This window comes from Streptomyces fradiae ATCC 10745 = DSM 40063 (assembly GCF_008704425.1).
Lineage (GTDB): Bacteria > Actinomycetota > Actinomycetes > Streptomycetales > Streptomycetaceae > Streptomyces > Streptomyces fradiae.
In genome coordinates, this window is the sequence record NZ_CP023696.1 from 4450957 (window position 1) to 4508627 (window position 57671).

Annotated in this window: 47 protein-coding genes and 3 pseudogenes (1 of these 50 running past the window's edge); 35 read left to right on the forward strand and 15 right to left on the reverse strand. The window is 71.7% G+C overall.

Annotated features, from left to right (window positions below; translation table 11 throughout):
* Positions 1–57 (forward strand): annotated as a pseudogene (locus tag CP974_RS20030) (relaxase/mobilization nuclease domain-containing protein); it begins 1642 nt to the left of the window's first position.
* 51 nt (positions 58–108) lie between these two features.
* Here the strand turns inward: CP974_RS20030 and CP974_RS20035 are convergent.
* Positions 109–642: a hypothetical protein gene (locus CP974_RS20035; RefSeq protein WP_031128895.1), complete on the reverse strand. Its 534-nt coding sequence runs from the start codon at positions 640–642 to the stop codon at positions 109–111.
* A gap of 117 nt (positions 643–759) precedes the next feature.
* On the reverse strand, positions 760–1392 hold the full coding sequence (locus CP974_RS20040; RefSeq protein ID WP_031128894.1) for a hypothetical protein: 633 nt from the start codon (positions 1390–1392) through the stop codon (positions 760–762).
* A 292-nt stretch (positions 1393–1684) separates the two neighbouring features.
* Between CP974_RS20040 and CP974_RS20045 the strand changes: the two genes are divergently transcribed.
* On the forward strand, positions 1685–2224 hold the full coding sequence (locus CP974_RS20045) for a hypothetical protein (protein ID WP_031128893.1): 540 nt from the start codon (positions 1685–1687) through the stop codon (positions 2222–2224).
* A 618-nt stretch (positions 2225–2842) separates the two neighbouring features.
* Here the strand turns inward: CP974_RS20045 and CP974_RS20050 are convergent.
* The 4 genes from CP974_RS20050 to CP974_RS20065 all read right to left on the reverse strand — a co-directional run bounded on the left by CP974_RS20050 (position 2843) and on the right by CP974_RS20065 (position 5852).
* Complete coding sequence (locus CP974_RS20050) at positions 2843–3388, reverse strand: HAD domain-containing protein (protein WP_031128891.1); 546 nt, start codon at positions 3386–3388, stop codon at positions 2843–2845.
* Positions 3389–3421: 33 nt separating this feature from the next.
* The gene (locus CP974_RS20055) at positions 3422–4114 is read right to left on the reverse strand and encodes a class I SAM-dependent methyltransferase (RefSeq protein ID WP_031128890.1); all 693 of its coding nucleotides are present in this window, start codon (positions 4112–4114) and stop codon (positions 3422–3424) included.
* 1 nt (position 4115) lies between these two features.
* Positions 4116–5027, reverse strand: a complete 912-nt coding sequence (locus CP974_RS20060) for a phosphotransferase family protein (RefSeq protein ID WP_031128889.1) — start codon at positions 5025–5027, stop codon at positions 4116–4118.
* 75 nt (positions 5028–5102) lie between these two features.
* Complete coding sequence (locus CP974_RS20065) at positions 5103–5852, reverse strand: hypothetical protein (RefSeq protein ID WP_031128888.1); 750 nt, start codon at positions 5850–5852, stop codon at positions 5103–5105.
* A 223-nt stretch (positions 5853–6075) separates the two neighbouring features.
* On the opposite strand from CP974_RS20065, the gene CP974_RS20070 reads away from it, so the two are divergent.
* From CP974_RS20070 to CP974_RS20090, 5 genes are all read left to right on the forward strand, one after another.
* On the forward strand, positions 6076–7431 hold the full coding sequence (locus CP974_RS20070) for an NsdA family TPR-like regulatory protein (RefSeq protein WP_031128887.1): 1356 nt from the start codon (positions 6076–6078) through the stop codon (positions 7429–7431).
* A 1-nt stretch (position 7432) separates the two neighbouring features.
* The gene (locus tag CP974_RS20075) at positions 7433–7969 is read left to right on the forward strand and encodes an NUDIX domain-containing protein (protein WP_031128886.1); all 537 of its coding nucleotides are present in this window, start codon (positions 7433–7435) and stop codon (positions 7967–7969) included.
* Positions 7970–8179: 210 nt separating this feature from the next.
* Positions 8180–8815 carry a hypothetical protein gene (locus tag CP974_RS20080; protein WP_031128885.1) on the forward strand — a complete coding sequence of 212 codons (636 nt, stop codon included), beginning with the start codon at positions 8180–8182 and terminating at the stop codon, positions 8813–8815.
* Positions 8808–12203, forward strand: coding sequence for a P-loop NTPase (locus CP974_RS20085; RefSeq protein ID WP_085921369.1), 3396 nt, complete (start codon positions 8808–8810; stop codon positions 12201–12203). Before CP974_RS20080 ends, CP974_RS20085 begins: the two co-directional genes overlap by 8 nt.
* 122 nt (positions 12204–12325) lie before the next feature.
* Complete coding sequence (locus CP974_RS20090) at positions 12326–13702, forward strand: IS1380 family transposase (RefSeq protein WP_031128882.1); 1377 nt, start codon at positions 12326–12328, stop codon at positions 13700–13702.
* Positions 13703–13958: 256 nt separating this feature from the next.
* Here the strand turns inward: CP974_RS20090 and CP974_RS20095 are convergent, their stop codons facing one another.
* Together CP974_RS20095 and CP974_RS20100 are read right to left on the reverse strand one after the other, a co-directional pair.
* On the reverse strand, positions 13959–14690 hold the full coding sequence (locus CP974_RS20095; protein ID WP_031128881.1) for a HEAT repeat domain-containing protein: 732 nt from the start codon (positions 14688–14690) through the stop codon (positions 13959–13961).
* Positions 14687–15067 (reverse strand): CPCC family cysteine-rich protein, encoded by a 381-nt coding sequence (locus CP974_RS20100; protein ID WP_031128879.1) that lies wholly within the window; start codon positions 15065–15067, stop codon positions 14687–14689. Before CP974_RS20100 ends, CP974_RS20095 begins: the two co-directional genes overlap by 4 nt.
* Positions 15068–15524: 457 nt before the next feature.
* Between CP974_RS20100 and CP974_RS20105 the strand changes: the two genes are divergently transcribed.
* From CP974_RS20105 to CP974_RS20120, 4 genes are all read left to right on the forward strand, one after another.
* Complete coding sequence (locus CP974_RS20105) at positions 15525–15776, forward strand: type II toxin-antitoxin system VapB family antitoxin (RefSeq protein WP_031128878.1); 252 nt, start codon at positions 15525–15527, stop codon at positions 15774–15776.
* A complete protein-coding gene (locus CP974_RS20110) occupies positions 15773–16189 on the forward strand; it encodes a PIN domain nuclease (RefSeq protein WP_031128876.1) in 417 nt (138 codons plus the stop codon). The genes CP974_RS20105 and CP974_RS20110 overlap by 4 nt, the downstream gene beginning before the upstream one ends.
* Before the next feature lie 576 nt (positions 16190–16765).
* A complete protein-coding gene (locus CP974_RS20115; RefSeq protein ID WP_150485837.1) occupies positions 16766–17263 on the forward strand; it encodes a hypothetical protein in 498 nt (165 codons plus the stop codon).
* A 150-nt stretch (positions 17264–17413) separates the two neighbouring features.
* A complete protein-coding gene (locus CP974_RS20120) occupies positions 17414–18220 on the forward strand; it encodes an SAM-dependent methyltransferase (RefSeq protein ID WP_031128873.1) in 807 nt (268 codons plus the stop codon).
* A gap of 132 nt (positions 18221–18352) precedes the next feature.
* On the opposite strand, the gene CP974_RS20125 is transcribed toward CP974_RS20120, so the two are convergent.
* From CP974_RS20125 to CP974_RS20135, 3 genes are all read right to left on the reverse strand, one after another.
* The gene (locus CP974_RS20125) at positions 18353–19249 is read right to left on the reverse strand and encodes a helix-turn-helix domain-containing protein (RefSeq protein WP_143660437.1); all 897 of its coding nucleotides are present in this window, start codon (positions 19247–19249) and stop codon (positions 18353–18355) included.
* A 166-nt stretch (positions 19250–19415) separates the two neighbouring features.
* Positions 19416–19667 carry a DUF397 domain-containing protein gene (locus CP974_RS20130; protein ID WP_031128870.1) on the reverse strand — a complete coding sequence of 84 codons (252 nt, stop codon included), beginning with the start codon at positions 19665–19667 and terminating at the stop codon, positions 19416–19418.
* A 368-nt stretch (positions 19668–20035) separates the two neighbouring features.
* Positions 20036–21133, reverse strand: coding sequence for a threonine synthase (locus tag CP974_RS20135; protein WP_224354480.1), 1098 nt, complete (start codon positions 21131–21133; stop codon positions 20036–20038).
* 219 nt (positions 21134–21352) lie between these two features.
* On the opposite strand from CP974_RS20135, the gene CP974_RS20140 reads away from it, so the two are divergent.
* The 19 genes from CP974_RS20140 (at position 21353) to CP974_RS20230 (ending at position 48647) form a co-directional block, all read left to right on the forward strand.
* Positions 21353–22927 (forward strand): S8 family peptidase, encoded by a 1575-nt coding sequence (locus CP974_RS20140; RefSeq protein WP_031128867.1) that lies wholly within the window; start codon positions 21353–21355, stop codon positions 22925–22927.
* A 211-nt stretch (positions 22928–23138) separates the two neighbouring features.
* Positions 23139–24239 carry a DUF4190 domain-containing protein gene (locus tag CP974_RS20145; protein ID WP_031128865.1) on the forward strand — a complete coding sequence of 367 codons (1101 nt, stop codon included), beginning with the start codon at positions 23139–23141 and terminating at the stop codon, positions 24237–24239.
* A gap of 161 nt (positions 24240–24400) precedes the next feature.
* Positions 24401–25156: a GntR family transcriptional regulator gene (locus CP974_RS20150; RefSeq protein ID WP_031128863.1), complete on the forward strand. Its 756-nt coding sequence runs from the start codon at positions 24401–24403 to the stop codon at positions 25154–25156.
* A gap of 256 nt (positions 25157–25412) precedes the next feature.
* Complete coding sequence (locus CP974_RS20155) at positions 25413–25592, forward strand: SPOR domain-containing protein (RefSeq protein WP_031128861.1); 180 nt, start codon at positions 25413–25415, stop codon at positions 25590–25592.
* A 254-nt stretch (positions 25593–25846) separates the two neighbouring features.
* The gene (locus CP974_RS20160; RefSeq protein WP_031128860.1) at positions 25847–26248 is read left to right on the forward strand and encodes an NUDIX hydrolase; all 402 of its coding nucleotides are present in this window, start codon (positions 25847–25849) and stop codon (positions 26246–26248) included.
* A gap of 467 nt (positions 26249–26715) precedes the next feature.
* Entirely contained in the window at positions 26716–27144 is a 429-nt protein-coding gene (locus CP974_RS20165) for an ATP-binding protein (protein WP_031128858.1), read from the forward strand.
* 147 nt (positions 27145–27291) lie between these two features.
* Positions 27292–29835, forward strand: coding sequence for a SpoIIE family protein phosphatase (locus CP974_RS20170; protein WP_031128857.1), 2544 nt, complete (start codon positions 27292–27294; stop codon positions 29833–29835).
* 692 nt (positions 29836–30527) lie between these two features.
* Positions 30528–33110 carry an ABC transporter substrate-binding protein gene (locus CP974_RS20175; RefSeq protein ID WP_031131272.1) on the forward strand — a complete coding sequence of 861 codons (2583 nt, stop codon included), beginning with the start codon at positions 30528–30530 and terminating at the stop codon, positions 33108–33110.
* A 194-nt stretch (positions 33111–33304) separates the two neighbouring features.
* Positions 33305–35212, forward strand: coding sequence for a translational GTPase TypA (gene typA / locus CP974_RS20180; protein WP_031131271.1), 1908 nt, complete (start codon positions 33305–33307; stop codon positions 35210–35212).
* Between the two features lie 1089 nt (positions 35213–36301).
* Positions 36302–37348, forward strand: a complete 1047-nt coding sequence (locus CP974_RS20185) for an ABC transporter permease (RefSeq protein ID WP_031131269.1) — start codon at positions 36302–36304, stop codon at positions 37346–37348.
* Positions 37349–37445: 97 nt separating this feature from the next.
* Positions 37446–39248 carry an ABC transporter substrate-binding protein gene (locus tag CP974_RS20190; RefSeq protein ID WP_031131267.1) on the forward strand — a complete coding sequence of 601 codons (1803 nt, stop codon included), beginning with the start codon at positions 37446–37448 and terminating at the stop codon, positions 39246–39248.
* Positions 39249–39352: 104 nt separating this feature from the next.
* Positions 39353–40330, forward strand: coding sequence for an ABC transporter permease (locus CP974_RS20195; RefSeq protein WP_031131266.1), 978 nt, complete (start codon positions 39353–39355; stop codon positions 40328–40330).
* 10 nt (positions 40331–40340) lie between these two features.
* Complete coding sequence (locus tag CP974_RS20200; RefSeq protein ID WP_085921226.1) at positions 40341–41402, forward strand: ABC transporter ATP-binding protein; 1062 nt, start codon at positions 40341–40343, stop codon at positions 41400–41402.
* Positions 41403–41415: 13 nt separating this feature from the next.
* On the forward strand, positions 41416–42519 hold the full coding sequence (locus CP974_RS20205; protein ID WP_031131263.1) for an ABC transporter ATP-binding protein: 1104 nt from the start codon (positions 41416–41418) through the stop codon (positions 42517–42519).
* Between the two features lie 266 nt (positions 42520–42785).
* A complete protein-coding gene (locus CP974_RS20210; protein WP_031131262.1) occupies positions 42786–44411 on the forward strand; it encodes a peptide ABC transporter substrate-binding protein in 1626 nt (541 codons plus the stop codon).
* Between the two features lie 31 nt (positions 44412–44442).
* On the forward strand, positions 44443–45366 hold the full coding sequence (locus CP974_RS20215) for an ABC transporter permease (RefSeq protein ID WP_031131261.1): 924 nt from the start codon (positions 44443–44445) through the stop codon (positions 45364–45366).
* Between the two features lie 175 nt (positions 45367–45541).
* Positions 45542–46477 (forward strand): ABC transporter permease, encoded by a 936-nt coding sequence (locus CP974_RS20220; RefSeq protein ID WP_373276708.1) that lies wholly within the window; start codon positions 45542–45544, stop codon positions 46475–46477.
* A gap of 12 nt (positions 46478–46489) precedes the next feature.
* The gene (locus CP974_RS20225) at positions 46490–47485 is read left to right on the forward strand and encodes an ABC transporter ATP-binding protein (RefSeq protein ID WP_031131257.1); all 996 of its coding nucleotides are present in this window, start codon (positions 46490–46492) and stop codon (positions 47483–47485) included.
* A complete protein-coding gene (locus CP974_RS20230; protein ID WP_051839357.1) occupies positions 47472–48647 on the forward strand; it encodes an ABC transporter ATP-binding protein in 1176 nt (391 codons plus the stop codon). The genes CP974_RS20225 and CP974_RS20230 overlap by 14 nt, the downstream gene beginning before the upstream one ends.
* A 118-nt stretch (positions 48648–48765) precedes the next feature.
* On the opposite strand, the gene CP974_RS20235 is transcribed toward CP974_RS20230, so the two are convergent.
* Entirely contained in the window at positions 48766–51018 is a 2253-nt protein-coding gene (locus tag CP974_RS20235) for a prolyl oligopeptidase family serine peptidase (protein ID WP_150485838.1), read from the reverse strand.
* 155 nt (positions 51019–51173) lie between these two features.
* Here CP974_RS20235 and CP974_RS20240 point away from each other — a divergent pair, with 155 nt between their 5' ends.
* From CP974_RS20240 to CP974_RS20255, 4 genes are all read left to right on the forward strand, one after another.
* Entirely contained in the window at positions 51174–51368 is a 195-nt protein-coding gene (locus CP974_RS20240) for a hypothetical protein (RefSeq protein ID WP_031136373.1), read from the forward strand.
* 58 nt (positions 51369–51426) lie between these two features.
* Positions 51427–52317 (forward strand): N-acetyl-1-D-myo-inositol-2-amino-2-deoxy-alpha-D-glucopyranoside deacetylase, encoded by an 891-nt coding sequence (gene mshB, locus CP974_RS20245; protein ID WP_031136371.1) that lies wholly within the window; start codon positions 51427–51429, stop codon positions 52315–52317.
* Positions 52314–52700 (forward strand): DUF6113 family protein, encoded by a 387-nt coding sequence (locus CP974_RS20250; RefSeq protein WP_031136369.1) that lies wholly within the window; start codon positions 52314–52316, stop codon positions 52698–52700. Before mshB ends, CP974_RS20250 begins: the two co-directional genes overlap by 4 nt.
* 127 nt (positions 52701–52827) lie before the next feature.
* Positions 52828–54909: a hypothetical protein gene (locus CP974_RS20255; protein WP_031136367.1), complete on the forward strand. Its 2082-nt coding sequence runs from the start codon at positions 52828–52830 to the stop codon at positions 54907–54909.
* Positions 54910–55272: 363 nt separating this feature from the next.
* Here the strand turns inward: CP974_RS20255 and CP974_RS20260 are convergent, their stop codons facing one another.
* From CP974_RS20260 to CP974_RS31065, 3 genes and pseudogenes are all read right to left on the reverse strand, one after another.
* Positions 55273–56109, reverse strand: coding sequence for a transglutaminase family protein (locus CP974_RS20260; RefSeq protein WP_031137303.1), 837 nt, complete (start codon positions 56107–56109; stop codon positions 55273–55275).
* 16 nt (positions 56110–56125) lie between these two features.
* A pseudogene (locus tag CP974_RS31060) lies at positions 56126–56512 on the reverse strand (GNAT family N-acetyltransferase); the annotation flags it as partial.
* A gap of 86 nt (positions 56513–56598) precedes the next feature.
* Positions 56599–57196 (reverse strand): annotated as a pseudogene (locus CP974_RS31065) (putative acetyltransferase); the annotation flags it as partial.
* 114 nt (positions 57197–57310) lie between these two features.
* On the opposite strand from CP974_RS31065, the gene fdxA reads away from it, so the two are divergent.
* Positions 57311–57631, forward strand: coding sequence for a ferredoxin (gene fdxA / locus CP974_RS20270; protein ID WP_010474859.1), 321 nt, complete (start codon positions 57311–57313; stop codon positions 57629–57631).
* The last annotated feature ends 40 nt before the right edge of the window (positions 57632–57671 follow it).

A 57671-nucleotide genomic window follows, 5' to 3' on the forward strand; every position in this document is an offset into this window, starting at 1 on the left:
CACTCTCCGGCCACACCAGCGGCCACAAGGCACGAAGAGCGCAGTCGGCGCCGCTGACACCAGTCAGATGCCCTCGCCACGCGTCCTGGCGGGGGCATCGGGTCGGGTTCAACGGCAAAGCTTCATGATGGTGTCGTCGAAGTCGGGAAACTCTCGTGTGGCCTGCGCGATGATCGCCGTTGCTGACGCGCGGCGGTCCGGAGCGAATTGCTCCGCGATAGCCGCCAGGTCGCGATTGACCCGGGGAGCCCAATCCGGCTCGGGCTCGTAGGAGGTGGCTGCTTCCCACGGGCCGAAGCCGTCAGCCAGCAGCCACAGGAAGGCACCCAGGTCGCGAGCGACGACGCCTGTCTCTCCTTCGGAGCCCAGAAAGACAATGGGCTGCTCCACCAGTTCCCGACCTGGACGAACCAGCCAGAGCGCCGCGTTCCCGCCGGTGCCGTCCTGGCCGAATACACGGAAGTCGTCGCCGATCAGCTCGCCGTTGCCTGTCCACGCGCGGAACCACTCGGTGGTCTCATCAGCAGTCAGAAAGGACTCGTAGGGTTCGAAGTCGACACCGTCCTCGCCAATGCACTCGAGCCGGACCGCCATGGCAGCGGCAAGCGCGGCGGGGAACTGGCGATCTCCGTTCGCGATCATGCAAAGAGAGTAGTGATCGGCTTGGGCTTGGCGGCACCGCCTGCTCCAGATCCGCCCCAACCGAAACGAGGCTGAACGACAAGGTCAGCCATCGTCGTCCACGCCTCCTCGCAGTCCTCAATCATCAAGGCCGGAGTAGATCACTGCGATGCGGCCCTTGGGGAAGTCGAACGCCGTGGCCTCCCCGCTATAGAGGGCTACCAGCGAGTCGGGCCCTCTCCACCAGGTGTCCGCCAGGCCCATCACCTCGCGCACCGACGCATAGCCGTTCAGGTCGATGCCATCGACGTCATCGCCGACGAGCTTGGTGACCTGCCTTGCCCACATGGATGCGTGGTGAGCCAAAGCGAGCGACTCCACCCAGCCCTCGATGGTCGCGTGGAGGGGCGCCCATTCATCTCCCTGGATACCGAACTCACCAGACGGACTGATCATGAATGAGTAGGGGACTGCGGTCCGCTGCATTCCAGCTTCGAACCACCACCCTGCGGAGTCTGCTTCGGGCGAGTCCGGATCGAGGTACTTGGGGCCTCCGTCGTACTGCGGTGCGGGTGGCAAGAGCAGACCGCCCCATCGCTCTTGGAAGGCCGCCATGCGATCGATCACCGCTGCTGGGATGTCCCGCTCAAGCCACCACTGCCTGTGCCCCTCGACGGGGCGAACGTCGACCTTGATGCCATGCGCGACGACAAAGGACCGCGCTCGTCGGGTCAGGCCGTCGGGCACATCGTTGATGAGGTAAAGATTCACCCGAGGGACGCTACCCAGTAGCCATGGGGGGAGCATGTCCGGGTCCAACCTCCGTACCCAGAAGCGGCTCTCCCCCCGTCCAGGGCCCTATTCCGCACGGCTGAGCATCCGAAGCCGCCGATAGCGCCAGCGGACAAGCCCCCGCGCTCCTCCGCGGTCGCCCCACCGTCACCTGCCCGGCCGGGCACTGACACCAGCTGATCTTCCGGTATCCGCACGCACCGCAACATCGCAGTGCAATAGTTCTGCGATCTGATCAACACACCCGAACCCGTCACACTTCGGAGCCATCATGCGTAAGCCCGCCCTGTCCGCTGCGGCCCTCGTCATCGCCTTCGCGGCCATGACGGCATGCGGGTCGGGGAACGATCAGAAGAACGACCGGCCGAAGAACACCACCACTGCAACCGCTGGCGTCCCGACCAAGCCGGCGGCGAAGGAGCTCACCGCCAGCGACGCCTTCAAGGCCCTTTCCGGCAAGGTCGCGTCCGCCAAGCTCTCGGGTGTTGTTACCGAGGACGACGACCCGAACCATCTCCTCGGCCGCCCTAACCAGTACACCAGCAAGGTCACGTTCACGGACTCCCGCATCAAGGTCGACGACGTCGCCGGCGCGGAGCCCGGCAGCGTCGGGCTCGGCGGAGCGATCGAGGTCTTCGCGACCGCAGCCGACTCCCAGGCCCGCGCTGACTACATCCAGAACGTCACCAAGGGCATGCCCATGCTCGCCGAGTACGACTTTGTCAGCGGCACCGTACTCATCCGCGTCAGCCACTACCTCACCCCGACCCAGGCCGCCGACTACAAGGCCGCTGCCGCCGCCCTCGGGTAGGCGCCACCATGCCGGCGGACCTGCCAATCGCTCCCCTCTGGGCGGCACTGCAGGGAGCCCGAACGGCTCGTCGACACGACGAAGGCCGGACCCGACGAGGCAATGACCTACGAAGCCGCTGTCAGCTTCGATAGCTGATCACGGAAGCAGATACGCCGGGGCACGCTGGCATGGTGCTCCAGCCCAGCTACGCCCCTGACTCCTCGGGCGGGGTGCTGCCGCACACTCCTGTCAGGAGCGGCGCTGACCATCCACGTGCCGGGCGAGCGCGTGTATCGCGAGCTTCGCCTGGAAGAGCTCCCGGCGCTGCTCATGCGTCAGGTGCGCAGGAATAAGGTCAACCTGGTCCCAAGCTGCGCTTCTCAGCTGGCGAGCCAAGCCGAGCTGCCGGTGCCTCAGAGCAACCTTCAGGCCGAGGAGGCTTGCATCCAACTGCTTGAGGGCGGCCCGTTGTTTCTTCGGCAACTTCTTCCGTGGCGTCGGCTGTGCCGCAGATCGCCGCTCTTCCCAGGCCGGGCCCCCTGTGAGCAGATGTACTCGAGGTCGACCCCTGTGCGTCATGAACTCTCCTCGCGGGCCATGCGGCATGTCCGAGGCCAGTGTCCCCCGTACCAGTCGTCAGGTGGCGCGGGCTGCGGGTAACTGCGAGACCCACGTCGTGAGCTCGGTCAGGTGCCCGGGCCACAGCCCGTGGTTTGGGTCGGGCTGAACGAGGAGAGTTGGCGCTCCCTTGGCAGTGCGCTCTGCGGCCCAGGCGTGGTCGAGGCCAGTGAAGTCGTCGTCGATCCAGACGGCGGGGGCGTCGCCCAGCCAGGCGTCGACGTGGTCACGCTTCCACAGGTAGCCGTTGGGGTGGCTGGTGGTGATCTCCGGACGCGGGAGATCGACGTACGGCAGGGTTGGAAGGCCGAGGAGCGGGCCGATGAGGGTGGTGGCGTCCTGGCGCCAGCTGGTGCACCAGACCGGGGTGACCAGGCCGGTGCGGATGACGTCCATGAGCAGGCGGCCGTGGTCGGGGTTGAGCCAGACGGTGACCGGGTTGTCGGCGCTGCGGCCGGCGGGGACGACGTCGTGGCGGGCGTGCGTGGCCGGGGTCGAGCCGTGCCCGTCGGGGAAGGGTATGAGGACGCCGTCGATGTCGAGAAGCAGGTAGGGCGGGCGCATCGGTTCCTCCGGGGGGAAGCCGGACGGGGGCTGTCAGAGCTTGCGGGCGCGGATCAGCAGGGTGGTGGGCCAGTGGCCCATGCGAGGGTCGTGGAACTCCTGGGCCGAAGTGAGCCAGAAGCCCGCCTGGCTGAGGCGCTTCTCCCACCGGTCCGTGGAGAACTCCCAGCGGGCGATGGGGAGCCGGGTGCGGTCGGGAAGGGTGACGTAGTCGCGGCGAGGACGGTCGTCACCCGAAGGGCTTCGGCCGCCACGCTGCGGGTGCGGGACGGAGAAGGCGAGCACCCGGCCGGGCGTGAGGCGCTGGGCGATGGCCGGGAGCAGGAGCTCGGGGGCGACGAGGCCGACGGCGCCGAAGACGGAGTAGATCGCGTCGAACTGCTCGTCGGAGGCGTGCAGGTAGTGCAGTGCGTGGCCGGCGACGAAGGTGAGGTTGTTCAGCCGTCCGTAGTGGGAGCGGGCGCGGCGGACCTGGAGGCCGACCAGGTCGACGCCCGTGACGTGGGCGCCGTGGCGGGTAGCGAGGTGGGCGGCGTTGTGGCCGGGGCCGCAGCCGAGTTCCAGGAGTCGCTTGCCGCGCAGGTCGGGGCCGAGGGCGTCGGCTCCGGGACCTTGGCCGGGTCTCGTGGTCCATACCATCCGGGCGGGTACGGAGAGGGGTTCGGCGAGGCCGGCGGCGGTGCGCTGGAACGCGTGGACGTGCCAGGGGGATGCCTGGGCGAGCACGTCAGATCTCCAGGAGGTGGAGCACGTCGGTGAGGTGGCGGCGGACGGCCTTGAGGTAGGCGGGGTCGGTGGCCGGGTCGTTGATCCAGCGGATGGACTGCTCCATGAACCACTCGACGGCCCACATGCGGTGCCAGCCCAGGGCCCAGTTCTCGGCGGTGAGTCCGCCGCGCGGGGCGAGGGCGTCGGGGGTGCCGCCGGCGGTGACGTACTGCTCCAGGAAGACGCGCAGGCGCACGGGGTGCGGCGGATCGATGGTGCCGTGCCAGCTGGCGAGGTCGAGCAGGCCGGGGCCAGTGAAGGCGCGGGCGAAGTCGAGCAGCCGCCAGCCGCGCTCGCCGATGTGGAGGCTGGTGGGATGGAACTCGGAGTGCACCCAGCCGAACGGCTCCAGCGTCGCTCCGGCCGAGCGAGCCTCGGCGGCCTGGGCGATCCGGTCGAGCGCGTCCTCGACGTCGTCGGCGTCCTGCCACCGGTCGGCCTTGCGCAGCCGTTCGAGATGCTCCATCGCCCGGGCTGGCAGCGTCCGCAGCCGCTCCTGGTCGAGGACGGGCAAAGGCGAAGCCGTACGGGTGCCGTGCAGGACCACGGCCGCGGCGACGCCGTCGAGGTCGTCGGCCTCGCGGACGGACGATCCGAGGTCTTCCATGAGCATGCCGAGCCAGCCGTCCAGGACGGCGGAAGCGTGGACCTGGGGGACGGGTACGCCGAGGGTGTGGGCCAGGCGGAGGGCCTGGTCCTCGCTGTCGAAGGGCTTCTTGGCGTACTTGAAGATGGCGGTGGCGCCGTCGGGGAAGGTCACGCGCTCGATGCCGGACATGGACCACACGCGTACCTCCTCCCGTACGGCGGTGGTCTGGCCAGCCACGGTGAGCAGGTTGTCGAGGAGTTCGGCGCTGGGGTTCGCGGTCACGTGGGACTCCGGGGAGATGGTGGCATCCGGGGCGGGCGAGAGATGCCGGCCCGCCCCGGAGCCTGATCGGGTGGGTTACACGGCGGGGTTCACGCGGTGGGCGTAGATCTGCTCGATCCAGCCCGCCTTGAACGCGGCGAGGTCGTCGCGGAAGTTCGCCATCGAGGCACCGTAGGGCGCGACCACGCCGCCGGACTGGTCCGGCACGGACTGGCAGCCGTGCACGAGCCGGCCGCCGAGCGCGGCGTGGGCCTTGATGGACTCGATCCGGCGGTGCTCGTTGAACCAGCCGCCGTGGTAGACCTCGTCGAGCATCCCGCCCATCTCGTCGTCCAGGTCGAAGACGACGGACGTGGCGGCGGGGAAGAACCAGCACGGGCCGACGTTGGAGATGTGCCCGTCCAGTTCGACCTTGTTGAGCGCCATGAGCGTGGCAGCCTCGCGGAGCATCCGCAGGTGGTCGGCGGTGATCTGCGGCAGGCCGAGGCCGGCCAGGTGCTCGTCCCGGAAGAGGTAGGCGTACACCTTGTACGCGGTGGCCACGACGCGGGCGGCGTCGGAGGTGGACTCGCTGTGCTGCTTGATGAAGTCGAGCGCGAGCTGCTCGACCGCGCTCTCGGTGGTCTCGTCCACGTCCAGGAGCTGGGCCTTGACCAGCTCCCAGTCGGCGACGAGCCAGGTGTTGGACTCGAAGCGGAAGAAGTACTCGGCCGGGTCGATGGTGATGCGCCGGCCGTCGACCTGGATGCCGGGCAGGCGGCTCCAGCGCGCGTCGAACGCCTCGGGCAGCTCGACCGTGATGGCCGTGGTGTCGATGGTGGTCACCGTGTCTCCGTCTCTGATCGGCCGGGTTCGGGCACAGGAATGCCCGAGCCCGGTGTGGGCGTACGGAACTTCGGGGTGCCGCCCGGACCAAGGGGGAGCCTGGCTCACGGTCGCGCCGTTCCGGGCGGCTGCTGATAAGTGAACCGGTGGTCACGCTCAGTGGGTACGGTGGAAGGCAGTTGAAGCGGTATACGCGGTTTACAGCTCCAGGGCGGAGGCGATCGTGGCAGCGCAGCGAGACCCCAACTCCCGTCTGCGCGACGCCATCGCGGCGGTCGACTGCACCTACGAGGCCCTCGCCAGAGACGTACAGCGCATCGCCGCCGAGAACGGCGAGATCCTCCAGACCAACAAGTCGGCCATCTCGCACTGGGTGAACGGCACCCGCGCCCCGTCGGGCCGGGTAAACCAGTATCTGGCCGAGGCGCTGTCCCGCCGAGCGGGGCGCACGGTCACCCAGACCGAGATCGGCCTCCAGGCCAGCGATGACGAAGCGGCGGCGGAATCCGACCCTGTCCTCGCCGCCACCGACCTGGGCCGCGCCGACGTCGAGCGCCGCCGCTTCCTCGCCATCGCGGCCTTCACCACCGCCGGCGTCGCCATGCCGCTCGGGTACGACCACGAAGCCACCACCCGCATGCTCCGCGCCCGCACCGGCACGTCCCTCGTCGGCGCGGAGGACGTGGACGTCGTACGCCAGATCACCGCGGCCTTCAGCGCGGCCGACGAGCGCCTCGGCGGCGGGCACGGCCTGACCACCGTCACCGCGTACCTCGCCGACACCGCCGCCCCCATGCTGCGCGGACGCTTCCCCAGCGAAGCCTTACGCCGGGCCGCCTTCGGCGCCGTCGCCGAACTCGCCTACCTCGCAGGGTGGAAGCACCACGACCTCGGCCAGGAAGGCGCCGCCCAGCGTTACTACCAGGTCGGCTACAAGCTCGCCTGCGAAGCCGACCCCCACGGCCACGCCGCCTGGATGATGCGCGCCCTCGCCCACCAGGCCCTGAGCCTCAAGCAGCCCCACCACTGCGTGGACCTCGTCGAAGGCGCCCTGCGCACAGGTCTCGGCCACGTCGACGGTCAGACCGAGGCGCTCCTCCACATCACCCACGCCCGCGCCTACGCCGCCGTGAACGAGAATCCCCAGGCCGCGCGCGCCCTGCTCGCCGCCGAGGACGCCCTCCTCCGTGACGACGGCCCCCAGCCCAGCTACTCCCGCGTGAGCGGCCCCGCCGCCGGCACCGTGGCCAGCCACACCGCCCGCACCCTGACCGACCTCGCCGACCACATCGGCACCGAGCAGCAGCACCGGGACGCCCTCACCCGCTGGGACCCGGAGAAGTACAAGCGCGTCCACGCCCTCACCCACGCCGACCTCGGCGATAGCCTCGCCGCCCAGGCCCGCGCAGACGAGGCCGTCGCCGCCTGGACGCAGGCCCTGGTCCTCATGGAGGGCATGACCTCCGTCCGCACGCGCAAGGCGATCACCTCGATCCGCTCCACCCTCGCGGTCTACCAGCGTCGCAAAGTGCCCGGCGCCGCCGATCTCGCCCGCCGCGCCCGCGAGGCCCTCGCCTAACATGCCCAACAACCCGCCCGACGAAGGGAACACCGTGACCCAGCAGACCGGCGATCAGCCGAAGGCCCTCAAGCCGGCGCTCGAATCGATGACCCTGCTGGTCGCGGCCGTCATCGTCCACGACAGAGCGACCAACCGCGTCGTCCTCCTCCAGCGCAGCGAGAACGCCAAGTTCGCCCAGGGCATGTGGGACCTCCCCGTCGGCAAGAGCGAACCGGGTGAGCCCATCACCGAGACCGCCGTCCGCGAGCTCTATGAGGAGACCGGCCTCACGGTGAAGCCCTTGTCCCTCAAGGTCGCCCACATCATCCACGGCGCCTGGGGCGTCGAAGCCCCCAACGGCTTCCTCACGGTCGTGTTCGCCGCCCACGAATGGACCGGCGAACCGGAGAACCGCGAACCCCGCAAGCACTCTCAGGTCCGCTGGGTCGACGCCAACGCCATCCCCGAAGCCTTCGTCGACACCACGGCCAGCGCCCTCCACCATTACCTGAATGACGGCTCGGAGGTCTCGCTGGACGGCTGGTCGGCAGCGTGAGCATCACGCTGCTCCACCTCATACCCAAGGACCCGCACTTTTCGCCCTTCGGAGCCCGGCCCCTTCGGCGTTCGCATCGGCCGAATCCCGGCGCAGTGCGCTGATAGATTGCTAGGCTCCACGCCAAGATCCATGGGGGAGGTTCGCTTGGGAGGCGCTCAGGCGCAATCGGCGGACTATGAACGCGTACTTGACGCAGTAACCGCGCCGGTGACCGAGGCCTATTACGCGCAGCGGGTTCAGTCGGGCTTCAACGCACGGCTCAGGGCGCAAGCGGCACAGTCCACCATCACCCTGTTCGCCGGAGGCCTCTTTGCCGCCCTGACGTTCACGACCCTGGCGGATCGGGGCAAGCCGACCCAGGTCGCTGCGGTCATCGCGGTCGCGCTGTGGCTGATCGCGGCTCTGCTCTACATGAGCGCGGTCGCGTTGCCCGTGGTGGACGCCCCGGGACCCGGTTTCGTCAAGACCCGTGAGGCACTGGTCAAGAGGGTCCTGGACAAGGCCAACCACGAAGCCCGGGAGATCGACAAACGTCAGGCGCGGGCCAACTGGGTCGCCGCGACGGCGGTTTTCATGAGCGTTGTCACGTTCGCCCTTGGGGTGCTGTTGGGGCCTGAGGAAGAGTCCGTCGCGGGGACCGTTGTCGTCGACCCGTCCTATCGGACGACACTGATCGCTCTGTGTGGCTCGGGGCTCGACCGTATTTCGGGCAAGGTCGTCAAGGGGTCGCTGACCGCACAGTTCATCGAGGTGAAGCCCGAGAAGGGCACGTGTGAGGGACAGGGTGATTCCCTACGGATCCCCCGGTCTGCGGTCAAGGGAGTGAGGTTGGGCGATGGCTGAGCGGGAAACCTCGGCACACATTCTCTGTGTGGGTCCCGTGCCCGGACCCACGGAGGCGTTCGATCGCACCGTGGAGGCTGTCGTCCGGGATCTGCGAAGCCTCCATGACTCGGGGAAGCATCTGGACGGGCTGTTCGTCCTCGGCACCCGCGGGGAGTTGCCTGGGGGCGGATACCAGGCCGCCCGGGACCTGGTCGACACACTGATGCTGGAGTGCATGGGCCATGCACCGAACGCCATGCCGGTGGTCCTCGCGGCCCCCGGATTGGGTGACCGCCGTACGGACGGGGCCGGGCGCCGGACCCTGGTCCGTCGCGCTCTGACGGACATGTGGGACGGTTACGCCGACGACTTCTGGCGCGGTGACCTTGATGAGGAGGTGGCGCAGCCGCTGAGGACCGATGTCTTCGGCGGGTTCGAAGGATGGCAGAGTCGCATTCGCCAGCCCGGTTCCTGGGTGCACACCGGCGTGCTGGTCGGTGATGCGGCGTCGAGCATCGACCTGGAGAGCCAGCACATCGGCCTGGTCACGGTCAACACGGTCTTCCGCATGGTCGCCGAGGACGCTCCGGTGACTTTGGCGGGTTGCTACGACGAGCAGCTGAACCGCGCGGTCGGCACGGACTTCTCGGCTTGGGCCGAGGACAAGGCGCTGACAGTCCTCCTTGCCGGCCACACGTGCATTCTCCCCGATGTCTCTGGCATCTCCACGCCCGTGCTCGCCCTGGCCGGAGAGGGGGAGGCGGGCGGCGGCTGGCAGGTCGTGTCCCGGGCCCCTGGGCAGGTGCACCGGCTACTCCGGGTGGACTTCCGTGACCAGGGCCTCGAAGTAGCGGACGTCGAAGCGGGCCGCCCCGTTCCCCTGTTGTCGCGAGGTTCTTCAGCATCAGTGACCGCGCCCGCGCCGACGAACCGGGACCGCGTACCGGAGGAAACCGACGAAGCGGCGCTGATTAAGGACTTCTACCAGCAGGCTTCCACCGGGCGCATGGTGCTGGTGCTGGTTTCCGGGCCCGAAGCCGACAGCGCGGTTCTGGGGACGGACGAGCTGAACGAACGGCTCGCCCGGCTGGTGTATGGCTCCACCCCTTCGCCTCTGCCGTCACTCGCGGAAACCTGGGACGCCGCCCGCGAGGAGCTGTCCACAGGTCAACTCGAGCAGCAGGCCAAGGCGCTGCTATGCCCACCCGGCGCGAATCCTCGAGCGGCACACCGTGTGCTGAAGTCTCCCTGGTGGCGCATCTACGATTTCACGGGGTCCGACACCTTCGCCGTCGCTGTTGGTCGAGATCCGCAACTCGCCGACACCGTCGCCCTTGTCAATGGGGCCCAGGAGGTGCCCGGGAAGAAGAAGAACGTCATCGAAGTCGTGTCCATGAACGGAACGGTGGGCGAGGCGGGGGGATACGACTTCGGGACGGTGTCGACGCAGGACAGCGATCCCCGCAGCTTGTGGCGCCGGCAGTTCCAGACCGAACTGCTCAATCGTCCGGTGCTGTTCATGGCACTGTCTCCCGACAGCCCGGCGCTGTGGGACACGATCGCGCTGACCGACAGACTGTCCGGATCAGGTGGTGGTTACCCGGGTTTCATCGTCACTCCCGCGGGCTCCGACGCCAACCGCCCCAGGCTACGGCGCGCAGGGCTGAGGCACATTCAGGAGGCCCCTTTCGATTTCGCGACCCGGAGACTGAACCCCGGTCACGGAGATCTGATTGAGGGAATGCAGTCGCTCTCGCAGTCGCACGCGGGCGAACGCAGGGGCACTGGAGCCGTGCAGGTGGCGTCTTTGATCGCGGATGTGCCGAAGGGAGGCCGTGCCTTTCTGGAGGGCAGTGAGCCCACGTGGGGCGACATCGTCCACAACGTCGCCGCCGACCTGTCGATGGTGGACGCGCTGGAGAAGGCGGCGCAGCGTGATCAGAGTGGCCGGGCACCCATTGTCCTGCTTAAGGGAAGCGCCGGCTCGGGCAAGACGACGGCACTGATGCAGTGTGCGTACCGCTTCCACGTGCGGGGCGAGAAGGTGTGCTGGGTGGACCGCGACGCCTCGGTGCCGCGCCGGACCATCGAGGACCAAGTTCTGGAACAGCACATCGGGGCCGTGTTCGTCGATGACGTCGACATGTTCGGCGGCCAGGCGGCGACGATGCTCAAGACCCTGAACAAAGGCGGCGAGACTGCGGTGGTCGCCGCCATCCGCACGACCCGTCACTCCGTCCTGGACGCCACGTTCGATCCCACCACCTTGCGATCCGACGAGCCTCTCACCGACGCGGATCTGAAGAACCTCATCAAGGCACTGAAGAAGCAGGGACTGCTGGGTGAGCTGAAGAAGCATCGCTTGCCGCCTCAGCGTCTCAACGCGATGCGCACGATCTGCGAGCGGGGCCTGCTCGCAGCGATGATCAAGGTGGTGACCGGCAAGGACTTCGAGGAGAAGGTCCGCAGCGAGTTCCAGCAGTTGGGCGAGGCGGAGCGGGCGGCGTACGCTACCGTCTGCCTCTTCGAATCCGCGCTCGTCTACAAGCAGCGCGGCATCGACGAAGAAGATCTGCTGTTGATCATCGCCGGCGGCGAGGCGCCCACACGCAGCCTCCGCGAGGCCGTCTCGAGACTTGTCGGGATGGGGATACTCATGCGGTCTGGTGACGGCCGAGTCCGGTGCCGGCAGCGCGCCATCGCTGACACCGTGGTCGATTCGGTGCTCAGGAACAACGTCGAGCGACTGTCCTCGGTGGTGGAGTTTTTGCTCGTCTTCTACGCGGCGAGGGCATGCAACATCCAGGACAACGACCATCCCTTGCGCAGAGCGATGATCAAGCTGCTTAGCCATTCGCTGATGAACGACCTGAAGCTCCCGGTCCAATCCGTGCGGAATATCTACGACAGGGTGCTCCCCTCACTTCAGGACGATCGGCACTACTGGCTGCAGCGGGGGCAGTTTGAGCTGGAGAACGGAGATCTCGGCATCGCCCGCAACCACTTGCTGAGTGCCAAGGGATGTGACGGAGGAGAGCAGGACACCTTCGTGCGAACCACCAGTAGCGCGATCGACCTGAAGGCGGCGGCCAAGGCGCCACGCAAACACGATCTCGAAAAGGCAGCCGTCAATGCTATCCAGGAGCTCTACGCCGTCACTCGCGAACGCGGCGGAGACGCTCCACACAGTTACACGATCCTGGCCCGTGAAGGCAGCAGATGGCTGGAGGCGTGTGCCGAGACCCTCGATTCTCAGGCGTTCCTGGATAATCAGACTTTGATTCTCCAGATTATCGTGGAAGGTAAGAGGTTCTGTCGCGGAAACCACCAGTTCATGTCCGTCGCTGATACCTACGAGCCGTTCCTCAAGAAGCTTCAGCCACGGGGCCCCGGAATTCCGGTTTAACCTCGCGCTTTCATGAAGCGGGTTGTCCGGCAGGCGGTCAGGAAAGCAGAAAGTGCCTCTGACCAGCAAGAATGAGGATTGTCGAGGTCCTTGTTCCTGCCACCGCCGGAGGCACTTCCCAGGTGAAGCACTCTATCGGGTTCTATCCCCGTGTCCGCGTCCATGGCGACGGTCGCCAGGTCGTCTCCCGGGCTGGGGCGGTCCTGCTCGTCGAAACGGTCCGCAAGACCGGTCTTGACCAGGTCATATCGGCAGCGCTGACGCCGTGGCGCAAGCCGCGGGCCGTCCACGATCCCGGGAAGGTCCTCCTGGATGTCGCCCTGGCGGTCGCACTGGGCGGGGACTGCCTCGCGGATGTCGCCGTGCTGCGGGCCGAGCCGGCCGTCTTCGGTCCGGTCGCTTCCGACCCGACCGTCTCCCGCCTGATCGACACCCTCGCCGCCTCCGGTGAGAAAGCTTTGCAGGCGATCCGGTCCGCACGCTCCGAAGTCCGTGACCGTGTCTGGTCGTTGGCCGGTGAGAATGCCCCGGACACCGGCGGGCAGGTCGTCATCGATCTTGACGGCGTCCTCGTGATCGCGCACTCCGACAAGGAGGACGCGGCCGCGACCTGGAAGAAGACCTACGGCCACCATCCGCTGACGGCCTTCGTCGACCACGGACCGGGCGGAACCGGCGAGCCGGTCGCCGCCCTCCTCAGGCCGGGGAACGCGGGCTCGAACACGGCAGCGGACCACATCACCACCGCCCAGTTCGCCCTGGCCCAGCTACCGAAGAAGTACCGGCGGGGGCGGCAGACGCTGATCCGCACGGACTCCGCCGGCGGCACTCACGACTTCGTGTCCTGGCTCGCCCGGCGAGGACGATGGCTGTCCTACTCGGTCGGCATGACGGTCACCGAGGCGATCCATGAGCACGTGCTGCAAGTCCCCGCATCGGCCTGGACAGCGGCCGTCGAGACCAATGGTGAGGTCCGTGACGGGGCTTGGGTCGCCGAGCTCACTGGCAAGCTGCTGGACGGCTGGCCCAAGGGCATGCGGCTGATCGTCCGAAAGGAACGGCCGCACCCCGGCGCCCAGTTGAGGATCACGGACGCGGACGGCATGCGGATCACGTGCTTCGCGACCAACACCGCCGGTCGGCCGATCGCCGAACTCGAGCTCCGTCACCGGCTACGGGCCCGGGCGGAGGACAGGATCCGGGCTGCCCGGGCCACCGGCCTGCGCAACCTGCCCCTCCACACCACGGCCCAGAACAAGATCTGGCTCGAGATCGTCCAGATCGCCCTCGACCTGCTGGCCTGGATGCCCATGCTCGCGCTCACCGGCAATGCCAGGCTCTGGGAGCCCCGCCGCCTGCGGCTCCGCCTGTTCACCGCAGCCGGACAATTCGTCACCACCGGCCGCCGGCGGATCCTCCGCCTGGCCCGGCACTGGCCCTGGACCGGCCACATCACCGCCGCACTCGAACGGCTCGCACTCCTGCCGAATCCTGGCTGACCAACGGATTCACCCATCCCTACGACAACCCTTCACCACCCGGAGCAGTGGAACCCGGCGCCACCCCGAGACGGCACTCGGGCCCTCAGCCTGCCCACCCTCAGCTCACGGCACGAAAACGGGCCACCGACTCCGTCGGCGGCCCGTCACGAAACTTCGAGGTTAAGTCGTTCGTCGTCACGGCTGTCAGTTGTCACCCTGAGCCCTCGATGACGTAGCCGTAGTCGATCCCCTCGGGATGCCGGGACGGCATTGGTCACCTCTCCGGGTGCAGGTCGGTGCGGTCGATCCAGGTGGGGGCGACGAAGATGTCGTCGCCGACGGGGGCTTCGGAGGCTTCCAGGGGGGACCAGGTGCGGGACTCCTCGACCAGGTGCTCCCAGGGCGCGGTCCAGTCGAGTTCCCAGCCAAGGTCGGGGCCGGAGACGCCGTACGTGCCGCCGGCGTCCACCCGCCAGAACTGGGAGTAGAGGATCACCTGGGCGTGGTCGGCCAGGTCGTTGATGATCTCGGTGAAGTGGGCCGAGGGCCAGCCGGGGGCGTCGTCCGCAGCGGTGGCTCGTAGGCGCGCGGTGAGCGGTGGGACGACGGGGGTGCGTGCGCCGAGTTCGGTCAGGGCCCAGCGGATGCCTTCCAGCTCGCTCCAGTCCGGTGGCGTCGCCCGTTCCAGGCAGGCGCGGTAGGCGCGGCGCACGGCCTCGACCGCGCCGTCGATCTTCAGGCTCGCCAGTGCCATCGCCGCCCATTCCCAGACGGTGGAGTCGTCGCTGCCCAGGAGGGCGATCAGCGCGGGGCCGCAGCGTGGGTCCGCCACCTCTTCGAAGACCTCGATGGCGGTCAGCTGCCCCAAGCCGCCGAGGGAGGGCAGTCCGTCGATGAGGGCGGGGATGGCGTCGGAGCCGATGCCGATCAGTTCCGCGCGGGCGTCGTAGGACGGGCCGGTCGAGTCGTCGAGCTGCTGGATGAGTCTCTCGATGTGGGCGGTCATGGGTGGCCCCGACGCCAGAAGGTGGGCAGCCACCAGCAGAGCACCGAGCGGTCGTCGGGCCACGGGGCGCGGCGCACGGCCGCCCAGTCCTCGAAGGAGTCCCGGGTCAGATCGATGGGGCGCCAGGCTGGGTCGAGCGGCTCGTCCTCGGCCGGCGGGCGGACGAACCGCCGGCCGTGCTCATCGCAGGCGCCGAAGTCCTGGTAGTTCCGCTGGGCCTCTATCAGGGAGACCTTGTTCGCCCCGCCGCTCATGGCCGGCCATCGGAACTGGACCCCGTCGTCCTCCCAGAAGCAGACGGGGCAGATCTCGTACGAGCCGGGCATCGCGCCCAGTACGCGGTGCCCGCAGCATGGGCAGGGGTAGCGGTCGCTCACCTGGGCAGTCTCCTTGCCGCTCCCGCCGGTGCGCCATGGATTTCTCGGCCTCCGCCCGCCCGGCCGGTCCGCAGCCAGTCCGCAGGACACCCGTAAACGGCCGTCGGGAGCCAACGTATGCCAACGAGGAAATCCCAGGTCAGGCGCATGCAGGGGGCTCCGCCGCAGGTCAGGATCAGCCCGCAGGCATTCCGCTTCAACGTGTGACCATGCGCGCACTGCGCCTGGCTGACCTTCGAACGTCAGGTCAGAAGGGGTCGACTCCTCCGGGAGTCGACCCCTTCGTCGTTGCCGCACTGGAGCGATGGACTCACGTGGATGTCGCCGACCTCCGTGTCGGTGCCACAGCCGGAGGTCCCGGTGGCACTTCGCGGCTCCCTCCCCTCGTCCGATTTCGATGTCGTTATGGCGTCGCATTTGATATCGTCACGGTGTCGTCGGACGGTGGAGGTGGCTGATGGCCAGGACTGTGATCGATCTGGACGAGGAGATCGTCGAGCAGGCGATGCGGGTGTACGGGGTGAAGACGAAGGCCGCCGCGGTGCGGGCGGCCATGGAGGAGGGGGTGAAGCTGCGGTTGCGCCGTGAGTTGTTCGACGCCATGGACGACGGCGAGTTCGACGATGTGTTCGCGGAGATCCGCTCGCAGACGGGGCCGCGGAATCCGGACGGCTCCCTGAAGCGTGAAGGCAGGGCCTCGGCGGCGTGAAGGGGCGCTACCTCATCGACAAGTCCGCGCTGGCCCGCCGGAACAGGCCGGCGGTGCGGGCGCGCCTGGACGCCTTGGACCGCGATGGGCTCTTGGCGGTATGCGCACCGACCGAGTACGAGGTTCTGTACTCGGCGCGCGGAAAGCCCGAGGCGCTGCGGCTGCGCACCCTGCTCCGCGGATTCGACTACCTGCCCTGTAATGACGCGGAGTTCGAGCGGGCGCTCGAGATCCAGACCCTGGCGCTGAGCGCCGGTTTCCACCGGGCGCTGTCCCTCGCCGACGTCCTCATCGCGGCGACCGCCGAGCGGCACCGGGCCACGGTCCTGCACTACGACGGTGACTTCGACATGATTGCCTCTGTCTGCGGTCTCCGAGCCGAGTGGGTCGTGGAACCGGGTGCCGTCGACTGAGCCCGAACCGCGCACCGGCGCCCGCGGGTGTCGGGCGGCAATCCGAAAGGCGGTTCCGCCGCAGGGCGGGACCGGCCCGCGAGCATTCCGCTTCGACGCCCTCGCGGATGGCCCCCATGGGTGGTGGCCGCGTCATGCGCACAAGAGTGCCGAGGGTTCCGTGCGTACAGAGGTGTGAGCGCGGGTGATCGGGTGGGGGGCCTTTTGGATCGGTTCTGATCGTTTGGTTCAGTACGACAAGAATGACTTTGCATGGGCCGTTGGAGGGGGCCGGTTCGTCCCGGGGGCGCGGTACTTTCGCTTCGGGTCCTCGACGGAGGGCCCGCCCGGGGGAGTGCACCACCACGGTTCCCGGGGGCGGTTCAGATCGAAGGCAGACACACCATGCTCGAGCCGATTCGCCGAGGGCGCCGACCGCTGCCCGCCGGGTGCGTGCACCGTACCAGTCCGCCCGTCGTCCACGCGGGGGGCCGCCCGCCGTCGCGCCGCGGGCACCCCGGGCATCCGCTCACGCCGCCTCGCGCGGTGTCCCGGACAGGGGCCGGCGCAGCGGCCCCGCGCGCCTGAGGAGCCCGCATGGCCCTGCCCGCCGCTCGGACGGAGGTCGACGCGCCCGTGACCTGCCACGCCCCGCCCAGGCCCGCGCTCGCCGCCGCCGATCTCGGGTACTCCGCCTTCGCCGAGCGCAACCGCCCGCGCTACACCCGCTACGCGGAGGCCCGGCTGGCCGCCGACGCGCGGGCGGCGTCCGTCGTGGGCGCCACGCTCACGTACGCCCGGAGGAACTGGACGTGGCTGCTGAGCCAGCCGTCCCCCGCGGCCGACGTCTGGGAGGAGCTCCGCTTCCAGGTGCGCTGCGGCTGCGAGGAGACGGTGCCCCGCGACGCCGACATGGCCGTCCTGTACGACCGGCTGCCCGAGGCCAGCGTCGACAGCGTCGTGCTCTGCCGGCACCTCGGGCTCCGCGTGGGCGAGGCCGCCGAGCTGATGGGCCTCGAACCGCCCGCGGTGAAGGCGGGGCTCGGGATCGCCCGCCGCGCCCTGCCCCATCTGGCCGACGGCGTACCGGGCTGACGGCGGCCCCGGACGGGGGCTTCGGGCGGGGGCCCCGGGCCGCCCGCGGCGCCCTTGCCGCCGTCGGCGGTGGTGTGCCGGGAGCCGCCTGCCTAGGATGGGCGACTCCAGTTGGGAGAGGCCCAACTCGGCCAGGGGGAGCGTCCGTTGGTGGAGCGCAAGCATGTCGACCTGTCGGTTCCGAGTGCGGCTCGGATGTACGACTGGCTGCTGGGCGGCAGCAACAACTACGAGGTCGACCAGGAGGCCTGCCAGATGCTCCTCGACGTGGCGCCCACGTCGCGGGAGCTCGCGCTGAACAACCGCTGGTTCCTCCAGCGGGTGGTCCGCGTCCTCGCCGAGGAGCACGGCATCCGGCAGTTCATCGACTTCGGCTCGGGCCTGCCGACGCAGCGCAACGTGCACCAGATCGCCCAGGAGGTCGACCCCGACGCCCACGTCGTCTACATCGACAACGACCCCGTGGTCCTGGCGCTCGGCCAGTCGCTCCTGGACGAGAACGACAACACGGCGATCCTCTCGGTGGACATGACGGACACCGACACGATCTTCGTGCACGAGGAGGTCGACCGCCTCATCGACTTCACGCGACCGGTCGCCGCCCTGTTCATCTCCGTGCTCCACTGCCTGCCGGACAGCGCCGGACCCAAGGAGCTGGTGCAGCGGGTGGTCGGCCGGCTCGTCCCCGGCAGCTTCGCCGTCGTCTGCCAGCTCGTCAGCGACGACAAGCGGGTCCGTGACGGCGTCACCGAACTCATGCGGGTCCAGACGCACGGCAACTGGGGGCGCGTCCGGGAGCGGGCGGACGTCGACGAGATCTTCGACGGCCTCGTCGTGGAGGAGCCCGGCCTCGTGGACGTGACCGACTGGCGGCCCGACTCCGAGCTCCAGCAGCGCCGCCGCAGCATCGAGTGGACCGAGTACGGCGGACTGGGGCGCGTGCCCGACCGGCGCTAGGCCGCGAGGCCGGCCTGGCGCCGGAAGCGCTGGCGCCCGACGCGGGGAGCCTGGCGCCCCGCGCGGGGGAGCCGTGGCGGCCGGTCCGGCGCCGGGAGCCGTGGGGCCGGGGCCGGGGCCAGGCCGGAGCCGCTACGCGTAGCGCCGGACGGCGTCGTCCAGCATGAGCCGGCTCTTGGCCGGGGACGCGCACGCCTCGCCCTGGAGCCGCAGGAGCAGCTGCAGGTGCCGCTCGAACTCGTTCTCCTTGACCGGCCACGGCCGCGCCCGCTCCTCCGCGCTCCGGGTGGGCTTGCTGTGGTAGTCGGCCTTCTCGTACCCCTCGACGTACACCAGGTCGGGCAGGCTGCCGCGGCCGAAGACGAGGTGGGTCATCGACCCGGCCATCGTGCCGGCGTTGCCCGCGATCATGCGGTCGAGCAGCACGAACCGGACGGTGATGTGCGGGCGGGCGGCGAGCTCCCGCAGGTGCTCCATCTGCTCGCGCATCACCTCGTCGGCGCCCACCCGCCGGTACAGGACGGACTCGTCCATCAGGAAGACGCACCGGGGCGGGTCGTCCTGTCCGAGGACGCGGGCCTGGCGCTCCCTGCGCTGGGCGAGCCGCGACTCCACCTCGGGGGAGTCCCACTCGCGCAGGTGGAGGCCGGTCAGGACGACGCAGCGGGTGTAGCCGGGTGACTGCAGCAGGCCGGGGACCAGCCGCGCCTCGTACGTGGTGAGGCTGATCGCCATCGACTCCAGGCCGAGCAGCCGGCGCAGGTGGTCGGGGGTGCAGTCGCTGTAGCGGTGCTGGTACCACTCGGGCTCCAGGGCCCTGGACAGCAGCGACAGCATCTCGGCCCGCTTCTCGGGGCTCGCACGCAGGTGGGCCAGCACCGCTTCGACCGTGCGCCGCTCCGGAGGGTTCTCGGCCCTCGCCGCCTCCAGGCGGCAGATGGTCGAGTTGGACACGTGTATGGCCTTCGCCAGGGCGGTCTGGGTGAGGCCCGCGCGCTCCCGCAGCTCCTTGGCCGCGAGGCCCAGCATGATCAAGGCCGCCGTACTGGATCCGCCGGACCCGGCAACGCGCCGGGGCCGGCGGATGATGGGGATCGGCTCCGAGGACACCGGCGTCTCCTTCACGGGCTTGTCATATGCCTCATGATGGCACGCGTGTGCGCGGGGCGTCCCTCGAAGCGGCTTGCGTGGCGCGCTAGTTCGCCGCGGACGGGGCCGCCGTGAAGAAGTCGAACTCGCCGTTCTTCGCCCCGTCGAGGAAGGCGGCCAGCTCGGCGGCGGTGAAGAGGAGCGCGGGCCCCTCGGGGTCCGTGGAGTTCCGTACCGCGATGTAGCCCTCGCGGGGGCGCGTCAGCTCGACGCACTGGCCGTTGGCCTCGCTGAGGCGGCTCTTCACCCACGGAGTGGTGATGAGGCCGGCCGGCATGCCGTTCGTGAAGTCCTGCATGGTGGACCCACCCTCCCTGTCTGACGGTGCTCTTGGTCGGCTCTTGGTCGGTACCTCCGGGCGGGACGGCGCTCAAGCCGTGGCGGGAGCCGCGGGGGACCCCGTCATGCAATTGCATGGCCCGCTCGCAAGCGATGCTAGTGATCGCGAATGGCCTGCGCTTTCACTCGAAAGAGTGGGTGTGAAGTGCGTGTTGGTGGTTGCGGGGCCAGGACCGGCGGCGGGGCGCCGTCGGCGGGTGGTGCGTCGAGCCTGAGGTTCACCCGTATGGGTGGTGCACTGCGGAATGGGTTGCCCGAGGGTGATGGGAGGAGTAGAGGCATGCAGGTCGCGGCCCGCCTGCGGGGAGAGCGGCCGGGGGGGCCGGCTCAGGGGGCCAGGCCCGTCTTCGCGCCCGCGCCGCAGAGCGGGAGCACCGTCTCGCCGGGCGGCGGGCTCGCCGTCACCGCCGCCCAGCAGGCCGCCGCCGTCGGCTCCACGAACAGGCCGCGCCGCGCCAGGTCGCGCTGGGCGGCGCGCAGCCGCGCGTCGGTGACCGTGCGGAACGCGCCGCCCGACTCCCGTACCGCCCGCAGGATCTGGCGGGCACGCGGCGGGGCCGGGATGGCGATGCCCTCCGCGAGGGTCGGCGCGGCCGGTACGGGCTCCGCGTCCGCCGCGCCCGCCGCGAAGGCCCGCGCCAGGGGCGCCACCGGCTCCGCCTGCACCGCCACCAGCGCGGGGCGCCGCTCCACCAGGCCCGCCGCCCGGAGCTCCGCCACCGCCAGGGCGGCGCCCAGCAGGAGCGTGCCGTTGCCGACCGGCAGGACGAGCGTGTCCGGCAGCCGGCCCCCGAGGTCCTCCCACAGCTCGTACACGTACGTCTTGGTGCCGTGCAGGAAGTACGGGTTGAACACGTGCGACGCGTAGAAGACGCCCGGCTCGTCCGCCGCGGAGCGCGCCGCGCGCGCCGCCGCCACCCGGCCGCCCGGCACGACCTCGGGCCGCGCCCCGTACGCCCGGATCTGCTCCAGCTTCTTCGGCGCCGTGCCCTCCGGCACGTACACCGCGCACGGCAGGCCCGCCCGCGCGCAGTACGCGGCGAACGCCGTGCCCGCGTTGCCGCTGCTGTCCGCGACCACCCGCTCCGGGCCCAGGCGCCGCGCCAGCTCGACGAGGACCGCGGCGCCCCGGTCCTTGAACGACAGCGTCGGCATCAGGTAGTCCAGCTTCGCCGAGACCCCGTCCGCCAGCCGCACCAGCGGGGTGCGCCCCTCGCCGAGCGAGACGCGCGGCTGCGAGAGGGGCAGCGCCTCCGCGTAGCGCCACAGCGAGTCCACCCGTCCGGCCAGCGTGTCCAGCGCGGTGGGCGCGGCGGTGAAGTCCAGGTCCCACGGGCCGCGGCAGCGCGGGCAGCACCAGGTCAGCGAGGAAGTGGAAGATCGGGCTTCGCACACGGGGCAGACGTAGGAGGTGGCTTCAGGCATGCGGGACAGCATTTCAGTTGTGTGGCACACCTGTTAACGACTGTTCAGCACCCTTGTGGGATTCCTATGGATCGGCCAACCTTTCGCTGGCAGGCCAAGCGGTCGGCGCCGCGCCACCCGCGCGGTGCGCTCCGCCGTGCGTGCATGCATCAGGGGTTGTCATGCACCTGCCTAAACATCCCTCACATCAGCGCACCACCTATGAGGAGGACCCCTCACATGTCAGTGATGCGTACCTCGCGCCGCAGAGCCGTGGCCGCCAGCGCCATAGCCGTCGCCGCGCTCACCCTCGGCACCCTCTCCGTCCACCCGGCCGCCGCAGCCGGGCCGGCGGCCGAGGGCGTCATCCAGTACGCGGGCGCCCCCAACGCCGTCCAGGGCAGCTACATCGTGACCCTCGACGAGTCCGCCGCCGACTCGGACGCCTCGTCCGGCAAGGCGGTGGCCGCCAAGTACGGTGCGAAGATCAAGAAGACGTACACCGCCGCGCTCAACGGCTACGCCGTCTCCCTCTCCGAGGCGCAGGCGAAGAAGCTGGCCGCCGACCCGGCCGTCGAGTCCGTGGTCCAGGACCGCGTCTTCACCATCCAGGGCACCCAGCCGAACCCGACCTGGGGCCTCGACCGGATCGACCAGCGGAGCCTGCCGCTCGACCGGAGCTACACGTACCCCGACCCGGGCGGCGAGGGCGTCACCGCGTATGTGATCGACACCGGCGTACGCATCACCCACAGCGACTTCGGCGGCCGGGCCTCCTACGGCTACGACGCCGTCGACAACGACAACACCGCCCAGGACGGCCACGGCCACGGCACCCACGTCGCCGGCACCGTCGCGGGCGGCGCCTACGGCGTCGCCAAGAAGGCCAAGATCGTCGCCGTCCGCGTCCTCGACAACAACGGCTCCGGCACCACCGCCGGCGTCGTCGCGGGCATCGACTGGGTCACCCGCAACGCCGTCAAGCCGGCCGTCGCCAACATGAGCCTGGGCGGAGGCGCGGACAGCACGCTCGACGCCGCCGTCCGCAACTCCATCGCGTCCGGCGTCACCTACGCCGTCGCGGCCGGCAACGAGAACACCAACGCCTCGACCAAGTCGCCGGCCCGGGTCACCGAGGCCATCACGGTCGGCTCCACCACCAACACCGACGCCCGCTCCAGCTTCTCCAACTACGGCAGCGTCGTCGACATCTTCGCGCCGGGCTCCTCCATCACGTCGGCGTGGAACAACAGCGACACCGCCACCAGCACGATCTCCGGTACCTCGATGGCCTCCCCGCACGTGGCGGGCGCGGCGGCGCTGTACCTGGCCAACAACCCCAGCGCCACCCCGGACCAGGTCGCCACGGCGCTGACCTCCTCCGCCACCACCGGCGTCGTCACCAACCCGGGCACCGGCTCCCCGAACCGCCTGCTGTACGTCGGGGACGGCGGCACCACGCCCCCGCCGGGCGACCGGTTCGAGAACACCGCCGACTTCCCGATCAACGACCTCGCCACCGTCGAGTCCCCGGTCACCGTCACCGGCGTCTCCGGCAACGCCCCGAGCGCCCTCAAGGTCGAGGTGAACATCCTCCACACCTACATCGGCGACCTGCGCGTCCAGCTCGTCGCCCCCGACGGCACGGCCTACCTGCTGAAGGACTACGGCACGGGCGGCAGCGCCGACAACATCAACACCACGTACACCGTGGACGCCTCCTCCGAGGCCGCCAACGGCACCTGGAAGCTGCGCGTCACCGACAACTACCGCTACGACACGGGCCGGATCGACGCGTGGGCGCTGCAGTTCTGACGCGTCCGCGGATCTGATCCGACAGGGGCTCCACCGGCAGGTTGCGCGGAGGAACCCACAGGGGCGGTCGCCGGTCTCCGGCGACCGCCCCGCGCGCGTGTGAGGGGCCGTCCCCCCGCCGCCGGGGGCCGCGTCGAGCCGGGCCGCCCGCACCGCGTACGATGCGCGCCTCTCATACGTTTGTTCGTCCTCCGACAGGAGTAGCGCCCCCGTGTCATCGTCCCCGCAGGGCTGGCCCGCGCCGCAGCCGCCGCAGCCCCATCCGCCGGTGCCCCCGGCCTACGGGGCGCCGCAGCCCCCGGCCACCACCAACGGACTCGCCGTCGCGTCCCTCGTCACCGGCATCGTCTGCCTCGTGCCGCCGCTCGGGCTCGTCCTCGGCGCGCTCGCACTGCCGGCCATCAGGCGCAAGGGCCAGCGCGGCAAGGGCCTGGCCGTCGCGGGCATGGCCCTGTCGCTGGTCAGCACCCTGCTGGTCGCCGCCGGCTTCGCCACGGGCGCCTTCTCGGAACTGGCGGACGGCGCGCGCAAGGTGAAGGACGAGGTGGCCAGCACCGACTCCGCCTTCAGCCTGCGCACCGGCGACTGCTTCGACCAGCCGGGCGGCGCCACGGCCGAGACGGAGGTCATGACGGTCAAGGACGTCGACTGCGCGAAGCCGCACGACGCCGAGGTGACCGGCGCCTTCCAGCTCACCGGCGACGCCTACCCCGGCGTCCCGGCCATCGAGAAGCAGGCCGAGGAGCGCTGCCTCACGATCGGCGAGCGGTACTCCCTCGACCACTGGGCCGTCCCGGAGAACGCGGTCACGTTCTACTACCACCCCACCGAGGACAGCTGGAAGCTGCAGAAGGACCGCACGGTGACGTGCGCGTACGCCGCCGAGAAGGGCAAACTGACCGGCTCGCTGCGCGCCGACGCCACCACGCTCGACGCCCACCAGCTCGCCTACCTGACGGCGGTGAACGCGGTGGAGGCCGTGCTCCTGAAGGAGCCCGAGGCGGACCCGGACGCCGACTTCGACGCCAACACCGCCTGGGCCGGCTCGGTGGCGAAGGCCCTCGACGGCGCCGCCGGCCGGCTCAAGGGCCACACCTTCCCCGGCGCCTCCGCCGCGCCCGTCGCGGACGTCGTCACGTCGCTGGAGAAGGCCCGCGGCCACTGGCGGAAGGCCGCCGACGCCGTCGACGCCGACGCCTTCTGGACGCACTACGAGCCCGGGTACGACGCCCTGCCGCTCGACCTCGGCAAGGACGCGCGCGCCGCGCTGAAGCTGTCCACCAAGGCCCCGGAACCCGAGCCGGCCGGCTGAGGACGCCGGCCCGTCCGTCGGCGGCCTCACCCGACGGTACCCGCGGTAAGGCCCGAGCAGACCAGCGTTCATCACTACGAGTGAACTTCTGGCCCGCGCTTGCGGGGGGGAACTCCGGGTTGCCACGCTGTCGCTGTCCGTCAACCTGATGGGAGTGGCCCGTGGCATTCGGTGAGCAGCCCGCCTATCTGCGTGTGGCGAGCGATCTCCGCAAGAAGATCGTCAACGGCTCGCTGCCGCCGCACACCCGGCTCCCCTCCCAGGCCCGCATCCGGGAGGAGTACGGCGTCTCGGACACCGTGGCCCTGGAGGCCCGGAAGGTCCTGATGGCCGAGGGGCTGGTCGAGGGCCGCTCGGGCTCCGGCACGTATGTGCGGGAGCGCCCCCGGCCGCGCCGGATCGCCCGCTCCGGGTACCGGCCGGCGCACGGGCCGGTGACGCCGTTCCGGCAGGAGCAGGCCGACGGGGACGCGCGCGGCACCTGGGAGTCGGGCAGCGAGCGTGAGCGGGCGCCCGCCCCGGTCGCCGCGCGCCTGGGCATCGCCGCGGGCGACCCCGTGATGCGCACCCGGTACGTCTTCCGGGAGGGCGGCGAGCCGGTGATGCTCTCCACCTCCTGGGAGCCGCTCGCCCTCACGGGCCGCACGCCCGTCATGCTGCCCGAGGAGGGTCCCCTCGGGGGCTGCGGGGTGGTGGAGCGCATGGCCGCCATCGACGTCGTCGTGGACAACGTGGTGGAGGAGGTCGGGGCCCGGCCCGGCCTCGCGGAGGAGCTGCTGGCGCTCGGCGGGGTGCCGGGCCATGTGGTGATGGTCGTGGAGCGTACGTTCTTCGCGTCGGGCCGGGCGGTGGAGACCGCCGACGTGGTGGTCCCCGCCGACCGCTTCCGGGTCGCCTACCACCTGCCCGTCCGCTGAGCCGCTGCTCCGTGAAGCCGCGGGGCCGCAGGGCCGCTGAGCCGCGGGGTGCCGGGCGGGCCCGGCGCGACGGCGCCCACGGGGGGCGCACTCGAAGGAGTGCGCCCCTGTTTCTTCGCGGTTCCTGGCCGGATCCGTATCTCCTTGTGCAAACGCGTATCCGGTCCGTAAAGGTCAGGCGTAAGCTCAGGCATATGCGGATTGGGGTTTCGACGGAATCCTTGGACACAGGCGACCGGGCGGGGGGAACTGCGTGATGCCCGACAGCGGTACGACACTTCTCTGGCAGGTCATCCGGCAGGACGACAACGGCAACCACTACCGGGTCGGCCGGTACGCGACGCGCGACGAGGCGCAGAAGGTCGCGGACAGCCTCGACGCCCACGGGCAGCGGCAGCTCTACTGGGTGGAGCGCATCGGAGAGCCCGCGCGCTGACCCGGCGCCACGGCTTCGGACACGGCTCCGCCGTACCGGCGCCGCGAGGCGCGCACCGGCGCACGGCCGGTCATGGCGCACGGACGCACGGCCGGTCGCGGCGCACAGCCGGGCAGCGACCGCGGGAGCGGTGCGCGGGCCGCGTGGCCGGGTGCCGCCGTAGGGGGCGGCGTCCGCCGCGGCGTAGGGTCCTCCTCGGCCGGTTCCCCAGCGGGGGAGCCGGGTGACGCCGAGTGACGCGAGAGAAGAGGACGCTGCCCGTGCTGATCGACACGGTGGCCTGGGTGCGGATCGAGCACGGCCGCATCCTGTGCGCGCGACCGCGCGGGAAGGACGTGTTCTACATCCCCGGCGGCAAGCGCGAGGCCGGCGAGAGCGACCTCCAGACGCTCGTACGGGAGATCGAGGAGGAGTTGGGCGTGCTCCTCGACCCCGCGACCGCCGAGCACGTGGGCACCTACGAGGCGGCCGTGCCCGGCTCGGCGCCCGGCACGGTCGTACGGATGGCCTGCTACACCGCCGCGTACCGGGGCGAGCCCGCGCCGAGCGGCGAGATCGAGGAGACGGCCTGGTTCTCCTACGCCCACCGCGACCTCGTGCCGCCCGTCGACCAACTCCTCTTCGACGACCTGAGGGCCGAGGGCGCCCTCGCCTGACAAGGCGGGCCGGGGCGGTCGGGCGGGGCGGGACGGTCGGGCGTGCCGGTCGAGCCGGATGGGGCGGTCGCGCCGGATGGGGCGGTCGCGCCGGGTGGCGCGGAAGGGGGCGGGGGCCAAAGGGACTGCGCCGGACGCCACTTGACCGCCGGTGTGCCGGGCCCGCCGCCGGGTGGCGCCCCGCCGCGCCGCCCGCCCGGGCGGATCGCCGCACCCGTGGAGGCCCGGCGGATGCCCCGCGAGGCCGTCGAGAGGCCGCAGAGCGATCCGGCTCCGGTCGGTTCCGGTCGGCTGCGGCTCGGTTCCGGTACGGCTTCGGCAGGGGGCGAGGGGCGGGGGTGCGGCGGGATGCGCGGGCGGATCCGGCGGAGTCCGGGTGCGCCGCCGACGGTACAAGGACCCTCATATCGGGTAGGTGCTGATTAACCCCCTCAATCCAGACGGGGGTCCGGCGGTGGACCGGGGAAGTGGTCGGCGTGGGCGACATCGACGGTGCGAGCGTCGAGTGGACCCTCCCCGGACGGCCCGCCTCCGTGCGCGCGGCCCGCGCCGCCGTACGCGACACGCTCCGCGCCTGGCGGCTCGACCCCGCGCTCGGCGACCTCGCCGTCCTCCTCGTCAGCGAACTGGTGACCAATTCCGTGCGGTACGCCGACGGTCCCGTCGGTCTCCGCCTCACCCGTCTCCCCGCGTCGCAGGACGCGCTCCCGTACCGTCCCGCACTCCTCGTGGAGGTCTCCGACCCCGTCCCGGACCCGCCGCGCGCCCGTCCCGCCGGCCCCGACGACGAGGGCGGACGCGGCCTCCAACTGGTCGCGTGCTCAGCCCGCCGATGGGGTACCAGGAGGGGGCGGGCGGGCAAGACCGTGTGGTTCGAGCTGCCCCTGCCGGGTTAGAAGACCTACGTGACGACGATCACCACAGGCTCGGCGCAAAACGAACGAGACCACCCTGTGATCGTGAACGGCGTGCCGACGGGGGCCGTAGTGCTGAATACTGCGGGAATGGCCGGTCCGGTGCGGTGAGCTGGAGGGGACGGTCGCGTGAGCGAGATACCTGGAACGGCGGACGGCGTCGTGTGGCAGAGCAACCCGCCTGGCTCGATCTACGACTACATCAGAGTCGCGTCGTTCTCCATCGGCCCCGACGGGCTGGTCGACCAGTGGAGCCTGCGGGCCGCCGAGTTGTTCGGCGTCTCCGCTCGGGAGATCCGCGGTACGGACCCCGTCGAGGCGTTCATCCCCGCCGAGCTGCGGCCGCGCGGCCACCGCAAGGTCGCCGAGATCCTCGACGGCAAGGAATGGACGGGCCTCGTCCCCTTCCGCGTCCCCGGCGAACGGCACGCCCGCGGCCTCGCCGAGGTGTACGTGATGCCCAGTGAGACCGAGCACGGCGAACGCGGTGCCGTCTGTATCGCCGTCGACGTACGAGCCCTACGCCAGATCGAGACGGACCTCGCCTCCTCGCAGGCGATTTTCGGCCAATCGCCCTTCGGATTTCTGCTCTTCGGCACGGACCTGACGGTCAAGCGGGCCAACCAGCGCTTCGCCACCGTCTTCGGCGGCACCGCCGAGGAGCACCGCGGCCGCACCGTGCACGACTACCTCTCCCCCGCCGAGGCGGACCGCTTGACCGCCGCGCTCCGCCGCGTCCTGGAGACCGGCGAGGCCGTCACCGACCTGGAGATCACCGGCACCGCCCCCGGCACCACCGAGCGCCGCCACTGGTCCGTCAACCTCTACCGGGTCCACAGCGGTTCGGGCCGCCCCATCGGGGTCGCCGGCCTCAGCACCGACGTGACCCGCCGTCACAACGCGGCCCGCGAGGCCGCCAGCGCCCGCCGCAACCTCGCCCTCCTCAACGAGGCCACCGCCCGCATCGGCACCTCCCTCGACCTGGAGACCACCGCGCGCGAGCTCCTCGACGTCGCCGTGCCCGGCTTCTGCGACCTCGCCGCCGTCGACCTCTACCAGGGACTCCTCACCGGCGACGAGGCCCCGCCGGGCCGGGCCGGGAGCCCCACCGCCCAGCTCCGCCGGGTCGCCTCCGCCAGCGCCGTCTCCGACGCCCCGGCCCTCGTCGGCCCCTCCGCCGCGGCTCCCGAGTGCTGCACGGCGGGCCCCGCACGCGTCGGGGCGGTGCACCGCTACCCGTTCCACTCCGCCTGCGCCAAGGCGCTGCGCACCGGCCGCCCCGTCCTCGTCCCCGCCGACGACGGCGGCCTCGTCCACTCCACCCTCGCCGTGCCGATGGTCGCCCACGACACGGTCGTCGGGCTCGTCCAGTTCTCCCGCGCGAAGGGCAGCGAGCCGTTCGGCGAGCGAGACCGGGCCCTCGCCGTCGAACTGGCCGCCCGGGCCGCCGTCTGCATCGACAACGCCCGCCTCTACCGCCGCGAGCACGAGCGGGCCCTGATCCTCCAGCGCAGCCTCCTGCCGCCCGGCGACCCGGAGGCCGCCGGCCTCGACATCGCCTGCCGCTACCTCCCCGGCAACGCCGCCACCGAGGTCGGCGGCGACTGGTTCGACGTCATCGAGCTGCCCGGCCACCGCACCGCCCTCGTCGTCGGCGACGTCATGGGCCGCGGCCTGCGCGCCGCCGTCGCCATGGGCGAACTGCGCACCGCCGTGCGCACCCTGGCCCAGCTCGACCTCGAACCGGCCGAGGTCCTCTCCCACCTGGACGAGATCGCCCGTGGTCTCGGCGCGCCCATCGGCGCCCAGACCTCCCGCACCGCCCACAAGCAGCGCGGCCCCGAACTGTCCGAGGTGTACCTCGCGACCTGCGTGTACGCCGTGTACGACGCCGTCACCCGGCGCTGCACCTTCGCCAACGCCGGCCACCTCCCGCCCGTGCTGGTCGCGCCGGGCGAGGAGGCGCGGCTCCTCGACGTACCGCCGGGGATGCCGCTGGGCGTGGGCGGGGAGCCGTTCGAGGAGGTGGAGGTCGAGCTGCCCGAGGGGGCGCTGCTCTCCCTCTACACGGACGGGCTCGTCGAGTCCCGCGACCACGGCCTGGACGAGGGCCTGCAGGAGCTGCGGCGCGTCCTGACCGGGCCGGAGATGGCCCTGGAGGACGCCTGCGACCACGTCCTCAACACGCTGGACACCCGGCACGGCCAGGACGACATCGCCCTGCTCATGGCCCGCGTGCGGGGGCTGCCCGCCGAGGCGGTAGGCGACTGGCGGCTGCCGCGTGAGCCCCGGTCCGTGGGACGCGCCCGCGAACTGGCCCGTGCCCAGCTCACCGCCTGGGAGCTGGAGCCGCTGATCGACACGGTGGAGCTGCTCGTCAGCGAACTCGTCACCAACGCCCTGCGCTACGGCGAGGGGGAGATCCGGCTGCGGCTGCTGCGCGACCGGACCCTCGTCTGCGAGGTCTGGGACGCCGGGCTGGTGCAGCCCAGGCGCCGGCGCGCCCGCGACACCGACGAGGGCGGGCGCGGGCTCCAGCTCGTCGGACTGCTCAGCGCCTGCTGGGGCTCGCGGCGGACGCCGCGCGGCAAGACGGTCTGGTTCGAGCTGGCCCTCCCCGACGGGGAGGGAGCGGCGGAGCCGTCGGTGGACCAGCTGCTGAGCATGTTCTGACACGCGGCGCCCCCACGAGCGGCCACGCGGGGCGGCTTGGCGGGAGCCCGGCGGGTCCGGTCCTGCGCGGAGCGGCCGGAGAGGTCCCGGAGCCGGTGCCCGCCGCGCCGCCGAATCCAGCGCGGACCAGCCCGGCGCCCGTGTGTCCGGCGCCCTCGGGGCGCCGGACCCCCCGAGGGTGCCCACCCGGTCGGTGACCTGGCCCCGCCGGTGCGGCGGAACCGGCTCCTCCGCCCGGCCGGCCGGGCGGGGAGGGCCGCGGGGCCCCGGCGGCGTCACACGAGCGAGGCCGGGTGGGGCCCCGCACCTCCGCGGCCGGACGGAGGTCCCGCTCCCGGCACCGTCCTGCCCGCGCCCCGCCCCGCGCCCCCGCCCCGCGCCCCCGCCGCCCGGCGCCGCCGTGCCGCGCCGCTGTGCCCGCCCCGCCCCGCCGCGCCGGGGTCCGGCCGGTACGCCCCGGCGCCCCGTACCCGCCCCGTACCCGCCCCGCACCGCGACCGCCGCCCGCGTACCGCCGCCCCCGTACCGCCCGCCCCCCGGACCGCACCAGGGCCCCGTTGGGCCGCACGGGTGGGGTTCGGGGGGCGGGCCGCCGTGTCGCCGTGACCCGGGCATTCCGGTCCCTTTCAGTGGACGGGCCATAGGTGTGATCATCGCGAAATTCCAGGAACCCGGACGAAGAGGTACAAGCCATGTCCCAGGTCGGCGTCCGCGCACTTCGGTCCGCCGCGCTCCTCACCAGCGGGGCGCTCGCCGTATCCGTACTCGCCGGCTGCAGCTCCGGGGACGAGGGCGGCCGCGCCCGGGCCGTCCCCGCGGACATCGCCGCCGCGGCACGCGCCGACGTCGCGGACGGCGGCACCCTGCGCTGGGCGGTCGACGCGCTGCCCGCCACCCTCAACGCCTTCCAGGCCGACGCCGACGCCGCCACCGCCCGCGTCGCGGGAGCCGTGCTGCCCGCCCTGTTCACGCTCGACGAGCGCGGCCGGCCCCAGCCCAATCCGAACTACCTGGAGTCCGCCGAGATCATCGAGCGCGAACCCCGGCAGGTCGTCCGGTACCGGCTGAACCAGCAGGCCGTGTGGAGCGACGGCCGCGAGATCGGCGCCGCCGACTTCGTCGCCCAGTGGCAGGCCCTGCGCGGCCGCGACAGCGCCTACTGGACGGCGCGCAACGCCGGGTACGAGCGCATCGAGAAGATCGAGCGGGGCGCCGACGACCTGGAGGTCCGGGTCACCTTCGCCAAGCGGTACGCCGACTGGAAGTCGCTGTTCACACCGCTGTACCCGAAGGAGGTCACCGGCTCGCCGACCGCCTTCAACGACGGCGCCCGCACCCGGCTGCCCAAGAGCGCGGGACCGTTCCGGATGAAGGCGGTCGACGCGAAGGCCGGCACCCTCACCCTCGTCCGCGACCCGCGCTGGTGGGGCGAGCCCGCGAAGCTCGAACGCCTCGTGCTGCGCGCCGTCCCGCGCGCCGGCCGCGCCAAGGCGCTCACCACGAAGGCCGTGGACGTCGCCGACGTCGACGCGTCCCTCGCGGCCCGCGTCGACCGGGCCGTACGCGAGGGCAAGGCGGGCGCGCCCGGCAGCCCCGCGCCCGGCAGCGCGGCCCCCGGCGGCGCCGCGCCCTCCGGCGCCGCGCCGGACGGGCCCGCGCCGGCCCCCGCGCCCGACGCCAAGGCGCCCTCCGACGCCCTGAAGTCCTGGGCCACCGCGCACGGCTCCGACGAGGCGAAGGCTGCCGCCGCGCGCGCCGCCCGGCTGCGGGACCGGCAGGCCGCCGCCGCGTACGAGGCCGAGCAGCAGGCCCTGCGCGGGTACGTGGTCCGCAGGACGCTGGAGCCCGCCTTCACCCAGCTCGCCCTGAACGGCGAGTCCGGGCCGCTCGCCGACGAGCGGGTGCGCCGCGCCGTGGCCCGCGCCCTGGACCGCCGGGAACTGGCCCGCACGGTCCTGGCCCCGGTCGGGCTCCCGGCCGAGCCGCTCGGCTCGCACCTGGCGCTGGCCGGGCAGGACGCGTACGCCGACAGCAGCGGCGCCCTGGGCGACCAGGACACCGAGGAGGCCCTCTCCCTGCTCGCCGACGCGGGCTTCACGCCGGAGGGCGCCCGCGCGAGCGCCGCGCCGAAGGAGGGCACGAAGGCGGGGGCGGAGGGGTCCGGCGCCCCGTCGAAGGCCCCGTCCGGGACGCCGTCCGGGTCCGCGGCCGGGACCCCCGCAGGGGCCGCCTCGCCCGCCGCCGCACCCGCCGCGTCGCCGCGGGCCGGTGCGGGGGCCGGTGCGACGGCGGTGGACGTGCCGTCCGACGAGGGCCTGTACATCGTCGGCGACCCGCAGCCCGCCGACGACCCGTGGACCGGTACGTACGTCCTCGCACCCGCGCCCGCCGCGGCGGTGCACAGCAGGCTGGTCCTCGGCCAGGCCCGCGCCGTCACGTCCGCCCTGACCGCCCCGGACACCGCGGCCGCCCCGGACACCGCGGCCGGCCGGAGCGCCGCCCCCGCCGGGAGCGCCGGGCCCGCCCAGCCCGCCGACGACCCCAAGCCCCCCCGGGCGGTCGGAGCCGCGGGGGACACCGAGCCGGACACCGGCACCGCGGCCGGGGACACCCCCGCCCCGCAGCAGCCCAAGGCGCAGGGCGGCGCCCCCGGCGCGTACGCGCCCGCCGGCACCGCCGCCCCGTCCGGGGGCAAGGCGCCCAGCCCCGCGGCCGGCGCGCCCGTGGGGCCGCTCGGCAAGGACGGGCAGCCGCTGACCCTCCGCTTCGTCCTGCCCTCGGGCCCCGGCTCCGAGTCGCTGCGCGCGGTCGGCGAGAAGATCGTCGCCATGCTGGACCGCGTCGGTGTGCGCACCGAGATCAGCAAGGTCCCGGACGCGAGCTTCTTCAAGGACCACATCGCCTCCGGCGACTACGACCTCGCCCTCTACTCCTGGCCCGGCACCGCCTTCCCCGCCACCGACGGCCGGCCCATCTACGCCAAGCCGGAGCCGGCCACCGACGGCTCGCTGCTGGTGGAGCAGAACTACACGCGGGTCGGCACCGACCACATCGACCAGCTCTTCGAGCGGGCCGCCGCCGAGCTGGACGAGAAGGCCGCCCGCGACCTGGTGCGCCAGGCCGACGCCCGCATCTGGGCCGCGGCCGGGTCCATCCCGCTGTTCCAGCGGCCCGAGCTGGTCGCCGTGAAGAAGAACGTGGTCAACGCGGGAGCCTTCGGCTTCGCGACACCGCGGTACGAGAACATCGGGTTCGCGGCGCCGAAGAAGAAGTGAAACCGGGGCGAACAAGCCTCAGAAAGTGCTCAGATCCGTTGCCCGCCGGGCCTCCCGGCGGGCACGATCATGCCCGGGAGGCCGCGTGTGCGTCGGCCCCGTACCATGGACAGAGCCGTGGCGCGTCCGCCCGGCGGGCGTACTGAGGAAGACGAGACGCCGCACCCACGATCCGAGAGAAGCGCCAGCCACCCATGCCCACGCGCCACGACATCCGTAACGTAGCCATCGTCGCCCACGTCGACCACGGCAAGACGACCATCGTCGACGCCATGCTCAAGCAGGCCGGTGCCTTCGCGGCCCACCAGCTCGACTCCGTCGACGACCGCATGATGGACTCGAACGACCTGGAGCGTGAGAAGGGCATCACGATCCTCGCCAAGAACACGGCGGTGAAGTACCACCCCAAGGACGGCGGGGCCCCGATCACCATCAACATCATCGACACCCCCGGCCACGCCGACTTCGGCGGCGAGGTCGAGCGCGGCCTGTCGATGGTCGACGGCGTCGTGCTCCTGGTGGACGCGTCCGAGGGTCCGCTGCCGCAGACCCGCTTCGTGCTCCGCAAGGCCCTGCAGAAGCGGATGCCCGTCATCCTCTGCATCAACAAGACGGACCGCCCCGACTCCCGGATCGACGAGGTCGTCAACGAGACGTACGACCTGTTCCTGGACCTGGACGCGGACGAGGACCAGATCGAGTTCCCGATCGTCTACGCCTGCGGCCGGGACGGCGTCGCCTCGCTGACCAAGCCGGAGGACGGCACGGTCCCCGCCGACTCCACCAGCCTGGAGCCGTTCTTCTCCACGATCCTGGAGCACATCCCCGCCCCCGTCTACGACGAGGACGCCCCCCTCCAGGCCCACGTCACCAACCTCGACGCGGACAACTTCCTCGGCCGTATCGCGCTGCTGCGCGTCCAGCAGGGCGAGCTGAAGAAGGGCCAGACCGTCGCCTGGATGAAGCGCGACGGCTCCGTGCAGAACGTCCGCATCTCCGAGCTGATGATGACCGAGGCGCTGACCCGCAAGCCCGCCGAGAAGGCGGGCCCGGGCGACATCTGCGCCGTCGCCGGCATCCCCGAGATCATGATCGGTGAGACGCTGGCCGACCCGGAGAACCCGATCGCGCTGCCGCTGATCACGGTGGACGAGCCGGCCATCTCCATGACCATCGGCACCAACACCTCGCCGCTGGTCGGCCGGGGCGGCACGGGCAAGGGGGCCGACGCCAAGTCCGCCGTCAAGGACCGCAAGGTCACCGCCCGCCAGGTCAAGGACCGCCTCGACCGCGAGCTGATCGGCAACGTGTCGCTGCGCGTCCTGGACACCGACCGCCCCGACGCGTGGGAGGTGCAGGGCCGCGGCGAGCTGGCGCTGGCCATCCTCGTCGAGACGATGCGCCGGGAGGGCTTCGAGCTGACCATCGGCAAGCCCCAGGTCGTCACCAAGGAGATCGACGGCAAGGTCCACGAGCCGGTCGAGCGCATGACGATCGACGTGCCCGAGGAGCACATGGGCGCCGTCACGCAGCTCATGGGCGTCCGCAAGGGCCGCATGGACAACATGTCGAACCACGGCTCGGGCTGGGTCCGCATGGAGTTCGTCGTCCCGTCCCGCGGCCTCATCGGCTTCCGTACGGAGTTCCTGACGCAGACGCGCGGCACGGGCATCGCCCACTCGATCCACGAGGGCCACGAGCCCTGGTTCGGCACGCTGACGACCCGTAACAACGGTTCGCTGGTCGCCGACCGGTCCGGCGCGGTCACCGCCTTCGCGATGACCAACCTCCAGGAGCGCGGCGTCCTCTTCGTGGAGCCGGGCACGGAGGTGTACGAGGGCATGATCGTCGGTGAGAACTCCCGCTCCGACGACATGGACGTCAACATCACCAAGGAGAAGAAGCTCACCAACATGCGCTCCTCCACGGCCGACGTCTCCGAGTCGATCGTCCCGCCGCGGAAGCTGTCGCTGGAGCAGTCCCTGGAGTTCTGCCGCGACGACGAGTGCGTCGAGGTGACTCCGGAGGCGGTCCGCATCCGCAAGGTCAACCTGGACGCGCGCGAGCGCGCCCGCGCGGCCTCCCGCGCCAAGCACGGCTGACGCCGACGCGCGTCCGGGCGCCGCGCGCGCCCGCCCACGCCCCCACCGACGGCCGCCGGGTACCCACCCGGCGGCCGTCGGCCGTTCCCGGGCGCGCCCCGGTACCGCGTTCCGGGCGCCGGCCGGGCCCGGAGCCGTACCGGGGTCCGGAACCGGGGTCCGGAGCCGGGGTTCGGAACCGGGGCCCGTGCCCGGGGTTCGCGCCGACCTGGCACCGCGCCGAGGGACCGCGCCCGCACGCGCTCAGGACACCGCGCTCAGAACACCGCGCCCAGGACCGTGCCGTGTCCGCCCGGTTGTGACAGATTTCTCAACCGGTGCCTTAACGGACACTCCTCCGCTCCCGCCGGCGTGACGCGCTCCGGACACTTATGACGCGTCTACGTCAACATGTTTTCACCTGCGAAGCGTCCGGTTATCGATCGTTGCTCTCCGGAACTTGTGTTAACAGTCCGTTTCGCGGGTGTCTGTCTGTGCTCACTTTGTCTGGATTTCGGTCAGTGACACTTGGGCGATGTTGTCAAAACGAGACCCTTTAAGTGTGGTTTACAGCCCGGTCGTACTTAATAGTTGGCTCCACTGAGCTCGGGTCGATGGGTCACGCGCTGTGGGGAGCGCCGACTCGCGAGCACACGTGGTACAGCACTTCGCCGTCAGGGGTGTCGGCGGAGTGCCCCGTACCCAACCATGCAGTGAATACGTGGACTCATGAGGAGGAACCCATGCGCGGTGCCACGAGCGCCAGTGGGGTCGGGTCGTCGCAGCTGGCTCCAACGGCCGGTTACCCGTGTACGTCAACCGGTCGGGCCGCCTGCAGCGGTCGGCGATTCTAAGACCCGGTCAACCGCTCGGCTCGCGCTCCTCGGGGGGTAATCCACCCCTGCTGACCATCCTTCCGGCCCACGCCCGCGGGGCAGCTCCCGCCCGGTGTGCGGTGTCGCCGTCGTACCCGGCCACGGGTGCCCGGTGTGCCCGGAAGCTCCGGAAGGACGTCAGGCAGCGGCCGTGAGCGACCGGGTGCACCACCGCCCGGCCGTCGCCGCACGCGCAGGACCGCGGGTCATCCGACACCCGTGAAATGGACACACCATGACCAGTCCAACCGAGATCGAGGGCTCCGCAACCTCCGTCACCTTGGACAAAGACACCACGGCCGAGACCGAGGCCGCGGAGGAGAAGACCGAGAAGGGCCACCAGGGCCGTTCGCCGAGTCAGCTGATGTGGATGCGCTTCAAGCGCGACCGCGTCGGCGTGGTCTCCGCCTTCGTGGTCATCTTCTTCTTCCTCATCGGCGCGCTGGCGCCCGTGATCTCCTCGCTCTACGGCAAGGACCCGTTCACGCTGTACCCGTCCGTGTCGGGCTATGAGGACATCCTCGACGACTTCGGCATGCCGTACGGCACCTTCGGCGGCGTCTCCGGAGAGTTCTGGTTCGGCATCGAGCCCAACCTGGGCCGCGACGTGTTCACGATGCTGCTCTACGGCATCCGCACCTCGCTGTACCTGGCCGTGGTCGTGACGGTGCTCTCCGTGGCCACCGGTGTCCTCATCGGCATGGTCGGCGGGTTCTTCGGCGGCAAGGTGGACTACTGGCTCGGCCGGATCACCGACTTCTTCCTCGCCTTCCCGAGCCAGCTCTTCTTCATCGCCTTCATGCCCGTCGTGACCGCGCTCTTCGTGGACCCGCGGGAGGAGACGCCCACCTACCTCCGGGCGGTCGCGATCGTCCTGGTGATGTGGTTCCTGGGCTGGATGGGCATGGCGCGTCTGGTGCGCAGCTCCGTACTGACCATCCGTGAGCGGGAGTTCGTCGAGGCCGCGCTGGTCTCCGGTGCTTCCCGGTGGCGGATCGTCCGCAAGGAGATCCTGCCGAACATCGTGACCCCGATCCTGGTACAGGGCACCTACATGCTGCCCAGCGCCATCCTCTCGATCGCGTTCCTCTCCTACGTCGGCGTCGGCTTCACCGAGGAGACCCCGGACTGGGGCCGCATGTTCGCCATCGGCGCGGACATCTACGAGCAGAACCCCGCGTTCATGTTCTTCCCCGGTATCGCGATGGTGCTCTTCATCCTCGCCTTCAACCTGCTGGGCGACTCGGTCCGCGACGCGTTCGACCCCAAGACCGGACGGTGACGTCCATGTGCGGGGGAGCTGCCGCCCCCGCACCGGGCAACCGGACGGCAGGCAGCACTTTTCTGGACAACAACTCACAGGTAGGTGCATAGAGCACATGAAGTCCATCCGATCGCGCTCCGCGCGAGCCATAGTCGTCGCCCTCGCGGCCGGCTCCCTCGTGCTCACCGGCTGCAGCAGCAACGACAAGGGCAAGGGCGACACCGGCAAGGCCGCCCCCGGCGCCAGCGACGCGGCCGAGCAGTCGAAGCCCGTCGTCTACGGTGACGCCGCTGCCTCCACCGGTCCGGCCAAGGAAGTGGCGGGTGCCAAGTCCGGTGGCTTCATCGAGGTGTACCAGCAGTCCGACCTCAGCCACATGGACCCGGGCCAGATCTACGTCTCCGACGCGGGTCAGTTCGCCAACCTGGTCCACCGCAAGCTGACGAACTACCAGGAGGACGCCAAGGGCAACCTGACCGTCGTCGGTGACATCGCCACCGACTCCGGCCAGACCACCGACGGCGGAAAGACCTGGAAGTTCACGCTGAAGGACGGCATCAAGGACGAGGACGGCAACGTCATCACGTCCGCCGACGTCCGCCACTCCGTCGAGCGCCTCTACTCGAAGGTCATCTTCGACGGCCCGACGTTCCTGCAGACCTGGCTGTCCGGCACGGACTACCGCAAGGCGCTGCCGGAGGGCCCGTACACCGGCAAGCACCTGCCGGACACCGTCCTGGAGACCCCGGACGCGAAGACGGTCATCTTCAAGTTCGACCAGCCGCGCCCCGACCTGCCGCAGGCGCTCGCCATGGCCGGCTACGGCATCGTGCCCGCGAAGCAGGACACGAAGGAGAAGTACGACAAGGCGCCCAAGGCCCTCGGTCCGTACAAGATCGCCGAGTACAAGGCCGGCAAGTCCCTCAAGCTGGTCCGCAACACCAACTGGGACCCGAAGACCGACGCGGTCCGCCACCAGTACGTGGACGGCTACAACTTCACCAACACCATCGACGCGGCCAGCCAGACCAAGCGTCTGATCGCCGACCAGGGTGAGGCGAAGAACGCCATCCAGTTCACCGACTCCGTCGAGACCACGCTGGTCCGCGACGTCGTCACCAAGCCCGAGGTCAACAAGCGCACGATCAAGGGCTACCAGCCCTACGTGTGGCAGCTCACCTTCAACATGGACCGTGTCAAGGACAAGAAGATCCGCGACGCGATCACCTACGCCATCCCGAACGAGCGGATGATCCAGGCCGACGGCGGCAAGTACGGCGGCGAGATCGCCGGCGGTCTGTTCGCCCCGACCCTGCCGGGCCACGACCCGAACTACGACCCCTTCGGCAAGAAGAAGAAGCCGAACGGCGACGTGGAGAAGGCCAAGCAGCTGCTGAAGGAGGCGGGCTTCAAGGAGGGCACCAAGCTGACCTACGCCTACTCCAACACCCCGCGTGGCCAGAAGCAGTCCGTCATCATCAAGGACGCGCTCAAGGCGATCGGCATCGACCTCCAGCTGAAGGAAGTCGAGCGCGCCAGCTACTACGAGCAGATCGGCAAGCTCAAGAACCCGTTCGACCTGTACATGACCGGCTGGGGCCAGGACTGGTCCTCCCCGTCCACGGTCGTCACCCCGGTCTACGACGGCAAGCTGATCGCTGACGGTGCCTCGAACTACTCGCACATCAACGACCCCAAGGTCAACGAGCTCATCCAGGAGGCCCTGAAGCTCCAGCCGGAGCAGGCCGCCAAGAAGTGGGAAGAGGCGCACAAGCGCATCGTCGAGGAGGTCAACCCGGCCGCCCCGGTCTACTACTCGAAGCAGATGCAGCTCTTCGGCTCGAACATCGGCGGTGCCCGGTACAGCACCAACTCGAGCTACATCAACATCAACGACCTGTACCTGAAGCAGCCGTAACACCGAACATCGGCTGACCCGCGGGGGTGCGCGCCAGGCGGAGCGCGCCCCCGCGGGCCCCACCCCTCACCGCCCGCCGCTTCCGAAGAGAGCAGCTGCCCGCCATGCTTCAGTTCCTCATCCGCAGGTTGACCGGCGCCGTCGTGATCATGTTCCTGATCGGCGCCTTCACGTTCTTCCTGTTCTACACAATCCCCCAGGACTTCGCCGCCCTCTCCTGTGGCAAGAACTGCTCGCCGGAGAACCTGGCCGTCATCCGGGAGAACCTCGGTCTCGACAAGCCGATCACCACGCAGTTCTGGACCTTCATGCTGGGCATCGTGGCCGGCCGTGACTTCGCGCAAGGGCACTGCGCGGCGCCCTGCCTGGGCTTGTCCTTCGACTCGGGCGACTTCGTGTGGGACTCCATCGTGGACCGCTTCCCGCTGACGCTGTCGCTCACCGTCGGTGGCCTGGTCATCTTCCTGGTACTCGGCCTCGGCTCCGGCATGCTCGCCGCCTGGAAGCGCGGCACCAAGGTCGACAAGTTCGTCAGCGGCGCCTCGATGGTGCTCAGCTCCTTCCAGATCTACTTCCTCGGCGCCATCGTGCTCGGCATCATGGTCTACTCCACCGGCTGGATGGAGAACCCGAGCTACACGCCGTTCAGCGAGGACCCGCTCGCCTGGGCCACCGGCCTGCTGATCCCCTGGGCCGTGATGGCCACCATCTTCACCGCCCAGTACACGCGTATGGCGCGCTCGACCATGATCGAGCAGCTCCAGGAGGAGCACGTCCGCACGGCACGCGCCAAGGGCATGCCGCAGAAGTACGTGTTCTTCCGGTACGCCTGGCGCGGTTCGCTGACGCCGATCGTGACGATCATCGGCATGGACCTGAGCGCGCTGCTCGCCGGCGCCGTGGTCACCGAGCAGACCTTCGACCTGGCCGGCATCGGCCGCCTCGCGGTCGACGCCTCGGTGAGCAAGGACCTGCCGCTGACGATGGGCGTGATGCTGTTCGGTGCGTTCTTCATCCTCATCCTGAACGTCATCGTGGACCTCGCCTACGCCTACATCGACCCGCGCGTGCGCCTCGCCTAGGAGAACGACCGTGACCACACTGACCAAGACCGAAGACAAGCCGGCCCCGACCGGGCCGGAGGCCTTCCTCTCGGTCCGCGACCTGCGCGTGGCCTTCTCCACCGAGGACGGCGTCGTCAGGGCCGTCGACGGGCTGTCGTTCGACATCGAGCGCGGCAAGACGCTGGGCATCGTCGGCGAGTCGGGCTCCGGCAAGTCCGTCACCAACCTGACGGTCCTCGGCCTGCACAACCGCAAGTCGACCGACATCCAGGGCGAGATCGTCCTGGACGGCCAGGAGCTGACCACCGCCTCCGAGAAGGAGATGGAGAAGCTCCGCGGCAACAAGGTCGCCATGATCTTCCAGGACCCGCTGACCGCGCTCTCCCCGTACTACACGGTGGGCCGCCAGCTGTCCGAGCCGTTCATCAAGCACCGCGGCGCCTCCAAGAAGGAGGCGAAGGACCGCGCGATCGAGATGCTGACCAAGGTCGGCATCCCGCAGCCGAAGACCCGGTTCGACGACTACCCGCACCAGTTCTCCGGCGGCATGCGCCAGCGCGCCATGATCGCCATGGCGCTGATGTGCGACCCCGAGCTGCTCATCGCCGACGAGCCGACCACCGCCCTCGACGTGACCGTGCAGGCCCAGATCCTGGACCTGCTGCGCGACCTCCAGCAGGAGTTCGGCTCCGCGATCATCTTCATCACCCACGACCTCGGCGTCATCGCCAACATGGCGGACGACCTGCTGGTGATGTACGCGGGCCGGGCCGTGGAGCGGGGTTCCGTCCGCGAGGTGCTGAGCGAGCCGAAGCACCCCTACACCTGGGGCCTGCTCAGCTCGATGCCGCGCCTCGGCGGCGACACCAGCGAGGCGCTCGTCCCGATCCCGGGCACCCCGCCCAGCCTGCTGAACCCGCCCACCGGCTGCCGCTTCCACCCGCGGTGCCGCTTCGTCGACGAGGTCCCCGGCGGCCTCTGCTCGACCGAGCGCCCGCCGCTGGCGGCCGGCCGCGCCGCGGCCTGCCACCTCACGGCGGAGCAGAAGCAGACCATCTTCATCGACCAGATCAAGCCCCGGCTGGGCTAGGAGACGCAGAGACATGAGCGAGAACGTCACTCTGCCGCAGCAGCAGGGAGCGAAGCAGCAGCAGGGAGAACCGCTGCTGAAGGTGGAAGGGCTCCAGAAGCACTTCCCCATCTACGGCGGCTTCCCCTTCAAGCGCCAGGTCGGTGCCGTCAAGGCGGTCGACGGCGTGGACCTCACGATGTACCCCGGCGAGTCGCTGGGCCTGGTCGGTGAGTCGGGCTGCGGCAAGTCGACCACCGGCCGGCTGATCACCCGCCTCCTGGAGCCCACCGGCGGCACGATCGAGTACGCGGGCCAGGACATCACCCACGCCAAGCGCAAGCAGCTCGCGCCGATCCGGTCCGAGATCCAGATGATCTTCCAGGACCCGTACTCGTCGCTGAACCCGCGCCAGACCGTCGGCACGATCATCAAGAGCCCGATGGAGGTCAACGGGATCAACCCGCCCGGCGGCCGCGAGAACCGCGTGCGCGAGCTCCTGGAGACCGTGGGCCTCAACCCGGAGCACTACAACCGCTTCCCGCACGAGTTCTCCGGCGGCCAGCGCCAGCGCATCGGTGTCGCCCGCGCCCTGGCGCTCCAGCCGAAGCTGATCGTCGCGGACGAGCCCGTGTCGGCGCTCGACGTGTCGATCCAGGCGCAGGTGGTCAACCTGCTGCAGAAGGTCCAGGAAGAGATGGGCATCGCCTTCCTCTTCATCGCCCACGACCTGGCGGTCGTCCGGCACTTCTCGCAGCGCGTCGCGGTGATGTACCTCGGCAAGGTCATGGAGGTCGCCGACCGCGACTCCCTGTACAACCGGCCGCGCCACCCGTACACCCACGCCCTGCTCTCCGCGGTGCCCGAGGCCACGGTCGACGGCTCGCAGCGCGAGCGCATCCGCCTCGCCGGCGACGTGCCGTCGCCGATCAACCCGCCGACCGGCTGCCGCTTCCGCACCCGCTGCTGGAAGGCGCAGGAGAAGTGCGCGACGGACGAGCCGCCGCTGGTGCAGCTCTCCGGCAGCACCGAGGGCCACCTCACCGCCTGCCACTTCCCGGAGGAGCCCACCATCAAGGGCGGCAAGGAGGTCGTCCTCGACCCCGCCCTGGCGTCCCTGGAGTCCGACTCCAAGTGACCCGCGCTCCGAAGGCCCCCCGCGGCGGCGGGGGGCCTTCGGGCGTTTCCGGGCGAGGTACGGCCGGGCGCGCGGCGCCGTCCCGGCCACCCGCCCGGCGGCGCCGCGCGGTTCCCGCCCGGCGCCGCGGCCTTGCGGACGGCAGCGCGCCGGCCTGGCCCGCCGCCCGCACCCCCTTTGGGGGCGCGCGGGGTGCGGGGTGTCTCGTATGCGGTGATATTGGGGCCTAAGTCCTGCTCACGGCCCCGAAGACCAGGAGGCACCCCATGCGCGGAGCCAGCCACCCCACCACGTGGGCCGCCGTCGCCGCCGCCGTCGTCCTCGCGGTCACCGCGACGGCCTGCGGGGGAGGGGGCGGCGGGAGCGGCGACGGTGTCCTCAGCTCCTCCTGGGGCGACCCGCAGAACCCGCTGGAGCCGGCCAACACCAACGAGGTCCAGGGCGGCAAGGTCCTCGACATGATCTTCCGCGGACTCAAGCGGTACGACCCCGCCACCGGCGAGGCCAAGGACATGGTCGCCCAGTCGATCGAGACGACCGACGCGCAGAACTTCACCGTCACCCTGAAGGACGGCTGGACCTTCAGCAACGGCGAGAAGGTGACCGCCAAGTCCTTCGTGGACGCCTGGAACTACGCCGCCCACATCGACAACAAGCAGAACAACGCCCCCTTTTTCGCCGACATCGTCGGCTACGAGGACGTCCACCCCGAGTCCGGTGCCGCAAAGGCCCAGACCATGCGGGGCCTGGTGGTCAAGGACGAGCGGACCTTCACCGTCGCCCTCACCGACAAGTTCTCGACCTGGCCCGACACCCTCGGCTACAACGCCTTCATGCCGCTGCCGCAGGCGTTCTTCACCGACCGCGCGGCCTGGCTCGACAAGCCGGTCGGCAACGGCCCGTACACCGTCGACGCGTACACCAAGGGCAGCGAGATGCGGCTGCGCCGCTGGGACGGATACCAGGGCCCCGACAAGGCCAGGAACGACGGCGTCGACCTGCGGGTCTACACCGACAACAACACCGCCTACCAGGACCTGATCTCCGGCAACCTCGACCTCGTCGACGACATCCCCGCCCAGCAGCTCAAGAACGTCGAGAGCGACCTCGGCGACCGCTACATCAACCAGCCCGCCCTGATCATCCAGACCCTGGCCTTCCCCTTCTACCGGCCCGAATGGGCCAAGCCCGGCATGGAGAAGGTCCGCATCGGCATCTCCAAGGCGATCAACCGCGAGCAGATCACCCGGCAGATCTTCCAGAACACCCGCACCCCCGCCAAGGACTGGACCTCCCCGGCGCTCGGCGAGAAGGGCGGCTACGGCGACGTCTGCGGCGACGCCTGCGTCTACGACGCGGCCGCGGCCAAGCGGCTCATCACCGAGGGCGGCGGCCTCCCCGGCGGGAAGATCACCCTCACCTCCAACGTCGACACGGGCTCCCACCGCCAGTGGATGGACGCCGTCTGCAACAGCATCAACAACGTCCTCGACAGCGGCCCCGTCTGCACCGTCAACCCCGTCGGCACCTTCGCGGACTTCCGCAACCAGGTCACCAACTACCGCATGACCGGCCCCTTCCGCTCCGGCTGGCAGGCCGACTACCCGCTCATCCAGAACTTCCTGGAGCCCCTCTACTACACCGGCGCCTCCTCCAACTACGGCAAGTTCAGCAACGAGCGCTTCGACGCCCTCGTCGACCGCGCCAACGCCGAGTCCGACGAGGCCACCGCCATCAAGGACTTCCAGGACGCCGAGCGGATCCTCGCCGCCCAGATGCCCGCCATCCCCCTCTGGTACCAGAACGGCAGCGCCGGCTACTCCGAGCGCCTCTCCGACGTGGAGCTCAACCAGTTCAGCGTCCCCGTGTACGACCAGATCACGGTCGGCTGAGCCGCCGCCCGCACCCCCGCCAGGAGGCCACATGGGGCGTTACGTCATCAGGCGGCTGCTCCAGATGATCCCCGTGTTCATCGGGACCACCCTGCTGATCTTCCTCATGGTGTACGCCCTCGGCGACCCGGTCGCCGCGCTCTTCGGCGACAAGGCGCCCGACCCCGCCACCGCCGCCCGCATCCGCGAGGAGCTGCACCTCGACGAGCCGCTGTGGAAGCAGTACCTGCTCTACATGGGGTCGATCTTCCAGGGCGACTTCGGCACCGCCTTCAACGGACAGCAGGTCACCGAGCTGATGGCCGCCGCCTTCCCCGTGACCCTGCGGCTCACGGTCGTCGCGATCCTCATCGAGATCGTCGTCGGCGTCACCCTCGGCGTGGTCAGCGGCCTCAAGCGCGGCCGCCCCCTCGACACCGGGCTGCTCGTCCTCACCCTGGTGGTGATCTCCGTCCCCACCTTCGTCTCCGGCTACCTCCTCCAGTACCTCTTCGGCGTCAAGTGGGGGTGGATCAACCCCTCCGTCTCCTCGGAGGCCCGCTTCGACGAGCTGCTCCTCCCCGGCGTCGTCCTCGCCCTGGTCTCCCTCGCCTACGTCACCCGGCTCAGCCGCACCTCCATCGCCGAGAACACCCGCGCCGACTACGTCCGCACCGCCGTCGCCAAGGGGCTGCCGCGCCGCCGCGTCATCACCCGGCACCTGCTGCGCAACTCCCTCATCCCCGTCGTCACCTTCATCGGCGCGGACATCGGCGCCCTGATGGGCGGCGCCATCGTCACCGAGCGGATCTTCAACATCCACGGCGTCGGCTACCAGCTCTACCAGGGCATCCTGCGCAACAACTCACCCACCGTCGTCGGCTTCGTGACGATTCTCGTGATCGTCTTCCTGGTGGCGAACCTGCTGGTCGACCTGCTCTACGCGGTCCTGGACCCGAGGATCCGCTATGCCTGACCCGGACGAGAGGAGGGGCCCCCACGGGGAAGGCCCCCACGGGGAGGCCCCCCGCGCGGAGGGCCCCTACGGAAAGAGCCCGTACGAGCAGGACCCCCACGACAGGGACCCGTACGACAAGAGCCCGTACGAGAACCCGCGCGAGGCGATCGCGCCTACCGGCGCCGGCGGCGCCATGGACCTGGCCATGAGCGAAGCGAAGACCCTCGACAAGCCCGAGACCGAACCCACCGGCGAGGAGGGCACCGCGCCCGGCCCCGGCGGAAAGCCCCGCAGCCTGTGGACCGACGCCTGGCACCAGCTGCGCCGCAACCCCGTCTTCATCGTGTCGTCCCTGCTCATCCTCTTCCTGGTGCTCATCGCGATCTGGCCGCAGCTGCTCACCAGCACCGACCCGCTCCGCTGCGACCTCGCCAAGTCCCAGCAGGGCTCCGAGCCCGGCCACCCCTTCGGCTTCGACACCCAGGGCTGCGACGTGTACGCCCGCACCGTCCACGGGGCGCGCGCCTCCATCACCGTCGGCATCGCCGCCACCCTCGGCGCCGCCCTCCTCGGCAGCCTCCTCGGCGGCCTCGCCGGGTTCTTCGGCGGCTGGAGCGACGCCCTGCTCTCCCGCACCGCCGACGTCTTCTTCGGCATCCCGGTGGTCCTCGGCGGCCTGGTCTTCCTCTCCGTCGTCACCAGCACCACCGTCTGGCCCGTGGTCGGCTTCATCGTGCTGCTCGGCTGGCCCCAGATCGCCCGCATCGCCCGCGGCTCCGTCATCACCGCGAAACAGCACGACTACGTCCAGGCCGCCCGCTCGCTCGGGGCCGGCAGCCCCCGCCTCCTGCTGCGGCACGTCGCGCCCAACGCCGTCGCCCCCGTCATCGTCGTCGCGACCATCGCCCTGGGCACCTACATCGCGCTGGAGGCGACCCTGTCGTTCCTCGGCGTCGGGCTCCGCCCGCCCACCGTCTCCTGGGGCATCGACATCTCCAACGCCGCCCCGCAGATCCGCAACGCCCCCCACATGCTGCTGTGGCCCGCCGGGGCGCTGAGCGTCACCGTCCTCGCGTTCATCATGCTCGGCGACGCCGTACGCGACGCCCTCGACCCCAAGCTGCGCTGAGGAGCCGCCGCCATGCTGCTCGAAGTACGCGACCTCCACGTCGAGTTCCGCACCCGCGAGGGCACCGCCAGGGCCGTCAACGGCGTCACCTACGCGGTCGACGCGGGCGAGACGCTCGCCGTCCTCGGCGAGTCCGGGTCCGGCAAGTCCGTCACCGCCCAGGCGGTGATGGGCATCCTCGACACCCCGCCCGGCCGCATCACCGCCGGGCAGATCCTCTTCCAGGGCCGCGACCTGCTCACCCTCAAGGAGGAGGAGCGGCGCAAGGTGCGCGGCGCCCGGATGGCGATGATCTTCCAGGACGCCCTGTCCGCCCTCAACCCCGTCCTCACCGTCGGCGACCAGCTCGCCGAGATGTACACCGTCCACCGGGGCATGTCGAAGAAGGACGCCCGCGCCAGGGCCGTCGAGCTGATGGACCGCGTCCGCATCCCCGCCGCCCGCGAACGCGTCGGCCAGTACCCCCACCAGTTCAGCGGCGGCATGCGCCAGCGCATCATGATCGCCATGGCGATGGCCCTCGAACCGGCCCTGATCATCGCGGACGAGCCGACCACCGCCCTCGACGTCACCGTCCAGGCCCAGGTCATGGAGCTGCTCGCGGAGCTGCGGCGGGAGCTGGGCATGGGCCTCATCCTCATCACCCACGACCTCGGCGTCGTCGCGGACGTCGCCGACCGCATCGCCGTCATGTACGCCGGCCGCATCGTCGAGACCGCCCCCGTCCACGACCTGTACAAGGCCCCCGCCCACCCCTACACCCAGGGCCTGCTCGACTCCATCCCGCGCCTGGACCAGAAGGGACGGGAGCTGTACGCGATCAAGGGCCTGCCGCCCAGCCTCACGGCGATCCCGCCCGGCTGCCCCTTCCACCCGCGCTGCCCCCGCGCCCGCGACGTGTGCCGCACCGACGTCCCCCCGCTGTACGAGGTCCCCGGCGACCGGCACAGCGCCTGCCACTTCTGGCGGGAGACCCTCCACAAGGAGCCCGCCGATGCCGTCCGCTGAGCCGATCCTCGAGGTACGCGACCTCGTCAAGCACTACCCGCTCACCCGCGGGGTGCTGTTCCGCAAGCAGATCGGCGCCGTCAAGGCGGTCGACGGCGTCTCCTTCGCCCTGCGCCCCGGCGAGACCCTCGGCATCGTCGGCGAGTCCGGCTGCGGCAAGTCGACGGTCGCCCGGATGCTGGTCAACCTGGAACGGCCCACCTCCGGCGCGATCCGCTACCGGGGCGAGGACATCACCCGGCTGTCCGGGCGGGCCCTGAAGGCGGTACGGCGCGACATCCAGATGGTCTTCCAGGACCCGTACACCTCCCTCAACCCCCGCATGACGGTCGGCGACATCGTGGGCGAGCCCTACGAGATCCACCCCGAGGCCGCGCCCAAGGGCGACCGGCGGCGCCGGGTGCGCGAGCTGCTGGAGGTCGTCGGCCTCAACCCGGAGCACATCAACCGCTACCCGCACCAGTTCTCCGGCGGGCAGCGCCAGCGCATCGGCATCGCGCGGGGCCTCGCCCTCCAGCCGCGCGTCATCGTCGCCGACGAGCCCGTCTCCGCCCTCGACGTGTCCGTGCAGGCCCAGGTCGTCAACCTGCTGGAGCGGCTCCAGGACGAGTTCGGCCTGTCGTACGTCTTCATCGCGCACGACCTGTCGATCGTCCGGCACATCTCCGACCGGATCGGGGTGATGTACCTCGGCCGGATCGTCGAGACGGGCACCGACACCGAGATCTACGACCACCCCACCCACCCGTACACGCAGGCGCTGCTGTCCGCCGTGCCCGTGCCGGACCCGGAGGCGCGCGAGCACCGCGAGCGCGTCCTGCTCTCCGGTGACGTGCCGTCGCCCGCGAACCCGCCCTCCGGCTGCCGCTTCCGCACCCGCTGCTGGAAGGCGCGCGAGCGGTGCGCCCTGGAGGTCCCGCTGCTCGCCGTGCCCGCCGTGTTCCGCGAGGTCGACAGCCCGGCGCGGCACGACTCTGCGTGCCACTTCGCGGAGGAGCTGCACGTGGTGCCGGGCGAGGACGGGCCGCCCGGCCCGGCACGGGGCGCGGAGGGTCCGGGCGGGGTCCCGGGGGCGCCCGGGGTGCCCGGGGCGCCCGGCGGGGGAGGCGCGCCCGGCGGCGGGGGCGGTATGGGCGGCGCGGGTGGTCCGGTCGGCGCGTAACACGCGGGACACCCGGGCGACGCCGTCCCGATATACGGACACGCGACCCTGGACCCCGTACGGCCGTGCGGGTGCCGTGGACCGGCCGGGGCGCACCGCGCGCCCCGGCCGGTCGTGCTCACCCCAGGCCCAGCGACCGCTTCAGGAAGTCCACCTGGAGGAGGAGCAGGTTCTCCGCGACCCGCTCCTGCGGGGTCATATGGGTCACGCCCGTCAGCGGCAGCACCTCATGAGGGCGGCCCGCCGCCAGCAGCGCCGAGGACAGCCGGAGCGTGTGTGCGGCGACCACATTGTCGTCCGCCATGCCATGGATGATCATCATGGGCCTGGCCGGCTCCCGTGCCTCCACCAGTCCGTCGTCCCCCACGAGCGAGCTGTCCCGGTAGGCGTCCGGCACGTCCTGGGGCCTCCCGCCCAGGTACCGCTCGGCGTAGTGGGCGTCGTAGAGCCGCTGGTCCGTCACCGGGGCGCCCACCACCGCCGCGTGGAACACGTCCGGGCGCCGCAGCACCGCGAACCCCGCCAGCCAGCCGCCGAACGACCAGCCCCGGATGGCCACCCGCCCCAGGTCCAGCGGGAAGCGCCCGGCCAGCCCCTCCAGCGCCGCCACCTGGTCCTCCAGCACCGGCGCCAGCCCGCCCGCGATGGCCTTCTCCCAGTCGGGCGACCGGCCCGGCGTGCCCCGCCCGTCCGCGACGACCACCGCGAAGCCCTGGTCCGCGAACCACTGGGACGTCAGGTACGGGTCATGGGCGGCCACCACCCGCTGCCCGTGCGGCCCGCCGTACGGGTCGACCAGCACCGGCAGCGGCCCGTCCCCCTCCTCGTACGACCGGGGCATCAGCACCGCGCACGGTATCCGGCGGGCACCCGACACGGTGAGCGCGACCCTCGGCGACAGCACCGGCGTCTCGGCGTACGAGGCGACCTCCGCCACCCGCCGGCCGTCCCGCAGGACCCGCACCCGCGCACCGGGCCCGTCCGGCACCGCCGACACCAGCACCGTCACCGGGCCGCAGCGCACCGCCGTGTGGACGCCGGGCCCCTCGGAGATCCGCTCCACGCCCCGCTCGCCCACCCGGTACACATGGATCTGGCCAATCTCCGCGTCGCCCGCCGCCTCGCCCGCCGAGGCGGAGACCAGGAGGTCGCCGTCGCCCACGTCCAGTACGCCCCGAATGTGCAGCCGTCCGTCCGTGAGCGGGCGGTCGCCGGCCATCAGGACCCGCGCCCCGCCCTCGTCCACGACCCGCACGAGCCGCCCGTCCGGCGCCCACACCGGCGCGCCCGGAACGAGTTCCAGCCACCGGCCGTCCTCCTCCGCGCACACCACCCGCGTCGCCCCGGACCCCGGGTCGACCGCCAGGTACCGCTGGGTGCGCTGGTCACGGGACTGCACCAGCAGCAGCGGGGGCCCCGCCGGCGACCAGTGCACCCGCGCCAGGTACGGGAACCGCTCCCGGTCCCACTCCACCTCGGTCCCCCCGGACCCGCGCCCCGCGCCACCGCCCCCACCGGCCTCGCCGACCCCCCGGCCCCCGCCGGCCTCCGTACCCCCGCCGGCCTCCGTACCCCCGGAGTCTCCGCCGTCCCCGCCGTCCCCGCCGTCCACGTCCACCAGGAACAGCCGCACGTCCGCGTGGGGCGTCCCGGCGGCCGGGTACGCCACCCGCGCCGGCTCCCGGTCCGGGTGCGCCGGGTCGGAGATCCACCACCGGGCCACCGGCCCCTCGTCCACCCGCGCCACCAGCAGCCGGTCCGAGCCGGGCGACCACCAGAAGCCCCGCGGACGGCCCATCGACTCGGCCGCCACGTGCTCGGCGACCCCGTACGCCACGCCCCCGCCCTCCGGCCGGGCCAGTACCCGCTCCGCCCCGCCGCCGTCCACGGGCACCACCCGCAGCGCGCCCCGCGCCACGTACGCCACCAGCCGCCCGTCCGGCGACGGCCTCGGGTCGAGCACCGGCCCGGGCACCGGCAGCGGGCGCGCCGCCCCGTCCCGCAGCCCGGCCACGTACAGCCGGCCCGACAGGGTGAACGCCGCCAGCTCCACGGCCGCGTCCACGGCGTAGGCCACCACGCCCCCGGCCGTCTCGCGGGCCCGTTCGCGCCGGGTGCGCTCCTCCGGCGGCAGGTCCTCCCCCGCCCCGCCGAGCAGCTCGGCCGGGTCGGCGGCGACCCGCTCGCGGGGCGCGTCGCCGTCCAGGTCCAGCACGCACAGCCGGTTCACCGGGTCCGCCCCCGAGGGGGAGCGCAGGAAGACGACCCGGGAGCCGTCGGGCGCCACGGTGAACGAGCGGGGTGCGCCCAGGGTGAAGCGCCGCGAACGGGCGAACTGGCGGGGAAAGGAGGGCTGCTGGGGCGAAGTCATGTGACCGAAACTAGCGTCCGTGCGCCCCCCAATGCTGCCGTGCACCGAACGATGCCGGGGCACGGAAAGTTATGATCCGTAGCGCAAGGTGGGTATCAACCTCCTGGCGTATGCGCGTTGCCCGTTCCGACCGACATGTATGGAGGTGAACCGCCGTGGCACTCTCGATTTCGGCGGTGGTGCTGCTGGCGATCGTCGTCTTCCTGCTCATCCGGAAATCGGGGCTGAAGGCCGGGCACGCCGTGGTCTGCATGCTCCTGGGCTTCTACCTGGCGAGCTCCTCCATCGCCCCCACCGTCAGTCAGTTCACCACCAGCGTGGCGAGCATGATCGGCAACCTCAAGTTCTAGAAGCCGCCCCGCACGTTCCGGCGGCGTCCGCCGGGGGTGGACCTCGTAGGGTGTCCGTATGACGGATCTCCCCGCCCGTCGTCTGCTCCTGGTGCACGCGCACCCCGACGACGAGTCCATCAACAACGGCGCCACCATGGCCAAGTACGCCGCCGAGGGCGCCCGGGTCACCCTGGTGACCTGCACACGGGGCGAGGAGGGCGAGGTGATCCCGCCCGGCCTCGCCCACCTCGCGCCCGACCGGGAGGACCGGCTCGGACCCCACCGCGTCGGCGAACTGGACGCCGCGATGCGGGAGCTGGGGGTCACCGACCACCGCTTCCTCGGGGGTCCGGGCCGCTTCCGCGACTCCGGCATGATGGGCGTCCCGCAGAACCACCGCGAGGGCGCCTTCTGGGGCACCCCGGTGGACATCGCCGCCGCGCACCTGGTCGAGGTCGTCCGGGAGGTCCGCCCGCAGGTGCTGGTGACGTACGACCCCGACGGCGGGTACGGCCACCCCGACCACATCCAGGCCCACCGCGTGGCCGTGCGCGCCGCCGACCTCGCCGCCGACCCGTCGTACGCCCCGGGCCTGGGCGCCCCCCACACCATCGCGAAGATCTACTGGAACCGGGTGCCCCGCTCCGCCGCCGAGGAGGGCTTCGCCGCCCTGCGCGCCGCGACCGGGACCGTCTTCCCCGGCGTCGCGGCCCTGGAGGACGTGCCGGGTGTCGTGGACGACGAGCTGGTCACCACCGAGATCGACGGCACCCCGTACGCCGACCGCAAGACGGCCGCGATGTGTGCGCACGCCACACAGATCACCGTGCGGGACGGGTTCTTCGCCCTCTCCAACAACCTCGGACAGCCCCTCTTCACCCGCGAGTGGTACCAGCTGGCACGCGGTGCGTCGGGCGCCCCGGCGGGCGAGCGGGAGACCGACCTGTTCGCGGGGGTGGCCGCGTGAGCACCCCGCTGAAGGTCCTCGCGCACACCGTGCTGGTCGTGCTGGGCGTCCTCGTCGGGCTGGCCGGCGCGCTCGTCCAGGCCGCCTGGCTGCCGGCCGGGCTGCTCCTCGCCCTGCTGGCCACGGGCGCCCTCTTCTACGGCGGGCTGCGCGCCGTCGGCGGCCAGGCCGGCCTCCTGTCGGCGGGCGCCGGGTGGCTCGCGGCCGTCGTGGCGGTCTGGCTCGGGCGCGGCGAGGGCGACAAGCTCTTCTGGGGCGGGCTGGCCGATCTGGTGTTCGTCCTCGGGGGGATGGCGACCGCTGTGATGTGCATCACCCTGACGTCCCTGCCGCAACAGGGCGGGCCCGCGGGGCCACTTGACGGGGGACGTGCCCGAACTTGAGTGGCATTGCCCGGTGATGTTCCACCGGTGGCAGGTGGCGGGGTGACCGCGGCCAGTATGGTGGTGCGCGCCGCCGGGCGCCCGTGGGTGTGTGAGCGGGCGGCGGAGCCAACCGGGAGATCCTGCTTTGAGCCGTGAAACTGACACCTCGTCCTCCGGTCCCCAGGGGCGTGGCGGGACCGCGTACCCCTCGGGCACCCCGCCGTACGGGTCGCCCCGTGAGGCGGCCGGGGGCGGCGCGCCCGCGCAGCCCGAGGAGAAGAAGACCGAGACGACGCTGACCACCCGCATCCGGATCAACATCCCGGGATCGCGGCCCATCCCACCGGTCGTCGTGCGCAAGCCGGTGAACGGCGGCGGTCAGGACGCCGACGCGGACGCGGGCGGGAGCGGGAGCGAGCAGGAGGCCCCGGCGGCGCGGACGCCCCGCCCGGACGTGGACGAGCCGCGCCCGGCCGCCGGCGCGGAGCAGTCGACCAGCGACTGGTTCGCCCCGCGCAAGGCCCCGGCGCCCGAGGCGTCCCCGGCCGCCGGCGCGCCGCACGACACCGCCCAGGACCACACGCGGGCCCTCGGCCAGGGCGTGGGCCCGGGTCAGGGCATGGACCACGGCACGGGCCCCGGTGAGGACCGGCCCGGCGCCCCCGGCCTCCCGTACTTCTCCGACGCCCCGGACGCGCTCGGTACGCCCGACGCGCTCGGTGTCCCCGACGGCCTCGGTGGGCCCGGAGCTCACGGCATGCCCGGCACGCCGTCCGACGGCCCCCGCACGCCCCGCGTGCCCGGCGCCCCCGGCACCGGGCCCGCCGGAGCGACGTCCGGCCCGGCGTTCGGCACCGCCGCGCTGCGGGCCGTCGGCGCCGCCGCCGGCTCCGCGAGCACGGCGGCGGACTCCCGGAGCGCCGCCGGAGCGGCGCGCACCCCGGGCGGGCTGTCCGACGACACCGCCGTCCTCACCCCGCAGAAGCCGCACCCCGGCCCGCCGCCCGCCCGGACCTCCGACCCCGCCGCCGGCGGCGCGCCCGCAAACCCGCGGGACGGCCGCGCGGGGGCCGGCCCGTCGCCGTCCCCGCAGCCGGGTCCCGCCCGCGCGACCCGCGCCCCCCGCGCGGCCGGGCGCGCCGACGCGTACGAGGACGGCGCCGAGGCGTACCGGGACGGCGTCGACGCCTACCCGCCGGCCCTGGACGAGCCCGCGCCCGAGGCGCCCGCGCCCACCCCGCCGCCGGCCACCCGCTCCGCGCCCGCCCCCGTCAGGAAGAAGGGCCGTTCCAAGCTGGTCCTCCTCGCGGTCGCCGCGGTCGCCGCCGCGAGCGTCGCGTACGGCGCGGGGCTCCTCCTCAACCAGGCCGACGTGCCCAAGGGCACCACCGTCCTCGGCGTCGACATCGGCGGCTCCACCAAGGAGGAGGCCGTCCAGAAGCTGGACGCCGCGCGCGGGTCGCGCGCCGCCACCCCGCTCCAGCTGGAGGTCGGCGGGCAGAACCGGACGCTCGCCCCCGACAAGGCCGGCCTGTCCCTGGACAGCCAGGCGACCGTGCGCGCCGCCGCCGGGAGCGACTACAACCCGGTCACGGTGATCGGCTCCCTGTTCGGCGCCGAGCGCGTGGCCCAGCCGGTCATCCCGGTCGACGAGGAGAAGCTGCGCGTCGCGCTGGCCGGCCTGAGCGGCGGGCCGGGCGCCGTCACGGAGGGCACCGTCAAGTTCGAGCCCGGCAAGGTCGTCCCCGTGCCGGGCAAGGCCGGCGCGGTGCTGGACGTGCCGCGCGCGATGATCTTCGTGCGGGACGCGTACCGGGCCCAGGTCGAGACGGGCCGACCGAACGTGGTGGAGCTGCCCGTCGCCACCCGTGAGCCGCGGATCGGGCAGGCCGAGATCGACCGGGCCGTGAAGGAGTTCGCCGAGCCCGCGATGTCCGGCCTGATCACGATCAGGGCGGGCGGCCGGCAGATCCAGTTCGGCCCGCAGCGGTCGCTGCCCCAGATCCTCTCCATGAAGGCGGTCGGCGACCGGCTGGAGCCGTACTACGACAAGAAGGCCATCGACCGCCTGCTGGACGGCACCTTCGACGGCGTGATGATCACGAAGGGCGACGGCCGGCAGCACCAGCTCTCCGCCGACGACGTGGCCGCGGCCATGCACAAGGCCCTGCTCGGCAAGACCGCGGCGGATCGCACGGTCACCATCGAGCTCGACCCGCAGGGCTGACCCGCCCGCGACCCGAGGGCCGCCCCCGCCGTACGCGGGGGCGGCCCTCAGACGTTCCCGCCCCCGGTACCCGCCCCGTACCCGCCCCGAATACCCAGGCCGCACGCGCACCCGGTACCAGGCCCCTGCGCGCCCCCGCATACCCACGCCGTACGCGCGGACCCGCCCTCACCCGTGCGCGCCCCGGACCCGCGCCGGCCTGCCCGGCCGCACCGGCCCCGTGCGCGCCCCGGACCCGCGCCGGCCTGCCCGGCCGCACCGGCCCCGTACGCGCCCCGGACCCGCGCCCGCCGTGCCCCGCCGCACCGGCCCCGCACCCACCCCGGCCGGCCGACCGGGCGGCGGCCCGGACGTGGGCGCCGGTCAGTTGAGGCGGGCGCGGGCGGCGCGGGCGTGGGCGCGCAGGACCGCCGCGGTCGTGGGCTCCACCGCGGCGACCACGTCCGCGTACGCCTCCATCTCCGCGGCCCCCGTCAGGAAGTCGCCGCGCCCCACCAGCAGTTGCGCCCTTTCGTACCGCAGCCGCGCCGGGTGCGACGGCAGCAGCAGCGCCAGCTCCACGGCCCACAGCGCCACGTCGGAGCGCTCGGGCCGCGCCGCCGCCCACGCCCGGATGTTGTTCAGGATGCGCAGCACCATGTCCAGCGGGTCGGCGGGCATCAGCATCGACGGCCGCAGCGGCTCCCCGGTGGCGCCCGCCACCAGCAGCTCCGCGTCCTCCTCGGTCAGCGGCCGCCCTCCGGCGAACGGGTCGGCCAGCACCTGCTCCCCCGGCTCCCCGAACCCGACGACGAAGTGCCCGGGCAGCGCCACCCCGTACACGGGCGCCCCCGCACGCCGGGCCACCTCCATCCACACCGCGCACAGCAGGATCGGCAGGCCCCGGCGGCGCAGCAGCACCCGGTGGAGCAGCGACGACTCCAGGCGCTCGTAGTCGTCCCGCGTCCCGTGGAAGCCGTACCGGCCGCCCAGCAGCGACGCCAGCGCCGCCGCCCACCCGCCGGGCGTCTTCGCGCCGTACGGCAGGAGGCCCGCCAGCCGGTCCAGCTCGATCTCCGCGGCGTCGAGGTCCGGCTGGGCCACCTCCGGCTCGGCCACGGCGCCGATCAGCAGGCACAGCTCCGCCAGGTCGGGCCGCTCCTCGCGCGCCGCCTCCGCGAACCGGCTCCGCCACCCTCCGGGGTCCGTGTGCTCGCCCATGTGCCCCGCGTACCCCTCAGGAGGCCCGGAAGTGGTGGTAGAGGTGGTGCACCCCGAAGCCCATGCCGTCGTACAGGGCGCGGGCGGCGGTGTTGCCGGTCTCCACCTGAAGCCACGCGGCCGACGCGCCCTCCTCCAGCGCCCGCCCGGCCAGCGCGGCCATCACGGCGCGTGCGAGGCCCCGCCGCCGGTGGGCCGGGTCCACCTCCACCGCCATGAACCCCGCCCAGCGTGCGTCCACCACACACCGGCCGATCGCCACCGGCACCTCGCCCTCGCCCCGTACGGAGGCGAACCACACCGATGGCCCAGTGGACAGGACGTTCCGCACATGGGGGCCCGGTTCACCCACCCGCTGGTACCGGCGCAGCCAGCCCGCGTCCGGCGCCCGGGACAGCGTCACCCGGCCCGTCCCCCCGCCGGCGGACGCCCCCGCCGCCTCGCCCGAGGGGCCCGGCCCCCCGCCCGGCAGCCCCCCGCCCGGCAGCCCCGCGCCCAGGTCGGCGACGGGCGCGAGGCCCCCGATCCGCACCTCCGCCGACACCTCGCGCCGCCAGCCCCGCTCCTCCAGCGCCGCGCACAGCGCCTCCTGGGTCCCCTCCGCACCGGTCGCGGCCTGCACGTACGCGGGCAGGCCGCGCTCGCCGTACCAGGCCCGCACGCGCGCGAGGGCGTCGTCCAGGGGCATGCCGGGATCGCCCACGGCCAGGACGGAGTTGGCGCGGCGGGTGAAGCCGCGCGCCGCGCGCAGCGTCCACTGCCCGAGCGGCCGGCTCTCCTCCGGCTGCCAGGCCCGCGCCTGCGCCCGCGCCAGCTCCCCGAAGCCCGCCGCCGGGCCCCGCCTGCGGGCCGGCGCGGCCGGCACGGCCTTGCCCGCGACCAGGGACGACTCCGCGATCCGGACGGTCTCGCCGGTCCTCCGTGTGATCAGGAGCACACCCTCGTCCCAGGATGTGAGAACCCCGACGGTGTCCGTGAACGTCTCCGTCTGGGAAGCCGGATCGCCCAGGCGGCGGACAGACACCCGTTTGCCCACGTCAAAGGGTGTGATCTGGACTTCCAGGCGTCCGCCCGCAGTGAACTCCACAGCTCTGTCCGCCCCTCCTGTTCGGTTCGTCTCCAAGAACGGAGATACTAGGGGCGGGCATCGACGACGCCGCGCTCCCGCGCAGAGCCAGCCCTACCAAGGAGGAACGACAGCGTGACCTACGTCATCGCGCAGCCTTGTGTCGACGTGAAGGACAAGGCGTGCATCGAGGAGTGCCCCGTCGACTGCATCTACGAGGGCCAGCGGTCCTTGTACATCCACCCGGACGAATGCGTCGACTGCGGGGCCTGTGAGCCGGTCTGCCCGGTCGAGGCGATCTTCTACGAGGACGACACCCCGGAGGAGTGGAAGGACTACTACAAGGCGAACGTGGAGTTCTTCGACGAGCTGGGCTCGCCGGGCGGCGCCTCCAAGCTCGGCCTGATCGAGCGGGACCACCCCTTCATCGCCGCTCTGCCGCCGCAGAACGGCTGACCGCCACATCCCACGTCGTCGGTCCCGCACGGCACTGCCG

Coding starts and splice junctions, on each gene's coding strand:
- CP974_RS20085 (WP_085921369.1), top strand. CDS start 8,808: ATGGCTGAGCGGGAAACCTCGGCACACATTCTCTGTGTGGGTCCCGTG.
- CP974_RS20045 (WP_031128893.1), top strand. CDS start 1,685: ATGCGTAAGCCCGCCCTGTCCGCTGCGGCCCTCGTCATCGCCTTCGCG.
- typA (WP_031131271.1), top strand. CDS start 33,305: ATGCCCACGCGCCACGACATCCGTAACGTAGCCATCGTCGCCCACGTC.
- CP974_RS20095 (WP_031128881.1), bottom strand. CDS start 14,690: ATGACCGCCCACATCGAGAGACTCATCCAGCAGCTCGACGACTCGACC.
- CP974_RS20235 (WP_150485838.1), bottom strand. CDS start 51,018: ATGACTTCGCCCCAGCAGCCCTCCTTTCCCCGCCAGTTCGCCCGTTCG.
- CP974_RS20220 (WP_373276708.1), top strand. CDS start 45,542: ATGGACCTGGCCATGAGCGAAGCGAAGACCCTCGACAAGCCCGAGACC.
- CP974_RS20225 (WP_031131257.1), top strand. CDS start 46,490: ATGCTGCTCGAAGTACGCGACCTCCACGTCGAGTTCCGCACCCGCGAG.
- CP974_RS20210 (WP_031131262.1), top strand. CDS start 42,786: ATGCGCGGAGCCAGCCACCCCACCACGTGGGCCGCCGTCGCCGCCGCC.
- CP974_RS20155 (WP_031128861.1), top strand. CDS start 25,413: ATGCCCGACAGCGGTACGACACTTCTCTGGCAGGTCATCCGGCAGGAC.
- CP974_RS20195 (WP_031131266.1), top strand. CDS start 39,353: ATGCTTCAGTTCCTCATCCGCAGGTTGACCGGCGCCGTCGTGATCATG.
- CP974_RS20260 (WP_031137303.1), bottom strand. CDS start 56,109: ATGGGCGAGCACACGGACCCCGGAGGGTGGCGGAGCCGGTTCGCGGAG.
- CP974_RS20125 (WP_143660437.1), bottom strand. CDS start 19,249: ATGCTGGGCCTCGCGGCCAAGGAGCTGCGGGAGCGCGCGGGCCTCACC.
- CP974_RS20035 (WP_031128895.1), bottom strand. CDS start 642: ATGATCGCGAACGGAGATCGCCAGTTCCCCGCCGCGCTTGCCGCTGCC.
- CP974_RS20205 (WP_031131263.1), top strand. CDS start 41,416: ATGAGCGAGAACGTCACTCTGCCGCAGCAGCAGGGAGCGAAGCAGCAG.
- CP974_RS20075 (WP_031128886.1), top strand. CDS start 7,433: ATGCCCAACAACCCGCCCGACGAAGGGAACACCGTGACCCAGCAGACC.
- CP974_RS20185 (WP_031131269.1), top strand. CDS start 36,302: ATGACCAGTCCAACCGAGATCGAGGGCTCCGCAACCTCCGTCACCTTG.
- mshB (WP_031136371.1), top strand. CDS start 51,427: ATGACGGATCTCCCCGCCCGTCGTCTGCTCCTGGTGCACGCGCACCCC.
- CP974_RS20050 (WP_031128891.1), bottom strand. CDS start 3,388: ATGCGCCCGCCCTACCTGCTTCTCGACATCGACGGCGTCCTCATACCC.
- CP974_RS20190 (WP_031131267.1), top strand. CDS start 37,446: ATGAAGTCCATCCGATCGCGCTCCGCGCGAGCCATAGTCGTCGCCCTC.
- CP974_RS20115 (WP_150485837.1), top strand. CDS start 16,766: ATGGCCCTGCCCGCCGCTCGGACGGAGGTCGACGCGCCCGTGACCTGC.
- CP974_RS20135 (WP_224354480.1), bottom strand. CDS start 21,133: ATGCCTGAAGCCACCTCCTACGTCTGCCCCGTGTGCGAAGCCCGATCT.
- CP974_RS20105 (WP_031128878.1), top strand. CDS start 15,525: ATGGCCAGGACTGTGATCGATCTGGACGAGGAGATCGTCGAGCAGGCG.
- CP974_RS20140 (WP_031128867.1), top strand. CDS start 21,353: ATGTCAGTGATGCGTACCTCGCGCCGCAGAGCCGTGGCCGCCAGCGCC.
- CP974_RS20130 (WP_031128870.1), bottom strand. CDS start 19,667: ATGCAGGACTTCACGAACGGCATGCCGGCCGGCCTCATCACCACTCCG.
- CP974_RS20230 (WP_051839357.1), top strand. CDS start 47,472: ATGCCGTCCGCTGAGCCGATCCTCGAGGTACGCGACCTCGTCAAGCAC.
- CP974_RS20215 (WP_031131261.1), top strand. CDS start 44,443: ATGGGGCGTTACGTCATCAGGCGGCTGCTCCAGATGATCCCCGTGTTC.
- CP974_RS20175 (WP_031131272.1), top strand. CDS start 30,528: ATGTCCCAGGTCGGCGTCCGCGCACTTCGGTCCGCCGCGCTCCTCACC.